Origin of the sequence: Rhodococcus sp. Chr-9 (genome assembly GCF_000801125.1) — a bacterium.
Classification (GTDB): domain Bacteria; phylum Actinomycetota; class Actinomycetes; order Mycobacteriales; family Mycobacteriaceae; genus Rhodococcus; species Rhodococcus pyridinivorans.
The window spans coordinates 115344-173014 of the sequence record NZ_JTIZ01000076.1 but is presented as its reverse complement, the minus strand read 5'-3'; the positions used below and the strand labels follow the sequence as shown (position 1 = coordinate 173014).

Sequence of the window (57671 nt, the reverse complement as noted above, 5' to 3'; positions counted from 1 at the left end):
ACGTGCCGGTCCGCACCGGCATCGGGTTCATGGCCCTGGCGTTCTACGCCGTCGCCACGATCATGTGTGTCAACGACATCATCGCGTACAAGTTCGACATCTCGATCAACGCGACGACCTGGATGGGCCGCATCGGTCTCGTCCTGCTCCCGCCGCTCGCCTACTACATCGCGTACCGGTTCTGCCTGGGTCTGCAGCGCAGCGACCGTCAGGTGCTCGAGCACGGCATCGAGACGGGCATCGTCCGTCGCCTGCCGACCGGCGAGTACATCGAGATCCACCAGCCGCTCGGCCCGGTGGACGAGCACGGCCACCCGATCCCGCTGGAGTACCAGGCCGCCCCGGTTCCGAAGCGGATGAACAAGCTCGGCACCGCCGGCAAGCCCGGCTCCGGCAGCTGGTGGAGCCCGGACCCGGCCGACGAGGCCGCCGCTCTCGAGGCCGCCCACCACGAGGCCGAGCTCGAGCTGCGGAACACGCTCCGCGAGTACCAGGAGCGCGTCCACGGCAACGGAGACGGCGCAGCCCAGCTGCCCGACAAGTCGCAGCACTGATCCGCANAACGGGGCCCCGGACCATCACGGTCCGGGGCCCCGTTCGTCGTTCGGGGGTTCTCCCATCCCCCACCGGATATCGTCCGGAGCGTACGTCTTGACCTTGACACTGTGACAAGCGCTCGAATGGGTCGTGAAGGAGGTGCCTCCCATGCGCACACATCAGGACCCGTCCACCCGCCTCGTCGAGGCCCTGTCCACCCGCCTCGTCGAGGCCCTGTCCGCCGACGACGCCTCCGTGCGTCTGCGCGCCGCACTCGAGTCGGGTACCGCACCCGATCCCGAAACGGTGACCGCTCTCGTCGACCGGTGCGCGGTGGAGCCGGACTTCTTCGTCCGCGACATGCTGACCTGGGCGCTGTGCCGTCTGCCGGCCGGGGTGACCGTGCCGCGTCTGCTCGCCGAGCTCGGTTCGGATGTCTCACAGGCACGCAGTCAGGCCCTGCACACGTTGTCGAAGATCGGCGATCCCGTCGCATGGCCGAAGGTTTCGGGGATGCTCCACGACGAGCACGACGAGGTGGCACGCAGCGCGTGGCGCGCGGCGGTCGCTCTCGTGCCACCGGGCTCGGAAAGCGGCCTCGCTGCGGCTCTCGGCGCCGAACTGGGCCGCGGCGACCGCGACCTACAACTGAGCCTCGGTCGCGCTCTCGCGGCACTCGACGAGGCCGCGGCGCCGGTCCTGGACACGGCGATGAACAGCCCCGACCCGCGCGTCCGCGCTCACGCGGAGGCCACCGAACGGATCCGCGTCGACCCCGACAGCGCGTTCGTCCTCTCTGTGGAGTCGGCGAAACGCGTCGCCGCACTCGGCGCGGACGGTATCCGGGAGTGAGCCGGTGCTGATCGGTGAGGTCTCGCGGCGCTCCGGTGTCAGCAGCCGCATGCTGCGGCACTACGACCGCCTGGGGCTGGTCACGCCGACTGGCCGTACCTCGGGCGGCTACCGCGAGTACACCGAGGACGACCTCAGGAGGCTCTTCCACGTGGAGAGTCTCCGGAGTCTCGGCCTGTCTCTGAACGAGGTCGGACGTGCGCTGGGGGAACCCGATTTCGCTCCGGCGGATCTGGTGCAGGAGCTGATCCGGCACACGCGCGAACGGATCGCCGCCGAGACCGAACTCCTCGCTCGTCTCGAAGGCGTCGACTCGGCCTCCCCCAGCGGCTGGGACGACGTCCTGCGCCTCGTCGCGCTGTTGCGCGCGTTCGAATCCGATTCCGGCTCCCGCCGCCAGCAGGCGATCCTGTCCCAGGACGAGGACACGACGCTGCCGGTCGCAGCGCTGGTCCGGGCGGCGCTGTCAGAGGAGGATCCGTTCGTCGCCGGCGCGCTGCGCTGGTCGCTCGCCCGAGCAGCGGAGGCATTCGACGCTGCGCTGCCGGCACTCGCGGAGGGCCTTCACTCCGACGAGGTGCCGGTGCGGCGACGGGCGATCGCGACACTCGCGGAACTCCGTGTGCCCGAATCGACGAGGCTCCTGGAGGGGGCCCTCGACGACGCCGATCCCAAAGCACGTTCCACGGCGGCTCTGACGCTCGGGGCGCGAGGGGTGGACGTGGCCGTCCCCGTGCTCGTAGAGATGATCGTGGAGGGCCGGTCGGACGTCGAGGCCGCCGAGGTACTCGGCCTGCTCGCAGATCGGCCGCTGTCGTCCGCCGAGATCGTGCGGTTGCTGCAGCACGCGCTCGGCGGCTCGGACGATGCCGGTGTCCGGCTACGTCTCACGCAGGCACTCGCGGAGATCCCCGGGTCGGCCGCCGACGACGCGCTCGAGGCTCTGACCGACGATCCGAATCGTACGGTTGCAGCGACCGCGAGGGTCGTCCTCACCACGCGTCGGGCTCCCTGAAGAACTGAACCTCGAGAACGACGACGGAAACGACGACGGAAACGACGCAGGCGCCGCACCCGAAGGTGCGGCGCCCGTGTGGTCGAGGGTACCGGCTCAGTGCTTCTCGGGTCCGATGTGGTACTCGAACACCAGGCCGGCTGCTGCCGCGATGATGAGCGCGACCGCGAGGACGATCATCCACGGCTGGTAGAAGGCCAGTGCGATGGCGGCGAACGCTGCTGCGCCGGCGAGCAGGATCGGCCAATAGCTACCCGCACTGAAGAAACCGAGGTCGCCCGCACCGTCGCTGATCTCGGCGTCCTCGTAGTCCTCGGGACGGGTGTCGAGACGACGAGCAACGAAGCGGAAGTACGTTCCGACGATCAGGGTCAGACCGGCGGAGAGGACGATGGCCGTGAGGCCGGCCCATTCGATGCCCTTGTCCGAGAGCCCGGTGAACACGCCGTACACGATGGCGACGAGCACGAAGAACACCGTCACGACCTCGAAGAGCTTGGCTTCGATCTTCATATCAGCACTTGTCCTTGTCGGAGGGGGTGGCCGTCACTCGCCTGCGGCGACGGTCGCCGACCGATCCGTGCGGTCGGTCTTGAACGGAGTCGTCGAGGTCGCGATCGGGCTCTGGCCGATGGCTTCGAGCGCACGAGCGTTCGACAGGCCTTCGCCGCCGTCCTCGACCGGCTTGCGGAGCTCGATGTACCGGGCGAAGTCCTCCGGGCTGACCGCGCGGACCTCGAAGTTCATCATCGCGTGGTAGGTGCCGCACATCTCGGCGCAGCGGCCGACGAACGCGCCCTCACGCTCGATCTCGGAGATCTGGAAGACCGGATCGGAGTTGTTCTCACGCGGGTTCGGGTTCACGTCGCGCTTGAACAGGAACTCCGGCACCCAGAAGGCGTGGATGACGTCGGAGGACGCCAGCTGGAACTCGATGCGCTTCCCGGTGGGAAGAACGAGCACCGGAATCTCTTCGCTGGTGCCGATCGTCTCGATCTTGTCGTAGTGCAGGTAGGACAGGTCCTCGGCGGGCTTGCCGTGGATCGCTCCCGGAGCCTCGTGCTCCTCACCCGATTCACCGTGCGCGGTGGACGGGTCGAACGGCTCCTGTGCGACTGCCGCCTCGGCGACCTCGTCGATACCGTTGTAAGGGGCCGTGCCGTCCTGCAGATCGATCGTCCGGTAGCCGAACTTCCAGTTCCACTGGAACGCCGTCACGTCGACCACGACGTTCGGGTTGTCTTCCTTCTCCAGGACGTAGTTCTGCACCACGACCGTGAAGTAGAAGAGGACACACACGGCGACGAACGGCGCCGCGGTGTAAGCCAGCTCGAGCGGCACGTTGTATGCCGTCTGACGCGGGAACTCCGGATCGTCCTTCCGACGCCGGTAGGCAATGATCACCCAGAAGGTGAGTGCCCACACGAGAATTCCCATGACGAGGGCGGCGACAACCGACCACGTCCACAGTTCACGCATACGCTCGGCCTGAGGAGTGATGCCCTCCGGCCAGCCGAAACGAAGGATTTCTTCGCTCGAGCACCCGGTCAGCACCAAGGCTGCAATGCCGAGTGATGCTGCGAGCCCGAACCGCCGAAGGATCCGACCTTGCGCCACGTTCACGCCTTCCTGATCGCCGCAATTCCACTAGGGCACACCCGGAGGGCCGGCCCAATTACTACGCAGCGTAGACCAAACCCGGGCGCTATCCATCGCCGGGGCACGAAGAAAGTGTCGGACTGGGCGTTTCGACCGGAAGACCCGGCTCGTGACGTCGGTTTTCTCCTGTCGGGCGAGTGATCGTCGGTGGCGTCCGGGCGCGGCTGCCCGATGTCGACCGTCTGCGGCATACTTCGGTAGAACCAACGCCGGACCCCGAGTGGTAGTTCCCGGTGTCATGCGCGGTGCGGTGTCCCGCGCTGGGCACCCACCGGGGTTCTTCGCGACACCCCCGACCGGAATGAGGTAACCCACGCGTGTGCGGATTGCTCGGGTTTCTGACCACTGACGGCACCAGCGACGACGCCGTCGCGAAGGTGGACTCCGCGATGCACTGCCTGCGCCATCGCGGCCCCGACGAGCACGGCACCTGGCACGACGCCGACCTCGTCTTCGGATTCAACCGGTTGTCGATCATCGACATCGCGCACTCGCACCAGCCGCTGCGCTGGGGCCCGCCGGAGCAGCCCGACCGCTACGCGCTGACCTTCAACGGTGAGATCTACAACTATCTCGAACTGCGCAAGGAGCTCACCGAGACGTTCGGTACCTCCTTCGCGACCGAGGGCGACAGCGAGGCGATCGTCGCGGCCTACCACCACTGGGGAGTGCGCGCGGTCCAGCGCCTGCGGGGTATGTTCGCCTTCGCGATCTGGGACACGCACACCCGCGAGCTGTTCGTCGCTCGCGACCCGTTCGGCATCAAGCCGCTGTTCCTCGCGACCGGCACCGGCGGTACCGCCTTCGGCAGCGAGAAGAAGAGTCTGCTGGAGCTCGCCGACGTGATCGGCATCGACACCGAGCTCGATCCTCGTGCGATCGAGCACTACACGGTGCTGCAGTACGTTCCCGAGCCCGAGACGCTGCACCGGCGGATCCGCCGCCTCGAGTCGGGCTGCTACGCGCGTATCACGCCCGGCGCCGAGCCGGAGATCACGCGATACTTCCATCCCACCTTCCCGGTCCGGCCGTTCGCGGCGGGCCGCGAACAGGATCGTTACCGCGAGATCGCCGAGGCCCTCGAGGACTCGGTGGCCAAGCACATGCGCGCCGACGTGACCGTCGGGTCGTTCCTCTCGGGTGGCATCGATTCGACGGCCATCGCCGCGCTGGCGATGCGCCACAACCCGAAGCTCATCACCTTCACCGCGGGTTTCGAGCGGGAGGGTTACTCCGAGGTCGACGTCGCCGCAGAGTCGGCGGCCGCGATCGGTGCCCGGCACGTGGTGCGGGTGGTCTCCCCCAGCGAGTTCGCCGCGGCGATCCCCGAGATCATCTGGTACCTCGACGACCCTGTGGCCGACCCGGCGCTCGTGCCGCTGTGGTTCATCGCCCGGGAGGCCCGCAAGCACGTCAAGGTCGTGCTGTCGGGTGAGGGCGCCGACGAGCTGTTCGGCGGTTACACGATCTACCGCGAGCCGCTGTCGCTGCGTCCGTTCGAGTTCCTGCCGCCGGCGCTGCGCCGGGCTGCCGGGAAGCTTTCGGAGCGCATCCCCGAGGGCACCCGAGGCAAGAGCCTGCTGCACCGTGGCTCGATGACGCTCGAGGAGCGCTACTACGGCAACGCCCGCAGCTTCAACGACGCGCAGCTGCGCTCGGTGCTGCGCGACTTCCGTCCGGAATGGACGCACCAGGACGTCACCGCCCCGATCTACGCGCAGTCTGCCGGCTGGGATCCGGTGGCACGGATGCAGCATCTCGACCTGTTCACGTGGCTGCGCGGCGACATCCTCGTCAAGGCCGACAAGATGACGATGGCCAACTCGCTCGAGCTGCGCGTGCCGTTCCTGGACTCCGAGGTGTTCCGGGTGGCGTCGCAGGTTCCGCTGGACCAGAAGATCACGAAACAGACGACGAAGTATGCGCTGCGGCAGGCGCTGGAGGGCATCGTCCCGCCACACGTGCTGCACCGCGCGAAGCTGGGCTTCCCGGTGCCGCTGCGGCACTGGCTGGCCGGCACGGAGCTGTTCGACTGGGCGCACGAGGTGATCGCCGAGTCGCAGACCGATCACCTGCTCGACAAGGGCGCGGTGGCGAAGATGCTCGACGAGCACCGGACCGGCCCGATCGATCACAGCCGTCGTCTGTGGACGGTGCTGTGCTTCATGGTCTGGCACGGCATCTTCGTGGAGAAGCGCATCGTGCCGCAGATCCAGGAGCCGGCCTACCCGGTCGAGATCTGATCACCCGACCCGTACGCGACGGCCGCGAACATCCCCAGGGATGTTCGCGGCCGTCGCGTTTCCAGGATCGGGTGTTCCGCCGCTCAGGCGCCGAGAATCGCGCCGATCTCGTCGGCGGCGGCGGTGCCGTAGGCGTCGGCGAGACGCTTGAGGGCGTCGGTGCGGTCGAAGTTCCACTCCTGCGTGCCGGTGGTCTCGAGGACGTGCACCGCGACCAGCGAGCCCAGCTGCGCGGCCCGTTCGATGCTCAGACCGGAGCGGTGTCCGAGCAGGAAGCCGGCGCGGAAGGCGTCGCCCACACCGGTGGGGTCGACCTTTGCGCGCTCGGGCACCACACCGACCTGCACCTGGTTGCCGTCGCGGTCGACGATCATCGCGCCGTCACCGCCGAGGGTGGTGATGCGCATGCCGACCTTCGTCTGCACCTCGTCCTCGGTGAGACCGGTCTTCTGCAGCAGCAGTCCCCACTCGTACTCGTTGGTGAACAGGTACTCGGCGCCGTCGATGAGCTGCTCGGCCTGCTGTCCGTCCAGGCGGGCGAGCTGCTGGGACGGGTCGGCGACGAACGGGACGCCGAGCCGGCGGCACTCCTCGGTGTGCCGGATCATCGCGTCGGGATCGTTGGCGCCGACGAGCACGAGGTCGACGCTGTGCTTGCTCACCACGTCGGCGATGGAGATCTCGCGGGCCTCGGACATCGCACCGGGGTAGAACGAGGCGATCTGCGCCATGTCCAGGTCGGTAGTGCACACGAAGCGGGCGGTGTGGGCGGTCTGCGAGATCCGCACCGACGAGCAGTCGACCCCGTGGTCCTCGAGCCAGGTGCGGTACTCGGTGAAGTCGGCGCCGACGGCGCCGACGAGCACCGGCGTTCCGCCCAGGACACCCATCGCGAAGGCGATGTTGCCGCCCACTCCGCCGCGCCGGACGACGAGGTCGTCGACGAGGAAGCTCAGGGAGATGTGCGCGAGCTGGTCGGCGAGCAGCTGCTCGGCGAACCGGCCGGGAAAGCGCATGAGGTGGTCGGTGGCGATGGAGCCGGTCACGGCGATAGTCACGTGGCTGAGCCTTTCCGCGGATGTCGATGGTGTGGCTGCTCACACGGAGAGCCGGAGCGGTCCCACGGTACTACCGCGGAAACGACGGAACCCCGGCGCCGTGAAGCGCCGGGGTTCCGAGGTGCGTTCTCGGTTCAGTTGAACGAGTCGCCGCAGGCGCACGACCCCGTGGCATTCGGGTTGTCGATGGTGAAGCCCTGCTTCTCGATGGTGTCGACGAAGTCGATCGACGCACCCTCGACGTACGGCGCGCTCATCCGGTCGACGGCGAGCGTCACACCGGCGAATTCTTTCGTGAGGTCGCCGTCCAGCGTGCGGTCGTCGAAGAACAGCTGGTACCGCAGACCGGCACAGCCTCCGGGCTGCACGGCGATACGCAGTGCGAGGTCGTCGCGGCCCTCCTGATCGAGCAGTGCCTTCGCCTTCGCAGCGGCGGCCTCGGTCAGGATGACGCCGTGAGTATCGGTCTCTTGCTGCACAGTCATGGGCGCTCCCTGTCGTTCGTGTCGAAACCCGATGGTTCAACGGTACCGCGCCGGAATCTATTCCTCGTGGACGAGTTGCGCCGAGCGTGGTATGGCGTGCGGAATTTCCCGCTTCTCTCCACTATCCCATAGCCTGGTGGTGTGAAGTTGCTACGCCGCGGTGGTTCCGACGACTCCGCCGATCACCAGGTTCCTGCGACCGAGGACTCCCCGGCCGCGACTCCCGACGATTCCGCGTCCGCGAAGGCGACGACCGGTAAGGGGCGTCCGACGCCCAAACGGCGCGACGCCGAGAACCGTCGTCGCGGTCCCGTCGCCCCCGCTCCCCTGACTGCGAAGGAAGCCCGCGAGCGCCGCAAGGCCGCGCGCAAGTCGCAGAGCAAGGAGGAGCGCAAGGCGGCCGCCGCGCAGCGTCGCGCCGACGCGTCCGAGCGTCGCAACCGGATGCTCGCGGGCGAGGAGAAGTACCTGCTCCCCCGCGACCGCGGCCCGGTGCGCGCCTACGTGCGCGACATCGTCGACAGCCGGCGCAATCTCGTCGGCCTGTTCATGCCGCTCGCGCTCGTGCTCATCATGTCGATGTTCCTCGGGCCGGTGGTGCAGCAGTACGTCACGCTCGCGATGTTCGTGATGATGTTCCTGATGATCATCGAGGGCATCTATCTCGGGCGAATGGTCAACAAGAAGGTGCGCGAGCGCTTCCCCGATTCGACCGACGGTGGCTTCGGCCTCGGCTGGTACGCCTTCGTGCGCGCCTCCCAGATCAAGAAGCTGCGTGCACCGCTCCCCCGGGTCGGCCCGGGGGACGCCGTCTGACCTCCCGGCGACCTCAGTTGTGAGGCGCCCCGCACACCACCGGCGGTAGCTCCGGATCTCGGCCGCGGCCTGCACGTCCTGCGACATGCGGTGCCGCGGCCGAGTCGTCCGTGCGTGCCGCTCCCAGTGGAGTCGCCAGGGCGCGCGCCGGACCCAGGCCGGCGCGGTAGCGGTCCGCCGGCGGAGCACCTCGAGACCGATGACCAGGGTGGACAGGACCAGGACGGTGACTGTGAGTTCGATCATGTCTCGATCCTCCGACCGAATCCGATCGCCGAGAAGTGGCAGTGATGACGCATAGCATCGGATTTCTGCCAGAGCGGGCGGTTGATAGCGTTCTCGCGTGAAGATCCGTCCGAGAGGTGACCTGTGACCAGCGGTTCCGATTCCCCCGCCGACGTCGAGTTCCCGCGCGTCGACCCACCCGATCTCGAAGCACGCGTCGCCGCCGAGGAACGCCAGCGGGATCTGACGAAACCCGCCCGCTCACTCGGACGGCTCGAGGAACTCGGGTGCTGGGTCGCCGCCTGTCAGGGCGAGGTCCCGCCCCATCCCTTCCGCCGACCGCGGGTCGTGGTCTTCGCAGGTGACCACGGCGTCGCGCGCAACGGGGTCTCGGCCTATCCGCCGGAGGTCACCGCGCAGATGGTGGCGAACCTGTCCGCGGGTGGCGCCGCCGTGAACGTGCTCGCCGCCGCCGCGGGCGCAGGAGTGCGGGTCGTCGACATGGCAGTCGAGAGCGACACCTCCCCCGAGGTGTCCGAGTTCAAGATCCGTCACTCGAGCGGCAGCATCGACCGCGAGGACGCGCTCACGCACGACGAGACGGTCCGCGCGATCGAGGCCGGCCGTGCGCTCGCCGACCGCGAGGTCGACGAAGGCGCCGATCTCCTCGTCGCGGGCGATATGGGGATCGGGAACACCACTCCTGCAACCGTTCTCATCGCCATCCTCACCTCTACCGAACCCGTGGCCGCGGTCGGCCGCGGCACCGGCGTCGACGACGCGGGGTGGATGCGCAAGGTCACCGCGATCCGCGACGCCATGTGGCGGGCGCGGCCCCACGTACGCAATCCCGTCGCCCTGCTGCGCACCGCCGGTGGCGCGGACTTCGCTGCGATGGCGGGATTCCTCGCGCAGGCCGCGGTCCGCCGGACGCCGGTGATCCTCGACGGCGTCGTCGTCACCGCTGCTGCGATGGTCGCCGAGGAACTCGCACCCGGCGCGGCACGCTGGTGGGTGTCCGGTCACCGGTCGGCCGAACCCGCCCACACCATCGCGCTGCGTCATCTCCGGCTCGAACCGATCGTCGACCTCGGTATGCGCCTCGGCGAGGGATCGGGAGCCGTGACGGCGCTGCCGGTGCTGCAAGGTGCGGTCGCGATTCTCGCGCAGATGGCCACCTTCTCCGAAGCGGGCGTGAGCACCCGCGACGAGAGCGCCCCGGCAAACGCCGACTGATGATCCGCGCCTGGCTCGGCGGGGTCGCGCTGGCCCTGTCGTGGTTGACGGTCCTGCCCGCGCGAGGCCCGACGGAGATCGACCGGACGGTCGCCGGACGTGCGATCTCCGTGGCGCCGATCGCCGGTGCCGTACTCGCCGCCGCGGCCACCGCCGTCTGCCTGATCGGTTCCGCCGTCGGGACGCCACCACTGGTGACGGGCCTGGTGTGTGTCGGGGTGCTGGCGGTCGGCACCCGCGGAATGCACGTCGACGGCCTGAGTGACACCGCCGACGGTCTCGGCTGCTACGGCCCGCCCGAGCGGGCGCGCGAGGTGATGCACAGCGGCGGCGCGGGTCCCTTCGGTGTGGCGGCGCTCGTCGTCGTCCTCGGTCTGCAGGCCGCCTCGTTCGGTGCGCTCGTCGACACCGACGCGTGGGGGGCGGTCGGGTTCGCGGTCTTCTCCGGACGTGTGGCCGTGGTCGTCGCGTGCCGGCGCGGTGTCCCGGCAGCGCCCGGCAGCGGCTTCGGCTCGCTCGTGGCGGGGACGCAGGGTGTCGTGCCGATCACGGTGTGGACGGTGGCCGCGGTGGCACTGTCGCTCGTGTGCCTGCCCGGTCCGCTCTGGGCGGGACCGCTCGTCGTCACGGTGGTGCTGGTCGCCTCGGTGCTTTTCGCCCGTCACTGCGTCGCGCGCTTCGGCGGCATGAACGGCGACGTGCTCGGCGCGGTCACCGAGGGCACGGTCTCTGCCGTCGCGGTGGCTGCGGCGGCCTTGTTCTAGATCGCACTGCGTCCGGAAACGACGAAGGGGTGCTGCCGGAAATCCGGCAACACCCCTTCGCGTTCGTGGCTACGTCACTTGCGCAGCGTCGTCATCCATCCGTGGGTGTCGGCGAAGGTACCGCGCTGGATGCCGGTCAGGGTGTCGCGCAGGGCCATCGTGATGGGGCCGGGCTCGCCGTCGGCGATGGTGAACTCGCCGTCCTTGTCCTTGACGCTGCCGACCGGCGTGATGACCGCGGCGGTACCGCACGCGAACACCTCGGTGATCTCACCGCTGCCGGCCTTCTCGCGCCACTCGTCGGTGCTGATGCGTCGCTCCTCGACCGAGAGACCGGAGTCCTCGGCGAGGGTGAGCAGCGAGTCGCGGGTGATGCCGGGGAGCAGCGAGCCGGACAGCTCCGGGGTGACCAGACGCGCGTCGGCACCCGACCCGTACACGAAGTACAGGTTCATGCCGCCCATCTCCTCGACGTACTTGCGCTCGATCGCGTCGAGCCAGACCACCTGGTCGCAGCCCTGCTCGGCAGCGTGCGCCTGCGCGACGAGCGAAGCCGCGTAGTTGCCGGCGAACTTCGCGGCGCCCGTGCCGCCCGGGGAGGCGCGCACGTACTCGCGGGAGAGCCACACGTTGACCGGCTTCACGCCGCGCGGGAAGTAGGCACCCGCCGGGGACGCGATGACGAGGAACTTGTACTCCTTCGCGGGCCGCACGCCGAGAGCCGGCTCGGTCGCGAAGGCGAAGGGACGCAGGTAGAGCGAATCCTCGCCGCCGGCGGCGGGAACCCACTCGTTGTCGACCTCGACCAGCTCGGTGATCGCCTTCACGAACAGCTCCGGCGGCAGGTACGGCATCGCGAGCCGCTCCGCGGACCGGTTCATGCGCGCGGCATTGGCGGTCACGCGGAACGACGCGATGCTGCCGTCGGCCTGCCGGTAGGCCTTGAGACCCTCGAAGATCGCCTGCCCGTAGTGCAGGACCATCGCGGCCGGGTCCAGGGATATCGGGGTGTACGGCTCGACTTTCGCGTCGTGCCAACCGATCCCGCCGGTGTAAGTGATCGACACCATGTGATCGGTGAAGTACTGCCCGAAACCGGGATTCGACAGAACCTCCTGGCGCCGCTCCGCAGAGCTCGGTGAAGGATGCTGGACGCGGGCGAATTCGAGGACACCTGTCATGGAGGACAATGGTACAACCGCCTGCAGAAGCCCTATCTGGTGTGGTCCTCGACGAACGGCGGAGCCACCACTTCGGCGCGCAGCGACCGTCCGCGCACGTCCACGCTCACTTCGTCGCCCGGTTCGAGTCCGGCGGCGGTGTCGAGGAGTGCGAGGGCGATGCCGATCTTGAGGGTCGGCGAGAAGGTGCCCGAGGTGGTCCGCCCTACCTCGTCACCGTCGCGACGCACGGTCAGGTCCTGACGCAGGACGCCGCGGTCGAGCGCCCGCAGGCCCCACAGTTTCCGTGCCGGGCCCGCCTCCTTCTCGCGGACCAGCGCGTCGCGACCCCAGAACTGCGGCTTCTTCCAGCCCACGGCCCAGCCGACCCGCGCTTCGAGCGGCGAGATGTCGACGGACAGCTCGTGCCCGTGCAGCGCGTAGCCCATCTCGGTGCGCAAGGTGTCGCGGGCGCCGAGACCGGCGGCCTGACCGCCCTGTGCGCGGACGGCGTCGAGCAGCGCGCGGAAGACACCTTCGGCGTCGTCCCAGCGCGGCAGCACCTCGTAGCCCCGTTCGCCGGTGTAGCCGCTGCGGCACACGCGCACCGGAGCACCCTCGTACTCGGCGTCGGCGAAGCCCATGTAGGCGATGTCGGTGGGCAGGCCGAGCGCCTCGAGGACCTCGACGGCCTTCGGCCCCTGGACGGCGAACACCGCGTGGTCGCGATGCTGGTTCGTCACTGTGACGCCGGCCGGTGCCGCGGCGGTCAGCGCCTCGACGACCGCTGCGGTGTTGGCCGCGTTCGGAACGAGGAAGAGCTCGTCGTCGGAGACGTGGTAGACGATCAGGTCGTCGACGACACCGCCGTTCTCGGTGCAGCACAGGGTGTACTGCGCCTTGCCGGGACCGATGCGGGTGAGGTCGTTGCTGAGCGTGGCGTTCAGGAACTGGGCGGCATCCGGTCCGGCGACGAGTGCCTTGCCCAGGTGACTGACGTCGAACAGTCCCACGTTCTCGCGCACGGCCGTGTGCTCGGCGACCGTCCCTGCGTAGGAGACCGGCATCTCCCAGCCGCCGAACGGAGCGAAGGTCGCACCGAGTTCGACGTGCACGGTGTGGATGGGGCCCTGCTTCAGTTCCTCGTCGCTCATGGCGTACGACGCTATCCCACCGCCACCGTGTCCGACAGCGACGCCGGGCGTCGTTGTCATTAGGGTCGATTACATCGAGGCGATTCCCCTCGCACCGAACGACGCCGCAAGAGAACGACTCGCTCGTTCCCGACCAAGCTGCAAGGAGATGCCCTGTGAGTGCACCCACTCCCGATCTTCCCGAACTCGTTCTCGCCGGTTCGGTTTCCAAACGAGCCGATGTCCTGGTGATCGGCGTGACCTCCGCCGACGGCACCCCCGAGATCCTCGCAGGCGACGCCCCGATCGACGAAGCGGTTCTCGGCGAACTGCTCGACTCCCTGGTCGCCGTGGGCGCGAAAGGCCGCGGCGAGGAGCTCACCCGCGTGCCGGCGCCTGCCTCCCTGCCCGTGGCAAGCGTGCTCGCCGTCGGTCTCGGCGACGCCGACAAGATCGACGCCGAGCAGATCCGCCGCTCCGCCGGGACCGCGGCACGCGCACTGACAGGTGTGGAGACGGTCGCGACCACACTGTCCGCCGTCGACCTCGGTGCCGCGGCGGAAGGTTTCGCGCTCGGCGCCTACACCTACACCGAGTTCCGGTCGGAGAAGTCCGCACCCAAGAAGGACGCGCAGGCGGTCGCGCGGGTGGAACTGCTCGTGCCCTCGACCCGCGACCGCGCGGCGAAGGCGGCGCTCTCCCGCTCCGTCGCGATCGCCGAGGCCGTCGCGACGGCCCGGAACTTCGTGAACACCCCGCCGAGCCACCTGTTCCCGGCCGAGTTCGCCGAGCGCGCGAAGGCACTCGGCGAGGCCGCCGGTCTGAAGGTCGAGATCCTCGACGAGAAGGTGCTCGAGAAGAAGGGCTTCGGCGGCATCGTCGGCGTCGGCAAGGGCTCGTCGCGTCCCCCGCGTCTCGTGCGCCTGTCCTACTCGTCGAAGAAGCGCAAGGCCCCGAAGGTCGCGCTCGTGGGCAAGGGCATCACCTTCGACACCGGCGGCATCTCCATCAAGCCCGCCGCCGGCATGGAGGCGATGACCTCCGACATGGCCGGCGCCGCCGCGGTCGTCGCGACCGTCGTGCTCGCCGCGAAGCTCGGTGTCGCCGCCGACGTCACCGCGACCGTGCCGATGGCCGAGAACATGCCGTCGTCGACCGCGCAGCGTCCGGGCGACGTGCTGACCCAGTACGGTGGAACCACCGTCGAGGTCATCAACACCGACGCCGAGGGTCGCCTGATCCTCGCCGACGCCATCGTGCGCGCATGCGAGGACGATCCCGACTACCTCATCGACACCGCGACCCTCACCGGCGCACAGATGGTCGCCCTCGGCACCCGGACGCCGGGCGTCATGGGTCACGACGAGTTCCGCGACCGCGTGGCCGCGCTGTCCCAGGAGGTCGGCGAGAACGGCTGGGCGATGCCCTTCCCGAAGGAACTGCGCGGTGATCTCGAGTCCCGCGTGGCCGACCTCGCGAACGTCTCCCCCCACCGGTGGGGCGGCATGCTCACGGCCGGCATCTTCCTGAAGGAGTTCGTCGCCGAGGGTGTGCAGTGGGCGCACATCGACGTCGCCGGCCCGGCCTTCAACACCGGCGGACCGTTCGGTTACGTCGGCAAGGGCGGCACCGGCGTGCCCGTGCGCACCATGCTCGCCGTGATCGAGGACATCGCCGCCAACGGATGATCTTCCGCACCGGTCCTCTCCCCGCCTGGCCCCGCCCGGGGCAAGGGAGAGGACCGGTGTGATCGGTAACAGCGGAACCCCGGTGTGAGGTGATCCGCCCCTCCCCGAACATCACCGAAAGATAGGTGCAAGGATGGGAGGGGCCATGCCCCGCCGGTATCGGCCCGACCGAACACGTGAACCAGCAGGCACGGGGTTCCTGGCCCGCGCACAATGGTCAACGACCACACAATGGTCGGCGACCACGAGTCGGTACAACTCAACACACACGAACACAACCGTCGAGGAGTCAACAGACATGGCCTTCTCCGTCCAGATGCCAGCGCTTGGTGAGAGCGTCACCGAGGGAACTGTCACGCGATGGCTCAAGCAGGAAGGAGACACGGTCGAAGTCGACGAGCCCTTGCTCGAAGTCTCCACGGACAAGGTCGACACCGAGATCCCGTCGCCTGCAGCCGGCGTGCTGGTCAAGATCGTCGCCCAGGAGGATGACACGGTCGAGATCGGTGGCGAACTGGCGGTGATCGGTGACGCCGGTGAGGAAGCCGGCGAAGAGTCCGCACCCGCCGCCGAAAAGGCACCGGCCGAAGAGGCTCCCGCGGAGGAGCCCGCCGCGGAGTCCGCCCCCGCGCAGCCCGCATCCTCGGGTGGTAGCGGCGAGGGCACCCCGGTCACCATGCCGGCACTGGGCGAGTCGGTCACCGAAGGCACCGTCACCCGCTGGCTCAAGGCCGTCGGCGACGAGGTCGCCGTGGACGAACCGCTCCTCGAGGTCTCCACCGACAAGGTCGACACCGAGATCCCCTCCCCGGTCGCCGGCATCCTCACCGAGATCACCGCTCAGGAGGACGAGACCGTCGAGGTCGGTGGACAACTCGCCGTCATCGGCAGCGAAGCCCCGGCCCAGCAGTCCGCTCCCGCCGAGCAGTCCGCGCCGAAGCAGGAGGCTCCGAAGCAGGAGACTCCGAAGCCCGCCGAGCAGAAGCCCGCCGCACAGCAGCAGGCCCCGAAGGTCGAGCAGGCCACCCCGGCTCCCGCACCGAAGCCGGTCGGGACCGCGGCGACGACCCCGAAGCCCGCGCCTCAGGAGGAGTCCACCCCGAGCGGTGCGACCCCGTACGTCACCCCGCTCGTGCGCAAGCTCGCCTCGCAGCACGGCGTCGACCTGTCGACGGTGAAGGGCACCGGTGTCGGTGGCCGCATCCGCAAGCAGGACGTCCTCGCTGCCGCCGAGGGTGGCAAGGCAGCCGGTGGCGAGCAGCAGAAGTCGGCCGCTCCGGCGAGTCCGGCTCCGGGTGTGCGCCCCGAGCTCGCCAAGCTGCGCGGAACGACCCAGAAGATCAACCGCATCCGCCAGATCACGGCGAAGAAGACCCTCGAGTCGCTGCAGACCACCGCGCAGCTCACCCAGACCTTCGAGGTCGACGTCACCAAGATCGCCCAGCTGCGGGCCCAGGCGAAGAAGGCGTTCTCCGAGCGCGAGAGCGTCAACCTCACCTTCCTGCCGTTCTTCGCCAAGGCTGTCGTCGAGGCGCTGCGCGCGCACCCGAACGTCAACGCCTCCTTCGACGACAGCAAGAAGGAGATCACCTACCACGCGGCCGAGCACCTCGGCATCGCGGTGGACACCGAGCAGGGCCTGCTCTCCCCGGTGATCCACAACGCCGGCGACCTGTCGCTGGCCGAGCTCGCCCGCGCGATCGCCGACATCGCCGAGCGTGCCCGCAAGGGTGGTCTCAAGCCCGACGAGCTGGCCGGTGGCACCTTCACCATCACCAACATCGGTAGCCAGGGCGCGTTGTTCGACACCCCGATCCTCGTGCCGCCGCAGGCCGCGATGCTCGGAACCGGCGCCATCGTCAAGCGTCCGGTCGTGGTGATCGACGAGACCGGCAACGAGTCCATCGGCGTCCGCTCGATGTGCTACCTGCCGCTTACCTACGATCACCGCCTGATCGACGGTGCCGACGCGGGCCGCTTCCTCAAGACGATCAAGCATCGTCTCGAGGAGGGCGCGTTCGAGTCCGATCTGGGACTGTAGGTTTCCGGATCCGGACTATCCGTCCGACGACCTCCGACGGGGGCATCACCACTGCCGTGATGCCCCCGTCGGCGTCCGCGCCACAGCGGGTGCCCTCCCCCTGCGGTGCGGCGTAGAGTTCAGGAACATGAGTGATCCCTCGTCTTCCGCCCGTTCCGATTCGGCTCCCGTCGCCGTCGCATGTCTCGGAACCCTCGGTTATCTCGAGGCCTGGGAGAGGCAGCGCGAACTCGCGAACGAGCGCGCCGACGGCATCGGCGCCGACACCCTGCTCCTGCTCGAACACCCGCCCGTCTACACGGCCGGGCGCCGCACCGAGGACGGCGACCGCCCCACCGACGGCACGCCCGTCATCGACGTCGACCGCGGCGGCAAGATCACCTGGCACGGCCCCGGGCAGCTCGTGGGCTATCCCATCGTCAAGCTCGCCGAGCCGATCGACGTCGTCGGCTACGTGCGTCGCGTCGAGCAGGGCCTGATCCGCGTCTGTACCGACATGGGCCTGAACTGCGGCCGCGTGGAAGGACGCTCCGGTGTCTGGCTTCCCGCCGAGCTGCGCGACGGGCACTGGCTCCCCGAACGCAAGATCGCTGCGATCGGCATCCGGGTGCAACGTGGTGTCGCCATGCACGGCTTCGCTCTCAACTGCAATTCGGCTCTCGACGCGTTCGACTCGATCGTCCCGTGCGGCATCCGCGACGCCGGAGTCGCGTCGCTCACCGGCGAACTCGGCCGGGAGGTCACCGTCGACGACGTGATCCCGGCCGTCACCGAGGCCGTCATCGCCGCTCTCGACGGCCGAATCCCCGTGACCGAGTGCGACATCGAGCGGGTCACCTTCGAGCACGCCGTCGGGGCGTCCGGAATTCCCACCACCACCCCGGAATTCACGACACACCGGTTCTGAAGGGCGGTCGCACCCGCCGGGTCCGGGCAGGACCGGCGGCGTACGATCGAGTGCGTGACTGTGGCCCCAGAAGGACGCAAGCTGCTGCGGATCGAGACCCGAAACGCGCAGACGCCGATCGAACGCAAACCCAACTGGATCAAGACCCGGGCGAAGATGGGCCCGGAGTACACCGACCTCAAGGGCCTGGTGCGACGCGAAGGTCTGCACACGGTCTGTGAGGAAGCCGGTTGTCCCAACATCTACGAGTGCTGGGAAGACCGCGAGGCGACATTCCTCATCGGTGGCGAGCAGTGCACCCGTCGCTGCGACTTCTGCCAGATCGACACCGGTAAGCCCGCCGCGCTCGACCGCGACGAGCCGCGTCGTGTCGCCGAGTCGGTCCGCTCGATGGGTCTGCGCTACTCCACGATCACCGGCGTCGCCCGCGACGATCTGCCCGACGGCGGCGCATGGCTGTATGCCGAGACGGTGAAGCAGATCCACGCGCTCAACCCGGGCACCGGCGTCGAGAACCTCATCCCCGACTTCAACGGCAAGCCCGACCTGCTGCAGGAGGTCTTCGAGTCGCGTCCCGAGGTGCTCGCCCACAACGTCGAGACCGTGCCGCGGATCTTCAAGCGCATCCGTCCGGCCTTCCGCTACGAGCGGTCGCTCGACGTGATCCGGCAGGCCCGCGACTTCGGACTGGTCACCAAGTCCAACCTCATCCTCGGCATGGGCGAGACCCCCGAGGAGGTCACCGAAGCGCTGCACGACCTGCACGCCGCCGGCTGCGACATCATCACGATCACCCAATACCTGCGGCCCTCCCCGCTCCACCATCCGGTCGAGCGCTGGGTCAAGCCGCAGGAGTTCGTCGATCACTCCGAGACCGCCCGCGAGATCGGGTTCGCCGGTGTGATGGGCGGTCCGCTGGTGCGTTCGTCGTACCGCGCCGGTCGCCTGTACGCGCAGGCGATGGCCCACCACGGACGCGAACTTCCCGCCGACCAGGCGCATCTCGCCGAGGAGGGCACGGCGTCCCAGGAAGCCGGCGCCGTTCTCGCGCGCTTCGGCAACTGACCTCCCGCCGCTCGTCGCGGCAGGTCCTCAGGCGGCCCCGGTGGTGGTAAACGTGCCACCACCGGGGCCGTATCCTTGAGTACATGGCGAAGGGCAGCAAGACCGACAAGGAAGCGAAGGCCGCGGCGAAGGCCGCACGCAAACAGGCGTCGAAGGAGCGTCGAACCCAGCTGTGGCAGGCGTTCCAGATCCAGCGCAAGGAGGACAAGGCACTCCTGCCGTGGATGATCGGTGCCCTCGTCGGTTCGATCGTGGTGTTCTTCCTCGTCGGCCTGATCTTCGACATCCAGTGGTTCCTGCTGCCGGTCGGCATCCTCGTCGGCGTCCTGTTGGCCTTCATCATCTTCGGGCGCCGCGTGCAGAAGAGCGTGTACGCGAAGGCCGACGGCCAGGCCGGTGCGGCCGCGTGGGCGCTCGACAACCTGCAGGGCGCGTGGCGCGTGAGCCAGGCGGTCGCGGGCACCACCCAGCTCGACGCCGTGCACCGCGTCATCGGACGCCCCGGCATCATCCTCGTCGGTGAGGGCAACCCCGGTCGCGTGAAGGGCCTGATGGCCCAGGAGAAGAAGCGGGTCGCGCGTCTCGTCGGCGACACCCCGATCTACGAGTTCGTCGTCGGCAACGAGGAGGGCCAGATCCCGCTCTCCCAGCTGCAGAAGCGTCTGAACAAGCTGCCCCGCAACATCGACACCAAGCGGATGGACACCATCGAAGGTCGCCTGTCGGCGCTGAGCACGAAGAAGTCCGGGCCGGCCATGCCCAAGGGCCCGCTTCCCGCCGGCGCGAAGATGCGCAGCGTGCAGCGCACCATGCGCCGCCGCTGATCTTCCGAACTACGCCGAAGGCCGCCTCTCGTCCCGGGGACGAAGGCGGCCTTCGGTGTATGCGGAGAAGCTTGCGGGTGGTCGCGGTCAGCGCGAACGGACGCCTGCGCGTCAGCGCGAACGGACGCCTGCGCGTCAGCGCGAACGGACGACCGCGCGTCAGCGCGAACGGACGACCGCGGTGCCCGTGGCGCGATCCTGCAGGCCGCGACCGTCGATGTCGGTGACGAGCGCCGGGGCGATGAACACCAGCAGCACCTGACGTGCGAGCGCGCGCACGATGCCGACCCGCGCGGGGGCGTCCACCCGCACGACCTGCAGCCCGGCGACGAACTGTCCGGGGGTGAACGAGAACAGGCTCACGCATCCCACGCCCACCACGAACCAGATGATGAGGGTGTACGACGACAGCAGCGGGCTCTCGAGCGGGTTGCCCCCGACGAGGCCGGCGGCGATCGCCATGGACATGAACCAGTCGACCGCGAGGGCGAGTACCCGGCGGACGGTGGGCACCATGGAGCCGGGGCCGTGTTCGGGGAGGCCGAGCAGTTGCCCGGGATAGTCCTGCTCCTGCTGGAGACCTTTGGGAAGCGCCGCAGCAGGCCCGGAAAGCCAACTGCCCGTCATGCGTGCCATGGCACCAGGATAAGCTCTCATGGGCGGACCAGCGTCGACCCGTGTTGGCCGCGGTGACTTATACCACCTTTTCGACCTCACAGCAGGACGAAAGCATGTGTAACACCCGCGAAACATAGGCTTGATGGACGGGCAACACCAGATCCATAACGTCTGATCCGACGCAGGCGCCCAGCACCCATGGCGCGCACCGACTGAAGGAGCACAAGCGTGGCGTTCACCACGGCCGAAGAGGTCATCAAGTACATCGCGGAAGAGAACGTCGAGTACGTCGATATCCGCTTCACGGACCTGCCCGGCATCGAACAGCACTTCTCGATCCCGGCGAAGGCGTTCAACGAGGACGTCTTCGAGGACGGCCTGGCATTCGACGGATCCTCCGTGCGGGGTTTCCAGTCCATCCACGAGTCGGACATGCTCCTGCTCCCCGATGTGACGACCGCCCGCATCGATCCCTTCCGCGCCGCCAAGACCCTGAACGTCAGCTTCTTCGTCCACGATCCGTTCACCCGTGAGTCCTACAGCCGCGACCCCCGCAACGTCGCGCGTAAGGCCGAGGAATACCTGATCAGCACCGGCATCGCCGACACCGCCTTCTTCGGTGCCGAGGCCGAGTTCTACATCTTCGACTCCGTCTCCTACGACTCGAAGATGAACGGCGCGTTCTACGAGCTCGATTCGATCTCCGGCTCGTGGAACACCGGCGCCGAGTACAACGCCGACGGCACCCCGAACCGCGGCTACAAGGTCCGCCCGAAGGGTGGCTACTTCCCCGTCGCTCCGTACGACCACTACGTCGACCTGCGCGACGAGATCTCCACCAACCTGCAGCTCGCCGGCTTCGAGCTCGAGCGCGGCCACCACGAGGTGGGCACCGGCGGCCAGGCCGAGATCAACTACAAGTTCAACACGCTGCTCTCCGCAGCCGACGACCTGCAGCTGTTCAAGTACATCGTCAAGAACACGGCGTGGAAGAACGGCAAGACCGCCACCTTCATGCCGAAGCCGCTCTTCGGCGACAACGGCTCGGGCATGCACGTGCACCAGTCGCTGTGGAAGGACGGCAAGCCGCTGTTCCACGACGAGTCCGGCTACGCGGGTCTGTCCGACCTCGCCCGCTGGTACATCGGCGGCATCCTCCACCACGCGCCGTCGCTGCTCGCCTTCACGAACCCGACGATCAACTCGTACCACCGTCTGGTGCCGGGCTACGAGGCTCCGATCAACCTCGTGTACAGCCAGCGCAACCGTTCGGCCGCCGTGCGTATCCCGATCACGGGCAACAACCCGAAGGCCAAGCGTCTCGAGTTCCGCGCTCCCGACTCCTCGGGTAACCCCTACCTGAACTTCGCGGCGCAGATGATGGCCGGCCTCGACGGCATCAAGAACAAGATCGAGCCGCTCGCTCCGGTCGACAAGGACCTCTACGAGCTCCCGCCGGAGGAGGCCAAGAACATCCCGCAGGCCCCCACCAGCCTGTCGGCCGTGATCGACAACCTCGAGCGCGACCACGAGTACCTCACCGAGGGCGGTGTCTTCACCACCGACCTCATCGAGACCTGGATTTCGCTCAAGCGCGAGCAGGAGATCGCTCCGGTCAACCTGCGTCCGCACCCCTACGAGTTCCAGCTGTACTTCGACTGCTGAGTCGAGTCCGGTAAGAGAGGCCGTCCGTCCCTTCCGGGACGGGCGGCCTCTCGCCTTGTCTGCGCCCTTCCTCTCCGGCATCCTCGCGCGCCGAAACGGGGTTCGCCCCTGCTGCAGCAGTAGCAAGCCCCGGTTCGGCGCGCGAGATGCGTTCGTTCGTCATCGAATCCCGCGAAATCGCGACCGGTTCCAGAAAAGTGGTCCATAGTGGGCACGTGCCCTCGACGCGGGAATTCTCCGAGCGGTTACGCGCCGCCGGTCTTCGCGTGACCCGGCAGCGTCTGGCGGTGCTCGATGCGGCGCACGAGCACCCGCACGCCGATGCCGATCGCATCTTCGACGCGGTCGGCGCCGTCGTTCCCGGCATCGGTCGGCACACCGTGTACGACATCCTTCACGCACTCTCGGCACACGGCCTGCTCCGACGAATCCGGCCCGCAGGTTTCCACGCGCGGTACGAGGTGCGTGTCGGCGACAGTCATCACCACCTCGTCTGCCGGTCCTGCGCCGTGATCTCGGATGTCGACCACACCGTCGGTGACTCGCGTTGCCTGTCACCGGTGGACGACGCAGGTTTCGACGTCGACGAGGCCGACGTCGTCTTCTGGGGCCTGTGCCGCGACTGTTCGACAGACGATCCACGACAACAGCCCTGAATCGGTCCGATCGACCCTGATCCGGAAGGAAACCGCAGTGTCCGAAAGCGAAAACCCGGCAGTCCCCTCCCCCGAGCCGTCACCGCACCGGCCGAGGACCAATCAGGACTGGTGGCCGGACCAGCTGGATTTGACGGTCCTGCAACAGCATTCACCGCTGTCCAATCCGTTGGAACCCGACTTCGACTACTCGAAGGAAGTCGAATCCCTCGACGTCGAGGCGCTCCGTCAGGATCTGATCGACCTGATGACGGATTCCCAGGACTGGTGGCCGGCCGACTTCGGTCACTACGGGGGTCTGTTCATCCGTATGAGCTGGCACTCGGCCGGCACCTACCGCATCGCCGACGGTCGCGGTGGCGGCGGCAAGGGCGCGCAGCGGTTCGCTCCGCTCAACAGCTGGCCCGACAACGTCAGCCTCGACAAGGCCCGTCGTCTCCTGTGGCCGATCAAGCAGAAGTACGGCCGCAAGCTCTCCTGGGCCGACCTGCTGGTCTTCGCCGGCAACTGCGCCTACGAGTCGATGGGGTTCACGACGTTCGGCTTCGCGTTCGGCCGCGAGGACATCTGGGAGCCCGACGAGGTCTTCTGGGGCCCGGAGGACACCTGGCTCGGCGACGAACGCTACGCCGGTGAGCGCGAACTCCAGGGCCCACTGGGTGCCGTCCAGATGGGTCTGATCTACGTCAATCCCGAAGGCCCCAACGGCAACCCGGAGATCCTCGCGTCCGGACGCGACATCCGTGAGACGTTCGCCCGGATGGCGATGAACGACGTCGAGACGGCCGCGCTCATCGTCGGCGGTCACACCGTCGGCAAGACGCACGGTGCCGCTCCCGCCGACAATCTCGGTCCCGAACCCGAGGGTGCCCCGCTCGAACAGCAGGGTCTCGGCTGGAAGAACTCGTACGGCACCGGTGTCGGTGGCGACACGATCACCAGCGGTCTCGAGGTCACCTGGACGCCCACTCCGACCAAGTGGGACAACAGCTTCCTCGAGACGCTGTACGCCTACGAGTGGGAGAAGACCAAGAGCCCCGCCGGGGCGTGGCAGTGGACGCCGAAGGGCGGTGCCGGCGCGGACACCGTGCCCGACGCCCACGACCCGGCGAAGAAGCACGCGCCGGGCATGCTCACCAGCGACCTCGCGCTGCGCTACGACCCGATCTACGGCGAGATCACCCGGCGCTGGCTCGACCATCCCGAGGAACTCGAGCAGGAGTTCGCCAAGGCGTGGTTCAAGCTGCTGCACCGCGACATGGGTCCGCTCTCGCGGTACCGCGGACCGTGGATCCCGGAACCGCAGATCTGGCAGGACCCGGTGCCGGACGTCGACCACGAGCTGATCGACGAGAGCGACATCGCCTCACTCAAGGCGAAGGTCCTCGACTCGGGAGCGACGATCCCGCAGCTCGTCGCCACCGCGTGGGCGTCGGCCGCGAGCTTCCGCGGCACCGACAAGCGCGGCGGTGCGAACGGCGCACGCGTGCGGCTCGAGCCGCAGAAGGACTGGGAAGCCAACGAACCCGAGCAGCTCGCACAGGTACTGCAGATCCTCGAGGGTATCCAGCAGGACTTCAACGGCTCGGGCGGCAACAAGAAGGTCTCCCTGGCGGATCTGATCGTCCTCGCCGGTAACGCCGCGGTGGAGAAGGCCGCCGAGGATGCGGGACACGACATCACGGTTCCGTTCTTCCCCGGCCGCACCGATGCGAGCCAGGAGTGGACCGACGTCGAGTCGTTCGAGGTGCTCGAGCCGAAGCACGACGGTTTCCGCAACTACCTGCGCGGTGAAGAGAAGCTTCCGCCCGAGAAGCTGTTCCTCGAGCGCGCCAACCTGCTGACGCTGACCGCGCCCGAGACGACGGTGCTCGTCGGCGGTCTGCGTGCGCTCGGCGCGAATCACGGCGGCAGCAAGCACGGGGTCTTCACCGACCGCCCGCAGACCCTGACGAACGACTTCTTCGTCAATCTGCTCGACATGGGGACCGAGTGGAAGGTCTCGCAGAACAGCGAGGGCGTCTACGAAGGACGCGCTCGGGGATCGGACCAGGTCGAGTACACCGCGACCGCCGTCGACCTGGTCTTCGGGCACAACTCGCAGCTGCGGGCGCTCGCCGAGGTCTACGCGACCGACGATGCCGGCCCGAAGTTCGTCCGCGATTTCGTCGCGGCCTGGACGAAGGTGATGAACCTGGATCGTTTCGATCTGAAGAAGTGACCGCGCCGGCGGTCCACGACCGCGCCTGACGCACCGTCCCGGAGCCACCTGTCGTGTTCGGCGGGTGGCTCCGTCGTGTGCAGGGGGTCGTGCGCAGGTCCGCCGAGCCGAAACCGACTGGACAGCCGTACTGCACACGGGTGTACCGTGAGGACACAGCTTTGGTGATGTTCGTCACACCCGCTCGCGGGGGAGTGGATGCGACGTGGTCCGTATCCGAACGACACGTCTCCTCGGGAGGCCACCATGCGTAGATCCCTCGTTTCGGCAGCATGCGCCGCCGTCATGCTGTCCCCCGTCCCTCTATCCGTCGCACTCGCGGGCACCGCAGCGGCGCAGACCGACATTTCCGTCGTCGGCATGTCGCAGGAGCAGGCACAGCACGTGCTCTCCGACGCGGGAGTCCCCTACATCATCCTCAACCGTTCCGGCAGCACCATGCAGAACTGCCGGGTGACCGAGCAACGCGACCGTGGCTACGACGTCGAGGTCGAGTACGACTGGGACCACGAGAACAAGGAGTGGGACAAGACCGAGGTCGAGGTCTGGCGAGGACTCGCACTCGTCGTCTTCTGCGACTGACGCTCGGCTAGTCCCAGAACACCCGCTCGACGACCGCCCGCGCACGACGCGTGACGCGCAGGTAGTGGTCGAGAAACTCCGACGCGTCCTCACCACGCCAACCCGTCACGCGGGCAACGGCTTCGAGCTGCCGTCCCGGCCCCGGGAGCTGGTCGGTCGGCTTGCCGCGGACGAGCACGAGACAGTTCCGCGCATCCGTCGCGGTGATCCATGCCGTGCGCAGGAGTTCGACGTCGGTCGCGCTGAGCAGCTCGGCGGCGCCGATGCCGCCGAGCGCCTCGAGCGTCGAGGTCGTGCGGAGCGCCGGGAGCCGGTAGGCGTGCTGGAGCTGCAGCAGCTGCACGGTCCATTCGATGTCGGCGAGACCGCCCCGTCCGAGTTTGGTGTGGGTGGCCGGGTCGGCCCCGCGCGGCAGCCGCTCGGAGTCCACGCGTGCCTTGATGCGCCGGATCTCGCGGACGGCCTCCTGCGAGACCCCGCCCTCCGGATAGCGCACCTCGTCGATCATGTGCAGGAAGCGGGTGCCGAGTTCGCGGTCGCCCGCGACGGCGTGTGCACGCAGCAGCGCCTGCACCTCCCACACCTCGGCCCACTGCGTGTAGTACGCCCGGTAGGACGCGAACGTCCGGACGATCGGCCCGCTGCGACCTTCCGGACGCAGATCCAGATCGACCTCGAGCGGTGGGTCGGTGCTCGGCGCGCCGAGGAGTCGCCGCACCTGCTCGGCGATGCTCGTGGCCCACTTGACCGCATCGGTCTCGTCGGCGTCCGGCAGCGGGTCGCACACGAACAGCACGTCCGCGTCGGATCCGTAGCCGAGTTCGCCGCCTCCCAGCCGGCCCATCCCGATCACTGCGATACGCGCCGGCGCCGGTCCGCGGGACTGTTCCGAGCCCCGGATCACCGCGTCGAGCGCGGCTTCGAGGACACCCGCCCATACTGTGGACAACGCCCGGCACACCTGCGGCACGTCGAGCATGCCGAGGATGTCGGCACTCGCGACGCGCGCGAGTTCGGCGCGGCGCAGCGAACGCGCGGCGGCGATGGCGCGAGCGGGGTCGGAGTAGCGCGAGGACGATGCGACGAGGGCGCGCGCCACCTCGGGCGGGTTCGCCTCGAGCAGCCGCGGCCCGGTCGACGCGTCGGCATACAGGCGGATGACCTCGGGAGACTTCACCAGCAGATCGGCGACGTAGGCCGACGAGCCGAGCACCGTCATGAGACGTTCGGCGACGGCCGGCTCGTCGCGCAGCACCCGCAGGAACCAGACCGTGTCGTAGAGCGCATCGGACAGCCGCCGGTAGGCGAGAAGACCGGCGTCGGGATCGGTTGTCTCGCCGAGATATTCGAGCAACTGCGGGAGCAGCAGTGCCTGGATGCGCGCCTTGCGGGAGGCTCCCCCGGACAACGCCGCCAGATGTTCCATCGCGTGCTGCGGGCCGTTGTACCCCAGCGCGGCGAGCTGGCGGACGGCCGCGTCGGGCGACAACCGCAGCGCTTCCTTGTCGAGCTTGCTCACCGAGTCCAGCAGCGGCCGGTAGAACAGGCGCGCGTGCAGTTTCCGGATCCGCGACGAGTTGCGCTTGATCTCCGATTCGAGCACGCCGAGGGCGTCCTTGCGCCCGTCCGGCCGCATGTGCGCGGCGCGCGCGAGCCACCGCAGGGCCTCGCGGTCCTCGGGCGGCGGCAGGGTGTGGGTCCGCTTGAGCCGCTGGAGCTGGAGCCGGTGTTCGAGCAGGCGGAGGAACTCGTAGGACGCCCGCATGTTCGCGGCGTCGTCGCGCCCGACATAACCGCCGTCGGCGAGCGCGCACAGCGCTTCGACGGTGTTGGGCACGCGCAGCGATTCGTCGACGCGACCGTGCACGAGTTGGAGCAACTGCACGGCGAACTCGACGTCGCGGAGGCTGCCGCGTCCGAGCTTGAGTTCGCGTTCGCGTAATTCCGGGGGCACCATCTCCTCGACCCGGCGGCGCATCGCCTGCACGTCGGGCACGAAGTCCTCGCGTTCGGAGGCGGTCCACACCATCGGGCTCAGGGCGTCGATGTACCGGCGGCCGAGGTCGAGGTTCCCGGTCATCGGCCGTGCCTTGAGCAGTGCCTGGAACTCCCAGGTCTTGGCCCACCGGTTGTAGTAGGCGACGTGGGATTCGAGGGTGCGGACGAGCTCGCCGCGTTTGCCCTCCGGTCGCAGCGCGGCGTCGACCTCGAAGAAGGCCGACGTGCCGATGCGCATCATCTCGCCGGCGATCCGGCTCGCGCGGGCGTCGGCGGGTTCGGCGACGAAGACGACGTCGACGTCGCTGACGTAGTTCAGCTCGCGCGCACCGCACTTGCCCATCGCGATGACGGCGAGGTCGATCGGGCACGGGCCCTCCGGGACCACCGTGGACACGGCCACCGCGAGGGCCGCGGTCAGCGCCGCGTCGGCGAGGTCGGCGAGCAACGCCCCGACCTCGAGATAGGGCAGCACCGGTTCGTTCTCGACGACCGCCGCGAGATCGGCGGCGGCGATCAGCATCAGTTGGTCGCGGTAGGTGGTGCGCAGCGCCGCGACCGCGTGCGGGCCGATGAGCCCGGCCCGGTGGATCAGCCGGCCGGGACGTCCGTCGGGCTCGGGTTCGGCGTCGACGCTGTCGAGCATCCGCGCCGTGAAGGTGTGCTTGTCGGGCAGCGCCGCGCTGCCCGCGAGCATCTTCCAGCGATCCGGGTTGGCGACGATGTGGTCGCCGAGCGCCGACGACGCCCCGAACAGCCCGAACAACCGGCCGCGCAGGCGCGTGTCGGAGCGCAGCGCCGAGTCGAGTTCGGCCCAGTCGTCACCGAGCGCGTCGGCCAGGCGCGCGAGGGTGCGCAGGGCCAGGTCGGCGTTGGGGGCACGGGACAGCGCCCACAGCAGTTCGACGCTGTCGGCGTCGTTCCATNGGCTCGACGAGGCCGAGCCGACCGGGGCCGGGAACTACCGAACGCGCGCTGGGCGGTCTCACCACGCTTCCATCGTCGCTTACAACCCCAGGTACTGCTCGAGTTCGAAGGGGGTGACCTGGCTGCGGTAGTTCTCCCACTCCCGCCACTTGTTGCGCAGGAAGTAGTCGAAGACGTGCTCACCGAGGGTTTCGGCGACGAGTTCGGACTTCTCCATCTCGCGCAGCGCGATGTCGAGATCGGTAGGCAGTTCGCGGTAGCCCATGGCGCGACGCTCGGCGGAGGTCAGCGACCACACGTCGTCCTCTGCTTCGGGGGCGAGCTCGTAGCCCTTCTCGATGCCGCGCAGACCTGCCGCGAGCAGTACTGCGAAGGTCAGGTAGGGGTTGCACGCCGAGTCGGGGGTGCGGATCTCCACGCGACGCGACGATGCCTTGTTCGGCGTGTACATCGGGACGCGCACGAGCGCGGACCGGTTCGACGGGCCCCAGCACGCGGCCGTGGGTGCCTCTCCCCCGTGCACGAGACGCTTGTAGGAGTTGACCCACTGGTTGGTGACGGCGCTGATCTCGTTGGAGTGCTCGAGGACACCGGCGATGAACGCCTTGCCGGTCGCCGAGAGCTGCAGCGGGTCGTCGGGGTCGTGGAAGGCGTTGGTCTCGCCCTCGAACAGCGACATGTGGGTGTGCATCGCGGAGCCGGCGTGGTCGCGGAAGGGCTTGGGCATGAAGGTGGCCCGCACGCCCTCCTGCATCGCGATCTCCTTGACCACGTAGCGGAAGGTCATGACGTTGTCGGCCATGGACAGCGCGTCGGCGTAGCGCAGGTCGATCTCCTGCTGGCCGGGCGCGGTCTCGTGGTGGCTGAACTCCACCGAGATGCCCATGGACTCGAGAGCGTCGATGGCGTGACGCCGGAAGTGCGGGGCCGAGCGGTGCACGGACTGGTCGAAGTAGCCGCCGATGTCGGCCGGGACCGGGGCGCTCCCCTCGGGGCCGTCCTCGACGAGGAAGAACTCGATCTCGGGGTGCACGTAGCAGCTGAAGCCGAGATCGGAGGCCTTGTTGAGCTGGCGGCGCAGCACGTGGCGGGGGTCGGCCCAGCTGGGGGTGCCGCCGGGCATGGTGATGTCGCAGAACATCCGGGCCGAGTACTGGTGACCCCGATCGTCGACCCAGGGCAGCACCTGGAAAGTGGTGGCGTCGGGACGCGCGACCATGTCGGCTTCGGAGATCCGGGAGAAGCCTTCGACGGCCGAGCCGTCGAAACCGATGCCCTCCTCGAAGGCTCCTTCGAGTTCGGCCGGCGCGATCGCCACCGACTTGAGGGTGCCGACGACGTCGGTGAACCACAGGCGCACGAACCGAATGTCGCGCTCTTCGAGGGTGCGGAGCACGAACTCCTTCTGGCGATCCATACCCGCGAGACTAGGCACAATCCGTTAATTCCGTGTTACATCAGGTGCCACTTGCGGATGGCGTGTCGCTCACGTGCGTCGGCGGTCAGCAGTGAGGATCACTTTCCGGCACCGTCGAATCCACAAGATAGCTGGTCACAGCGGTGTCGACGCACGCGTTGCCGTCCAGGGCGACGGTGTGCTGCGTTCCCTCGAAGGTGACCAGGACACCGCCGAGCCGGGCGGCCAGTTCGACTCCGGCATCGTAGGGCGTCGCCGGATCGCCGGTCGTCGAGATCACGAGCACGGGCGGCAGGTCGCGGACATCGGGGGTGTGCGGCTCCCCCGTGGCCGGGACCGGCCAGAAGGCACACACGTCCAGGGCCGCCGATCCGGTGCCGCGTCCGTCGTCGAGGAAGGGGGCGGCCGCGCGGAACCGCATGTCGAGTTCGCCCGCGAGGGCCCGGTCGGTCACCGGCGGGTCGTCGACGCACCGGACGGCGTTGAAGGCGTCGGTGATGTTGCTGTAGGTGCCGTCCTCGCCGCGCCCCTCGTAGAGGTCGGCGAGCCGCAGCAGGGTGTCGCCCGTGCCGGTGGTCGCGAGCGACTCCAGCCCACCGCGCAGCGAACCCCACAGGGTCGGCGAGTACAGACCCTGCTGGACACCGGTGATGGCGTCGCGGTGGCTCAGGCCTCGCGGATCTGTGGTGGGCGCCGGAGCGTCGAGCAGCGGGTCGACGAGCCCGCGGAACCGCTCGGCGGCCCGGGCCGGATCGGTCCCGAGCGGGCACCCCGCGTACCGCGCGCAGTACGCCGCGAATTCGTCGAAGGCCTTCTGGAAGCCCTCGGCCTGCAGCACGATCTCCTCGACCGGGTCCTGCTCCGGATCGATCGCGCCGTCGAGCACCATCGCCCGCACCCGACCGGGGAAGGCCTCGGCGTAGAGGGTGCCGAGTCGGGTTCCGTAGGAGTAGCCGAGATAGGTCAGCGCGTCGTCACCGAGGACCCCGCGGAGGACATCCATGTCCTGCACGACCTCGCGCGTGCCGAGGTGCGCGAGCAGATCTGTGCCGTTGCGTTCGGCGCACAGCTCCGCGTACTCGCGATTGCGCTTCTCCGTCTCGGCGATGCCCGCAGGGCTCGTGTCCCCGTCGTCCAGAGCGCGGTCGGCGTCGAACTCGGCGTCGGTGAGGCAGCGGACCGCCGGTTCGGACGATCCGACACCGCGGGGGTCGAAGCCGACCACGTCGAAGCGGTCGGCGAGGACGGTGCCGTCGGCCGCGAGCGCGGTGGACAGTCCCGAGGCGCCCGGGCCGCCGGGGTTGACCAGCAGGGAACCGATCCGGTCGCCGCCGGCGGGCAGTCGCGACACCGCGAGGGTGATCACCTCACCGTCCGGGTCCTCGTAGTCGAGGGGAACCTCGATGCGTGCGCACTCCACACCCTGCCGCACCATCATCGGCCCGTCGGCGTCGTACGGCCCGCACGACTCCCAGTCGACGTCCTGCTCATAGAACCGTTCGAGGCCCGGAACCACTCCGACCGCCGACGGCTGTCGTTGTTCCTGCGCGGTGTCACCGCACGCGGTCGCCGCGGCAGCGGCCACGAGCGCCAGGACGGACAGACGACGGATGCGCGCGCGAGCAGGGTGGGGCACGATCCGATCGTGCCATGCCCCGGTCAACCTGCAGCGACACGACCTGCACTCTCTTCCGAGCGGTCGTTCGGTGTGACGAATCGCACCGCTGCGCGGCCTTCGCGCTCTCCGGGCCGAGTGGCAGACTGAGACAGTCATCACCCGACCCGGGGACCCCGAGGGCCTCGAGGAAGAAAGGGACAGTGATGTCCGACAACGTGACGTCCGTATACGGCGGCGCGGCCTCCGCTTCAGCCCCTGCCGACACCCCCAAGCGCAAGACACGAGTCCATCACCTGCAGGCGATGAAGGCCGAAGGCCGCCGCTGGGCAGAGTTGACGGCCTACGACTACTCCTCCGCCCGCATCTTCGAGGAGGCGGGTATCCCCGTCCTGCTCGTGGGCGATTCCGCAGCCAACGTCGTCTACGGCTACGACACCACGGTGCCCCTGACCGTCGACGAACTCCTCCCCCTCGTCCGCGGCGTAGTGCGCGGTGCTCCGCACGCGCTCGTCGTCGCCGACCTGCCGTTCGGCTCGTACGAGGCCTCGCCCGAACAGGCCCTCGCCACGGCCGTGCGGTTCATGAAGGAGGGCGGCGCCCACGCGGTGAAGCTCGAGGGTGGCGAGCGGATGGCTCCGCAGATCGCCGCGATCACCGCCGCCGGCATCCCCGTGCAGGCACACATCGGCTTCACCCCGCAGTCCGTGAACACACTCGGCGGGTTCCGGGTGCAGGGCCGCGGCGACGGCGCCGAGCAGCTCGTCGCCGACGCGATCGCCGTCCAGGAGGCAGGCGCCTTCTCCGTCGTGATGGAGATGGTGCCGGCCGACCTGGCCGGGCAGGTCACCCGCAAGCTGAGCATCCCGACCGTCGGCATCGGCGCCGGCAACGAGTGCGACGCCCAGGTCCTCGTCTGGCAGGACATGGCCGGCTACACGAGCGGGAAGACCGCGAAGTTCGTCAAGAAGTTCGGACAGGTGGGCGACGAACTGCGCCGCGCCGCAACACAGTACGCAGCAGAGGTCGGGCAGGGCACCTTCCCGGGGCCCGAGCACTCCTTCTGACGATCGCTCGTTTGCCGAGGGGCACCACCGACCGCGGTGGTGCCCCTCGTGCGTCCGGGATCACCGCCGTCCCGGGGTGCCCGCGGAAGCGACACTGAGTAAAATTTCGGTAATGAGCCACCCCTGGCACGCACTCGATTCCGGTGACACGCTCGCCCGGCTCGAGACCACCGAAGCGGGACTGACCACGGCCGAGGCGACCCGCCGGCGGGAGCTGTACGGACCCAATGCGCTGCCCGCTCCCCGCTCGGATCGCTGGTGGTGGCGACTGCTGCGACAGTTCCACAACGTCCTGCTGTACGTGATGATGGCGGCCGCTGTCGTCACCGCGTTCCTGGGCCACTGGATAGACACGGCAGTCCTGATGGGTGCCGTGATCGTGAACGCGCTCATCGGTTTCGTCCAGGAGGGTCGCGCCGCGTCCGCGCTCGACTCGATCCGTGCCATGCTCGCGCCCCGGACGCGGGTCCACCGCGACGGCCGGATCGTCGACATCCCCGCGGCAGATCTCGTGCCGGGCGACGTGGTGCGCCTCGCCTCCGGCGACCGCGTCCCCGCCGACCTGCGGATCCTGAGCTCGCGTGAGCTGCGCATCGACGAGGCGGCCCTGACCGGTGAATCCGTGCCCGTCGCCAAGACACCGGACCCGGTCGACGCCGACACCGAACTCGGCGACCGCAGATCGACGTGCTTCACCGGCACCGTCGCGGTTTTCGGCCAGGGTGACGGCGTGGTGATCGCGACCGGCTCCGACACCGAACTCGGCCGCATCAATGCCCTGTTGTCGGGTGTCGACCGCGCGGCCACACCGTTGCTCGAGCAGATCGGCCGCTTCGGCCGTTGGCTGGCGGCGGTCATCCTCCTCGCGTCCGCCGTGACCTTCGCGCTCGGTGTCGTGTGGCGCGGCGAGAGCCCGGCGGAGATGTTCACCCTCGTGGTCGCGTTGGCCGCCTCCGCGATCCCCGAGGGACTCCCGGCCGTGATGACCGTGGCCCTGTCCCTCGGCGTGCAACGCATGGCCCGGCGCAACGCCGTCATCCGGCGCCTTCCTGCCGTCGAGACCCTCGGCTCGGTGACGGTGATCTGCTCCGACAAGACGGGCACGTTGACCCGCAACGAGATGACCGTGCAGAAGGTCGTGTGTGCGCACCGCACCGTCGAGGTGGGCGGTGTCGGTTACGCGCCGATCGGTTCGATCATCGCCGCCGAGAGTGGCGATCCGGTCGATCCGCACACCGACCCGGCACTCGATCTGGCCGTCCGCGCCGGTGTCCTGTGCAACGACACCGAGGTGGTCGAGGAGGACGGCGTGTGGGAGGTGCACGGCAACCCCACCGAGGCAGCGCTCGTCGTCCTCGGCCGCAAGGCCGGCCTGCCCACCGCGGCGGCCCACGAGCGGTGGCCGCGCCTCGATGTCGTCCCGTTCGAATCCGAACACAAGTTCATGGCGACCCTGCACCCGCACGACGACGGTCGCCGCGAACGCATCCTGCTCAAGGGCGCCCCGGAGCGGGTCCTCGTCGCCTGCACCGGCCAGCTCGGCGCCGACGGCGTGGTACGCCCCGTCGACGAGGCCTACTGGACCCGCCGCGCCGACGAGATCGCGGCCCAGGGCCTGCGCGTGCTGGCCCTCGCGTTCCGCGACCGCGAACCGGAGGACGGCGTGCTCGCCTTCGAAGACGCCCGGCACGACTTCACGATGCTCGCTCTGGTCGGCATCATCGACCCGCCGCGCGAGGAGGCGATCACGGCGGTGCGCGAATGCCACCGCGCCGGGATCACGGTGAAGATGATCACCGGTGACCACGCCGCCACCGCCGCCGAGATCGGGGCGCAGATGGGTCTCGGCACGGGTTCGCGGGCGATGACCGGCGCCGAGATCGAGACCCTCGACGATGCGGAACTGCGCCGGGTCGTCGCGGAGACGGACATCTTCGCGCGCACCAGTCCCGAGCACAAACTCCGTCTGGTGCGCGCCCTGCAGGCCGGCGGTCACGTCGTGGCGATGACCGGCGACGGTGTGAACGACGCGCCGGCGCTTGCGCGGGCCGACGTCGGGGTCGCGATGGGCATGACCGGAACCGAGGCCGCCAAGGAAGCGGCCGACGTCGTTCTCGCCGACGACAATTTCGCGAGCATCGCCGCCGCAGTCCGCGAGGGCCGCGGCGTCTACGACAACCTGAAGAAGTTCGTCCTCTTCATGCTGCCCACCAACGGCGGTGAGGCGCTGGTGGTCGTCGCCGCCATCCTCTTCCAGCTCACCCTGCCGCTCACACCCGCGCAGGTGCTGTGGATCAACCTCGCCACCGTCAGCACCCTCGGTCTGGCGCTCGCGTTCGAACCGACGGAGAAGTCGGTCATGCTCCGCAGGCCGCGACCGCCCGGGGAATCACTGCTGTCCCGCTTCTTCGTCTGGCGCGTGGTGATGGTGTCGGTGCTGATGATGGTCGGCTCGCTCGGCCTGTTCCTGTGGGAACTCGACCGCGGTGCACCGGTGGAGGTCGCGCGCACGCTCGCGGTGGACGCGATCGTCGTGGCCGAGATGTTCTACCTGCTCAACAGCCGCCGCATCCGCGACACGGTCCTCACCCGCGACGGGCTGTTCGGGAACCGGTACGTGCTTGCTGCGATCGCGGCGTGCGCCGCGTTGCAACTGTTGTTCACCTACGCCCCGTTCATGCAGGCGATCTTCGGGTCCGCCGCGATCTCGTGGGCGGACTGGGGCAAGGTGCTCGCGGCGGGCCTGCTGGTGTTCGTCGTCGCCGAGTTCGAGAAGTGGGTGGTCCGGCGCCTGCGACCGGCACCCGTGTCCTGACCGCCGAGGGCCCCGTCCCCGGCCGGTGGCAGACTCGACGACGATCCGACCGTACGACCCGTGAGGTGTCCATGCAGATCCGCTCCAGTCTCGTTCCCGCCGTCGCCGTCGCGCTGGCAGGTGTTCTCGCGGCGTGCGCGCCGGCCCAGGACCCGGCGCCGACCGGCACGTCCACCGAGTCCCCGGTGACGACGGAAACGACATCGGCTGCGGGATCGAGCCCCGCGGAGGCCGGAGCGGGTGGCTTCACCGAGGCGCAGACCGCCGACCTGTGTGCTCGTCTCGAAGGTCAGTTGTCGAACTGGCGCACCTACACCCCGTCGGTGGGTCGCGGCGGCCTCAACATCCTCGTCGGTGAATGGGGTGCGGCGAACGGTGTCGATCTCGTCGTGCTCGCGGGCGACCGGGGCCGCATCGACGCGGCGACCTCCTCGCAGTGCCCGCAGGTGCGCGAGGAGGCCCTGCGCGGCCTCGACATTCCCGATCTCGCGTCGGGTCTCGTCGGGTTCTGACCCGTGGAGCGACGCGAACTGTATCCGCCGATCGAGCCGCACGAGACGGGCATGCTCGACGTCGGTGACGGCCAGCAGCTGTACTGGGAGGTCAGCGGCAACCCGCAAGGCAAGCCCGTGGTCTTCCTCCACGGTGGTCCGGGTGGCGGCACCGCACCCCTGCACCGGCGCTTCTTCGATCCGGGCGCCTACCGGATCGTGTTGTTCGACCAGCGCGGCTGCGGCCGGTCGCAGCCCCACGTGGCCGACGGCGCCGATCTGTCGGTCAACACGACCGACCATCTGGTCGCCGACATCGAGCGGCTGCGCACCTTCCTCGGTGTGGACCGGTGGATGGTCTTCGGCGGGTCGTGGGGCTCGACGCTCGCCCTCGCCTACGCCCAGCGGCACCCCGAGCACGTCACCGAACTCGTCCTGCGCGGGATCTTCCTGCTGCGCCGCAGCGAGATCGACTGGTACTACAACGGCGGCGCCGGGCAGCTGTTCCCTGAGGCGTGGGAAGGATTCTGTGCCCCGCTCGCCACCACTGGGCCCGGCGAGCATCCCGTGGACGTCTACCACCGCCTGCTGCACTCGACCGATCCGGACGTCGCCCTGAACGCGGCGATCGCGTGGTCCACCTGGGAGGGCGCCACGAGTTCACTGCTGCCGAACCCGGATCGCGTCGCGGAGACGGCCGAACCCCGGTTCGCGTTGGCCTTCGCTCGTATCGAGAACCACTACTTCCACCACCGTGGCTTCTTCGACGAGGGGGCACTCCTGCGCGACGCGCATCTGCTGCGCGACATCCCGGGCGTGATTGTGCAGGGCCGCTACGACGTGGTGTGCCCGACGCGCAGCGCGCACGACCTGCACGAGGCGTGGCCGTTCTCCCGCCTGCACATCGTCGACGACGCGGGCCATGCGGCGACCGAACCGGGAATCGTGCACCGGCTCGTCGAGGCCACCGACACCTTCCGCTGACCCGGATCAGCCCGGCAACCGCCCGAAGCCGACCACGGCGTCGTCCCCGGTCACGTCGAGTTCGTGGACGCGGATGCGGCCCATCTCGTTTCCGCCGACGGTGATCGCGGAATCACCGTCGACGGCGACGACGATGTTCGTGTGCTCGCGCTGACCGACACCGATCCTGTTGTGGTACAGCACCACATCGCCGACCTCCGGCCGGTACCCCGTGCCCGCCGGTTCGTAGCGGTCGGCTTGCTCGTAGAACTCACCGAGCGTGAACACGCCGGGGATCCGCCAGTGGCCCGAATGCGGATTGGACAGCGGCACACCGGCTTCCCGCATGATCCAGCTGACGAAGTCGGCGCACCACGGTTCGCGGACATCCTCCGAGTAGAACGTGCCGGGATTCTGCGCCTCGTGCTGCTCCTCGAGCAGTTCGACGATCCGCACCTGCGTCGGTGTCAACGCCGACGTGTCGATCTCGGGGAACGACGCACTGTCCCAGGGGAACAGCCGGTTCGGCAGGATCCACCACACGAGCACCGCGAGCGCCGCGCACAACGCGACCGCGACGGCGAGGACGGCAGCGACCGGACGTCGCCGCCGCGTGGTCTCACCGGTCATGGTCGAAGCGGATCTTGCGGGCCTGCGGGTCGGCGAGGGTGAGCCGCACCCGCACGGTGCTGCCCTCCTCGGGTGCCCCGCCGCACGGGCCGATGACGGTCTCGGAGGCGACGAACACCTCGGCGTCATGCCGGTCGGTGGCTTCCTTCAGCACCGTCGCCTCGAAGGTCTCCCCCACTCGCGGCGCGAGCACGACGGCCTCGGTCAGGTCGATGCACGCCCGGTTCACCTTGCCGGCGAGCGAATCGGTCGACGACATGATCTTCGGCATCGCGGACAGTTCGGCGCGCACCGCCTCCGGGACGGGCAGGCCCGACGACACCGCGAGGCACACCTCGGTGGCGTATCGGTCGGACAACCGGCGCAACGGCGCGGTGACATGCGCGTAGGGCGCGCCGATCGCTCCGTGCAGGATGGTCTCGGGCAGGTCACCGTCGAAGGCGGCATAGGACGCCCCGCGCAGTAGCGTCGGCGCTTCGCTCATCAACACGAGCGTGCGCGGATCGTGGGCGTCGAGTCCGGCGAGGAAGGACCCGACTCCCATCTCCGGCGGCCACGGCACGTCCAACGACCGAGCGGTGCGACGCAGCCCGTCGACCGCCGCGGGATCGGCGGCGGGAAGGGTGCGCAGCAGACCGACCCCGGCGTCGATCATCATCTGCGCGGCGCACATTCCGGTGAGCAGCGAGATCTCGGAGTTCCACTCGTCGGCCTCGGTCCGCGGTTCGATCTGCAGCCTCCAGCCGTCGCCGTGCGGCACGACGTCCTGCGTGGGCAGACGCAGTTCGATCGCGCCGCGCGCGAGCGCCGCGGCCGAGCGCAACCGGCCGAAGTCGGGCAACGCCTCGACGGACGGATGCAACCTGTCCGCGTCGGCGTCGCGCTGCACTCCGGCGTAGTCCATGCGCGCGACCGACCGGACGAGCGCACGCCGCACGCTCACCGCGACGGGCTCCCCGCCGTGGTCGGTCTCGATCCGCCACAGCGCCGCCGGGCGGACGGCGTCCGGCAGCAGGCTCGCCGTGCCCTCGGACAGCTCGCGTGGATGCAACGGCACCGAGCCGTCGGGCAGATAGTAGGTCTGCCCGCGGCGGTGCGTCTCGGCGTCCAGTGCGCCACTCGGTTCGACGAGTGCGTACACGTCGGCGATCGCGTAGTGCAGCACGAAACCGTCGTCGGTGCGTTCGAGGTGCAGCGCCTGATCGAGATCCATCGATCCGGGTGGGTCGATGGTCACGAGCGGCAGGTCGGTGCGGTCCTCGCGGACGTCCGCGTAGCGGTCGGCCGCCTGCCGTGCCTCGTCGAGGGCATCCGACGGGAAGCCGTCGACGAGGTCGAATTCGGCGCGCACGTCGGCGAAGTCGATCGCCGGCGCGACGACGATGGGAGTGGTCACCACGATGCTCGGGAACTCCTGCGGTTCCGGATGCTCGTCGTCGAACTCAACCGTTCTTCCAGTCGTCGTCGGCGGCGTCGGCCGCCTTGTTCCGCTCTGCCGCGATCTCCAGCGCCCGCTGAGCGGTCTCCCGATCCGGGTAGGGCCCCATACGGTTGAGGGCGTGCGGATCCTTGCCCTGGGAGACCTTCCCCGTACGCACGTCGTAGTACCAGCCGTCGTCGCTCATGGTCTCAGTGTGCCCGAACGACGTCCTCGTGTACGGGCAACCCGTCGGCGGGCGTGGCGCGGTACTGTCGGGCCGCACACATGTGCTCGATGTCCGAACGCGCATGTGCTCGATGTCCGAACGAAGGAGCACGCCATGTCCTACATCCTCTACGACGCGTTGCTGCCCTGGCTGGGTCCGGATGCGGCCTCCTACTGGGCGCACCTGCTGGTCATCTATCCGATCTGACCCGACCGGTAGCAACGCGGTGGGATCGGGAGACGCCGGGCGAACGAGCCGGCCTGTAAGCCGGATCCTGTCCCCCGCCGAAACGGGGTGGCGACCATCCATCTGGGCACACCGTCGCCGGGTACCTCGAGCGGTTCACCCGCAGGCTCGGGCGAGCAGCCCTCGAACACCTGCGCAGCCGCACCGCACGCGGTGCGACCTTCAACCTTGCTCCGGGCGGGGTTTACCTAGCCGCCCCGGTCACCCGGGGCGCTGGTGCGCTCTTACCGCACCCTTTCACCCTTACCTGCCGTACGGCAGGCGGTTTGCTTTCTGTGGCACTGTCCCGCGAGTCACCTCGGGTTGCCGTTAGCAACCGCCCTGCTCTGTGGAGTCCGGACTTTCCTCGATTCAGGGCCTGGCACCATCCGGTACCGGTTCCCTGCTCCGCGGCCGCCCGGCCGACTCGTTCGCTCGACCAGACTATCCCGCGGCGTATCGGCGCCGCCAACTACGGTGCACTCATGACGCGACTCGTGGCCCTGCTCCGCGGAATCAACGTCGGCGGCATCCGCATCCGGATGGCCGATCTGAAGAAGGTCTTCGTCGGCCTCGGCTTCGAGAACGTCCGCACCGTACTCGCGTCCGGCAACGTGCTCTTCGACTCCGAGGACGACCCCGCCACCGCGAAGGCCCGGATCGAGGCCGCACTCACCGAGCGGTTCGGTTACGAGGCCTACACCTTCGTCGTCGAGCAGTCGTATCTCGCGCGGGTCGTCGAGGCGTATCCCTTCGACGACGCACGCGCCGACCGGCATTCGTACGTCGTGTTCGTCTCCGATCCCGCCGTACTCGAATCGCTGGCCGCCCTGTCGGACGATCTCGATCCGAATCTCGAGTGCATCGAGGTAGGCAAGAGGGTCCTCTACTGGCAGGTCGTGAAGGGCTCGACGCTCGACAGTGCCGTGGGGAAACAGTCGGGTTCGGCCCGGAACAAGGCGACGACGACCGTCCGGAACCTCAACACGCTGCGTCGACTGGCCTGACAGGGCACGTCGCCGGCCATCGCACCTGCGTACAGACTGCAGGTAGCGTCCCTCCTCGACATTCGGCCCGCCGGAAGGTCCAGGATGCGCAGACGCACCGGAGCATTCGCCTCGATCGCCGCGGCTGCACTCCTCGCGACCACACCGACGGTGGAGACCGCCGAGTCCGATACCGACTTCTACACGTCCCCTCCGGCCTTCGAGACGGCGCCGCTCGGCGACGTCCTGCGCACCGCATCGTCGGTCGCCGCCGTCGTCCCGAAAACCCCGGCCGTCCTCGACGCGGCCGTCACCCGCTTGATGTACCGCAGCGGTCTCGACCCCGACGACCCGATCGCGTTCTGGGGATATTCGCAGGGCGGCATGGCATCCGCCTCGGCCGCCGAACTCGCCGCCACGTACGCCCCCGAACTGTCGGTGGTCGGCGCCGTGGCCGGTTCACCGCCCGCCGACCTGGGCGACCTCGCCGTGGCCGGCGACGGATCCCTGCTCTCCGGCGGGATCGGCTGGGTCGTCGACGGTTTCATCTCGGCGACGAGCCGTGGGCGTCGCTGGTCGTCGAGCAGCAACTCAGCAACCGCGCCCCGGCAATGCCGGTCTTCGTGGCGCAGAGCACGGGCAACGACTTCGTGCTCGTCCAAGGGGTCGACCCCATGGTCGACAAGTGGTGCTCGGCCGGCGCCGACGTCACCTACCGCCGCTACGACGTCGGACCCGTTCTGACGAAGACCGGGACGGGCCATCTGATCGGCATGTTCCCGTCCGTCGTCGAAGGCCTCGACTGGCTCGATCAGTGGTTCTCCGGCCGGGAATCCCAGTCCGGCTGCACCGCCCGACATCCCGCCGGAAGAATTTCTCGGGACCGTGTAACACCCTCGGTCGGCCGACAGATAGACCTGATGAGTGGCCGCGCAGGCAACCCCCCGACATGTCTGCGCGGCCACTCGTCGTTTCGCGACCGCTACGGGTTCACAGGTGCGAGGTGTCGTTGACGAGCCGCACGGACGAGCCGCCGTCCGCGTAGAACTCGGCGATGCTGAGCGACGCGAGATCCAGGTGCAGGCGGTACAGCAGCGACGGGCCGGACTCGAGCGCCATCTGCAGGAACGTCTTGATGGGCGTGACGTGCGAGACGACCAGCACGGTCGAGCCGACGTAGTCGGTCAGCAGGTCGTCGCGCACCGAGGCGATCCGCTTGGCGACCTCGTCGAAGCTCTCGCCGTTCGGGGGTCGCACGGAGGTGTAGCCGAGCCAGCGGCGGTGCAGTTCGGGATCGCGACGCGCGGCCTCGGCGAAGGTGAGACCCTCCCAGTCGCCGAAATCCGTCTCGATCAGCCCGTCGTGCACCGTCACCGGGAGATCGAGGGCGTCGGCGGCCGCAGCGGCCGTCTCCCGCGCTCGCCCCAGCGGTGACGCCAGCACGGCGGTGATCCCGCCGCGGGCACCGAGTCGCCGGGCCGCGGCGACCGCCTGGTCGCGACCGAGTTCGGTCAGCTCCGGGTTGCCCCGCCCCGAGTAGCGACGCTCGACCGACAGCGAGGTCTGCCCGTGACGCAGCAGCAGAAGACGGGTCGGTGATCCGACCGCACCGGTCCAGCCGGGTGAAGGCGGCACTGCCGGATCGGGCACAGGCACGGCCGGCGGGGTGGCGACGTTCTCGGTCCCCGCATTCGACGGCGCCACGGGACGCGTCACAGTGTCGGACGCGACGTCCAGCAGCGCTTCGGCCGCCGCGTCCATCGCGGCGTTGGCCAGCCGGTCGGCGTGGGCGTTCTCCGCACGCGGGATCCACGTGAAGTCGACGCTGCGGAACCGGCCGGCGAGCTCACGTGCCTGCGCGGCCAGCGGGATCATGTCGGCATGTTTGACCTGCCACCGTCCGCTCATCTGCTCGACGACGAGCTTGGAATCCATGCGGACGTGCACCTCGTCGGCGCCGAGCTCGGCGGCGGCGGTGAGACCGGCGATCAGACCCTTGTACTCGGCGACGTTGTTCGTCGCGCGCCCGATGCTCGCCTGGCGTTCGGCGAGGACGGTCCGATGGTCGGCATCGAAGACCACGGCACCGTAACCGGCCGGTCCGGGATTCCCGCGAGAACCACCGTCCGCTTCGACGACGACCGTCGTCACAGTCCGGATTCCTTGGTGCGAACCAGGATCGCGTCGCACTCCGGGCACCGGACGAGCAGATCGGCAGGTGCGGCGGCGATCCGGGCGATCTCACCGCGGTCCAGTTCGAGACGGCACGCGCCGCAGCGGCGGGCCTGCAGCAGTGCGGCGCCGATGCCGGACTTCTCGCGCTGCTTCTCGTAGAGCGTCACCAGTTCCGTAGGAAAGACGGCGAGCAGTGCCTCGCGGTCGCTGCGGCACCGCTGCTCGGCCACCTCGATGTCGGCGAGCGCCTCGTCGCGGGCCCGGACGGCGTCGCCGAGCTGGTCGTCGACCTGCGAGACCCGCGCACCGGCGTGGTCGTGGTCGGCCTTCGACGCCTCACGACGCTCCATGACCTCGAGCAGGTCGTCCTCGAGTGCCGCCTGGCGACGCTCGAGGCTGGTGAGCTCGTGCTGCAGTTCGGTGAGCTGCTTCGATCCCACCGAGCCGCTCTGGAGCATCGACCGGTCGCGGTCGGCGCGCATGCGCACGGCCTCGATCTCGCCCTCGAGCTTCCGGATGTCCCGGTCGAGGTCGTCGAGGATGATCTCGACGGCCACCGCGGCGTCCTTGCGCGCGTTGCGCTCGGTCTGCAGGCGGTCCACCTCCTGCTGTTCGGGCAGTGTCCGACGGCGATGCGCGAGGCGGTTCAGCTCTGCGTCCACGGCGGCGAGGGACAGCAGCTTGGCCTGCACGGTGGGTTCGACGTTCACTCGGGTGGTTCCTGCTTTCGATGGTGTGTCGGTGGACCGGGAGTCGGCGGCCACGCGGGACGTGTCGTAGCTGATTACCGTACCGCGCCCGCCGCGGTCGTCCAGGGATCGGTGCGCAACTCGCTGACCCGCGCCTGCCAGCCGTCCCGATCGGCGAACGCCCTATCGAGGACGTCGCGGGCCTGCGCGCACCACGGGTACTCGCTCGCCCAGTGCGCGACGTCCACCAGCGCGGGACCCCCGGCGCGCAGATGCTCGTCGGCGGGATGGTGCCGCAGGTCGGCGGTGACGTAGACGTCGACCCCCTGCGCGGTGGCGAGCCCGAGGAAAGAATCACCGGATCCGCCGCACACCGCCACGGTCCGCACCGGCCGGTCGGGGTCGCCCGCACCGCGCACACCCCATTCGGTGGCCGGCAGCGCGGCGGCGACGTCGGCGGTGAACTCGCGCAACGTGCGGGTCTGCGGCAGCTCCCCCACCCGGCCGAGCCCGCGATCGCTCGGCAGGTCGGCGAGTTCGATGATGTCGAAGGCCGGTTCCTCGTACGGGTGCGCGTCGCGCAGGGCCGCGAGTACCGCCGCGCGCGACCGGCGCGGCGCGATGACCTCGATCCGGTCCTCGGGGACGCGTTCGAGGTCGCCGACCGAGCCGACGGCCGGGTCCGCGCCGTCGACCGGGCGGAACTGGCCGGTGCCCGTGGTCGACCAGCAGCATTCGCGGTAGTTGCCGAGGGCACCCGCGCCCGCTGCGAACAGTCCCGCGCGCACCGTGTCGGCGGCGTCGGACGGCACCATCACGACCCACTTGTCGGTCGCGGGTTCGGGCTTGGCCTCGAGCGGTCGCAGGCCGGTCAGGCCCAGCGCCCCGGCGAGGGCGTCCGAGACACCGGGGTTCGCACGGTCGGCGTTGGTGTGCGCGGTGAACAGAGCGCAGCCGCCGCGGATGAGGCGGTGGATCAGCGCGCCCTTGGGGGTGTGCGCGCCCACCGTGTCGACTCCGCGCAGCAGCAGCGGGTGGTGCACCAGCAGCAGTTGCGCGCCCCATTCGATCGCCTCGTCGACGACAGCCGCGGTCGCGTCGACGGCGAGCAGCACCTTGCGCACCGGCTCGTCGGGGTCGCCGGCGACGAGTCCCACCGAGTCCCAGCTCTCCGCCAGCGACGGCGGGTAGGCCGTCTCCAGAACGTCGATCACCTCACGCAGCGTCGCCGCCGTCACGTCCACCTCCAGCCGATCCGCTCTCTCCTACGCGCACGACCCTACGCGGCGGAAGACCGAACGAACGGGGAGAATGGCCCGGTGACTGTTCTCGCTGCCACCCAGCCGCTCGTGCTCCCTGCTCCCGTCGTCCTCTTCGATCTGGACGGCACGCTCACCGATTCCGCGACCGGGGTGATCAACGGGTTCCTCCACGCCGCCGAGACGACCGGCTTCGAGGCACCGGACGGCGACCTGCAGTGGCTGCTCGGACCGCCCATGCGCGACACCCTGCAGAATCTCGGGCTCGACGAGGAGCAGGTCGCTGCGGGACTCGCGGCCTACCGGGACTACTACTCCGCCACCGGCTGGGCGGAGAACGCCGTCTTCGACGGCATCGAAGCAGTGCTCGAGGCCGTCCGTGAGGCAGGTAGCCGCCTGGCGGTGGCGACGTCGAAGTCCCAGACGTTCGCCGAACGGATCCTCGACCACTTCGGTCTGACCGGATACTTCGAGTTCATCGGGGGTGCGAGCGACGACGGCGCCCGGCGGCACAAGTGGGAGGTCGTCGCGCACAGCCTCGCCGCTTTCGGGATCGATCCGCAGGATGCAGAGGCCGGCGGCACGACCGGCGTGGTGATGGTGGGCGACCGCGAGCACGACATCCACGGTGCGGGCCGGTTCGGCATCCCCACGGTCTTCGTCGAGTGGGGTTACGGGACCGAGACCGAGGGTCGTGCGGCGGCGCGGACGACCGCCTCGGTCGAAGAACTGCGGGAGGTGCTCACGGGTGGACGCTGACGACCGCTTCCACGTGACCTTCGTGTGCACCGGCAACATCTGCCGGTCGCCGATGGCCGAGAAGATCTTCGCCGAACACCTGCGCCGGGAAGGACTCGACGAGCGCGTCCGGGTGAGCAGCGCCGGCACGCACGGCTGGCACGTCGGGTCCGAGGCGGATCCGCGCACCGATGCGGTGCTGCAGCGGCACGGTTATCCCACCGGTCACTGCGCGGCGAAGCTCCGTGCCGAGCACCTGGCGGCCGACCTCGTCGTCGCCATGACCACCACTCACGAGCGGGCGCTGGCGCAGCTCGGTGTCCCGTCCGATCGCCGTGTGCTGCTGCGTTCGTTCGATCCCGACGCCGACGACGATTCCGTGCCCGATCCGTACTACGGCTCTCTCGACGAGTTCGAGCAGGTCCGCGAACAGATCGAAACCGCCGTTCCGGGCCTGCTCGAGCGGGTGCGGCAGCAGTGAGACGCACCTCACCGGCTACCGTGGATCTGTGCGCCGATTGACATTTCTCCTACGCCCCGGCTGGTTGGTCCTGGCACTGGTGGTCGTCGGCTTCGCCTACGCGTGCTTCACGGTCCTCGCGCCGTGGCAGCTGGGCAAGAACACGAGCACCGAGGACCGCAACGGTCGCATCGCTGCGTCGATGGCACAGGATCCGGTTCCCGTCGGTGACCTACTGGGCGGCGACGGTCCGACCATCGAGGACGAGTGGCGCCGTGCGCTCGCGCAGGGCTCCTATCTGCCCGAGTCGGACGTGCTCGTGCGGTTGCGCAGCGTCGAGTCGCAGCCGGCCTACGAGGTGCTGACTCCGTTCGCACTCGATTCCGGCGGAACGATCCTCGTCAACCGCGGGTACGTGCGGCCGGTCCGCGGCACCGAGATCCCCGAGATCCCGCCCGCGCCGTCCGGCCCCGTCACGCTCGACGCCCGCATCCGGATGTCCGAGGGAACGGTCGAGGACAAAGCCCCCTTCGTCGACGACGGCTACCAGCAGGTGTACTTCATCGACGCCCCGCAGGTCGCATCCGTCACCGGTCTCGATCTCGAGGACGTCTACCTGCAGCTCGACGCCGACCAGCCCGGCGGTCTCGGCGTGATCCCGCTCCCCCAGCTCGATTCGGGCCCGTACCTGTCGTACGGCCTGCAGTGGCTGGCGTTCGGGATCATGGCTCCGCTGGGTCTGGGCTATTTCGTGTGGGCCGAGCTGCGGGAGCGTAGGAAGTCCAAGGGTTCGCAAGACGGTGGTGACGCAGCCGAGGCCCCGGCGGAAGCGGCACCGCGCACCGCGAGCGAGAAGCTCGCCGATCGATACGGCCGGCCGCGGTGACCGAGCCGACCACCCTGCCCCGATTCGAGGAGCTCCCGATGTACGCGACCGTCGACGACTACCTGGCCGACAAGGATCCGGCCGCCGTCGATGTGTTCCGGCACGTGCGCGCCATGATCCTCGACCTCGGCGGCGACGTCACCGAGCACGTTCACGCGTCCGAGATCTCCTGGTCGCGGGGCCGCCCGTTCGCGGCGGCGTTCGTCTACGCCTCGCGCCTCGAGGTGGCTCTGGATCTGCCGCGGCGCATCCACCACGCGACGCTGCGTGAGGCGTTCCCGAAGAAGGGGACGGTGACGACGCACCGGCTGAGCGTCTCGTCGGTCGACGAACTCGACGACCACTTCGTGGAGTTGCTGAACGTCGCCTACCGCACCGCGGCGGAACCACGCGACTGACGTCTAGGGGATTTGTGTGGATCGGACCCCGCTAGACGGTGGCCGGATCCACCGGAATCGCTACATGTGATTGTGGGCGCGGAGGGTTTCGAACCCCCGACCGCTGGTGTGTAAAACCAGAGCTCTACCACTGAGCTACACGCCCGAAAGACGGCGGCAGGTGCCGCCGACTTCGCATCAGGACTTTAGCGCGGCGAGCGCTCTGGCCCAAGCTCCCTGGTCACGGGCCTCTCCGGGCTGGTTCTCCTCCGCGAACTGCACGATGCCGTCCTTGTCGATGACGAACGTGCCGCGGTTGGCGAAACCGAACTTCTCGTTGAACACACCGTAGGCCTGCGCGACCTCGCCGTGCGGCCAGAAGTCGGACAGCAGCGGGAAGGTGTAGCCCTGCTCGGCCGCCCAGATCTTGTGGCTCGGCGACGGGCCGACCGACACCGCGAGGATCGCGGTGTCGTCGTTCTCGAAGGTGGGCAGATCGTCGCGCACGGCGCACAGCTCGCCCTGGCAGACGCCGGTGAAGGCGAGCGGGTAGAACACCAGGAGCACGTTCTTGCTGCCCCGAAAGCTCGACAGCGTCACCTCCTGGTTGTTCTGGTCCTTGAGAGTGAAATCGGGGGCTTCGGCGCCCACGGCGATCGGCATGCGTATGGATCCTTACGTTCCGGGAGCCGGTTCAGCGGCGGGGACGGCCGGCCTTGGGCTGGACGAGGCGGCTGCCGATCCAGTCACCGAGGTTGGTGGCCGTGGTCTGGGTGAGGCCGGCTGTGGCGGCCGACTCGGCGATCTCGCTGGGCTCGACGTGATCGGGGCGCCCGGTCTTGGGGGTGAGCACCCACACGACGCCCTCGTCGGCGAGGGGGCCGATCGCGTCCATGAGGGCGTCGACCAGGTCGCCGTCGCTGTCGCGCCACCACAGCAGCACGACGTCGACGACCTCGTCGGAATCCTCGTCGAGCAGCTCGGTACCGGTGACCTCTTCGATCGCAGCTCTCAACTCGTCGTCGGTGTCCTCGTCCCAACCGAGTTCCTGCACCACGTGGTCGTGAGTGATACCGAGCTTGGAGACATAGTTCTTGGCATCCGCCGCGGCGACCACGGTGGCTCCTCCTAAGGGTTGTGGTGCGCGAATCGGATCCGCGTACCGGCGTGACGATCAATTGGTCAAAGCGAACATCGTTGCGGGCCTCAACGCAACCCGAATCGCTGGGAAAAGCGGGAGAATCTTTCCAGAGGGACCCATTGCACCGCCTCGCACGGTGTCCGTTCCGTCCTGTTGGCCGGGCCACGGCGTGATCCTTCGTCGCGGATGGGGGAAGATGAGGGGTGCATCATGTTCAGATGTCGATTGCGTCGGCTCCCACAAGAGCCGGCCGACGGAGAGGGCGCTCCACCTACGCGCCCACCACGATGAGGAGCAGACGTTGACAGACCTGATCCACGGATCCGACTCCCGAGAAGGCGCCGCACCGGGCGCGTCGGGACCGGATTCCTCGGCCAAGCCGGCATCGACCAAGGACAACCGTGTCCGGGTGATCCGCGAGGGTGTGGCCTCCTATCTGCCGGACATCGATCCGGCGGAGACCGAAGAGTGGCTCGAGTCGTTCGACGGGATGCTCGAGGCCGCGGGCCCCACCCGCGCGCGCTACCTGCTGCTGCGCATGCTCGAGCGTGCCAACGAGCGCAAGGTCTCCCTTCCCGCCCTGACCTCCACCGACTACGTCAACACCATCCCCACCGAGAGCGAACCGTGGTTCCCCGGTGACGAGGAGGTCGAGCGTCGCTTCCGCGCGTACATCCGGTGGAACGCGGCGATCATGGTCACCCGCGCGCAGCGCCCGGGTGTCGGCGTCGGTGGTCACATCTCCACCTACGCGTCGTCCGCCGCCCTGTACGAGGTCGGCTTCAACCACTTCTTCCGCGGCAAGGACCATCCCGGCGGCGGCGACCAGGTCTTCATCCAGGGCCACGCCTCCCCCGGTATCTACGCCCGAGCCTTCCTCGAGGGCCGCATCGGCACGGAGCAGCTCGACGGCTTCCGTCAGGAGCACAGCCACGCCTCGCTCGGCGGCGGCCTGCCCTCGTACCCGCACCCGCGCCTGCTCCCGACCTTCTGGGAGTTCCCGACCGTGTCCATGGGCCTGGGCCCGATGAACGCGATCTACCAGGCACGGTTCAATCACTACCTGCACGACCGGGGCATCAAGGACACCTCCGATCAGCACGTCTGGGCGTTCCTCGGCGACGGCGAGATGGACGAGCCGGAGTCGCGCGGTCTGGCGCACGTCGCGGCCACCGAGGGTCTCGACAACCTGACCTTCGTCGTCAACTGCAACCTGCAGCGTCTCGACGGCCCGGTGCGCGGCAACGGCAAGATCATCCAGGAGCTGGAGTCGTTCTTCCGCGGCTCCGGCTGGAACGTCATCAAGGTCGTGTGGGGCCGCGAATGGGACGCCCTGCTGCACGCCGACAAGGACGGCGCACTGGTCAATCTCATGAACGCCACCCCCGACGGCGACTACCAGACCTACAAGGCCAACGACGGCGCGTTCGTGCGCGAGCACTTCTTCGGCCGCGACCCGCGGACGAAGGAACTGGTCAAGGACCTGTCCGACCAGCAGATCTGGAACCTCAAGCGCGGTGGCCACGACTACCGCAAGATCTACGCGGCCTACAAGGCGGCGATGGAGCACAAGGGTCAGCCGACGGTGATCCTCGCGCACACCATCAAGGGCTACACGCTCGGTAAGCACTTCGAGGGCCGCAACGCGACCCACCAGATGAAGAAGCTCACCCTCGAGGACCTCAAGTACTTCCGCGACATCCAGCGGATCCCGATCTCGGACGAAGAGCTCGAGAAGGATCCGAAGATGCCGCCGTACTACCACCCCGGCTTCGAGTCGCCCGAGATCCAGTACATGCTCGAGCGTCGCCGGGCCCTCGGCGGTTTCCTTCCGGAGCGCCGCACCACCGCGAAGCCGTTGGCGCTGCCCGCGGAGAAGACTTACGACGTCGTCCGCAAGGGTTCGGGCAAGCAGGAGGTCGCCACCACCATGGCGACGGTCCGTGTGCTCAAGGAACTGTTGCGCGACAAGGAGATCGGCAAGCGCATCGTGCCGATCATCCCGGACGAGGCCCGCACCTTCGGTATGGACTCGTGGTTCCCGTCGCTGAAGATCTACAACCGCAACGGTCAGCTGTACACCTCGGTCGACGCCGATCTGATGCTTGCCTACAAGGAGAGCGAAGTCGGGCAGATCCTGCACGAGGGCATCAACGAGGCCGGTTCGACGGCGTCGTTCACGGCGGTCGGGACGTCCTACGCAACGCAGGGCGAGCCGATGATCCCCGTGTACATCTTCTACTCGATGTTCGGTTTCCAGCGCACGGGCGACGGCCTGTGGGCGGCGGCCGACCAGATGGCACGCGGGTTCGCCCTCGGCGCGACGGCCGGTCGCACCACGCTGACCGGTGAGGGCCTGCAGCACGCCGACGGGCACTCGCTGCTGCTCGCGTCGACCAACCCGGCCGCGGTCACCTACGACCCGGCGTTCTCCTACGAGATCGCCCACATCTTCCGCGACGGTCTGCGGCGGATGTACGGCGGCACGGAGGGTGTCGACGGCTTCGGCGGTGAGGACGTCTTCTACTACATCACCATCTACAACGAGCCGTACTCGCAGCCGGCGGAGCCGGAGGATCTCGACGTCGAGGGCCTTCTCAAGGGCATCTACCTGTACAAGCGGGGACCAGAGTCGGGTCCGAAGGCGCAGATCCTGGTCTCGGGCGTGATGATGCCCGAGGCGCTGCGTGCGCAGAAGATGCTCGCCGACGAATGGGGAGTGTCCGCGGACGTCTGGTCCGTCACTTCGTGGGGCGAGCTGCGCCGCGACGGCGTCGAGTGCGACCGCCAGGCGCTGCTGAACCCCGGTGAGGAAGCCTCGGTGCCGTACGTCGCGTCGGTGCTCAACGACGCGGCGGGTCCGTTCGTCGCGGTGTCCGACTGGATGCGCGCGGTGCCCGATCAGATCCGCAAGTGGGTTCCGGGCGACTACACGGTGCTCGGCNGACGGCTTCGGCTTCTCCGACACCCGTGGCGCCGCCCGCCGCGTGTTCAACATCGACGCCGAGTCCACGGTGGTCGCGGTGCTCTCGGCACTCGGCCGCGAAGGCGCGATCGATCGTGAGAAGGCCGTCGAGGCGGCCCGCACCTACAAGATCGACGACGTGACGGCCGCCCCGGTCTCGATGGCGGATCCGGGCGTCNGTGACCGGCCGGGTCGCGGGCGCCGGGTACTTTCGTCCCATGGTCGACGAGCCGCAACCCCGCCGGACCGGGCAGGTACCGGGCGTTCACAGGGAACGCCCGGTACCGCCGTCCCGTCCCGAGCGGGCACCGCTGCCCGACGCGCTGCTCCGTCGGGTCAAGCAGTTCTCGGGGCGACTGTCCACCGAAGCGGTACACGTCATGCAGGAGCAGTTGCCCTTCTTCGCCGATCTCGACGCGTCGCAGCGGTCGACCGTGCAGCTGGTGATCCAGACGTCGGTGGTCGACTTCCTCGAGTGGGTGCGCAATCCCGACAGCGACCTGCGCTTCAGCCTCGACGCCTTCCAGATGATCCCGCAGGATCTCGCCCGGCGACTGACGCTGCGCCAGACGGTGGACATGGTCCGCGCGGCGATGGAGTTCTTCGAGCAGTGGCTGCCGGCCCTCGCCCGCAACGAGGAACAGCTCGTGGCGCTCACCGAGGCGATCCTGCGGTACGGGCGCGAGCTCGGTTTCGCTGCCGCGGCGGTGTACGCGGGGGCGGCCGAGTCGCGGGGCGCCTGGGACACGCGGCTCGAGGCCCTCGTCGTCGACGCCGTGGTGCGTGGGGACACCGGGCCCGACATGCAGTCGCGGGCCGCGACCCTCAACTGGGACGCGACCGCCCCGGCGACGGTGATAGTCGGTACTCCCCCGCCCGACCAGGGCGTCTCGGTGATCACCACCGTGCACACCGTCGCCCAGGAGCACGGTCGCGCGGCTCTCGCGGTGGTGCAGGGCGAACGCCTGGTGATGGTGGTCAGCGGTGAACTGCACGGGACGGTCGACGCGGCGGACTTCCGCTCCGAGTTGATGCGCGCGTTCTCCGACGATCCGGTGGTGATCGGTCCGACGACACCGACGCTGGCGACCGCACACGTCTCCGCCGTCGAAGCGCTCGCCGGCATGGAGGCGGTCGTGGGGTGGCCGGGGGCTCCCCGGCCGGTGCACGCCGCCGAGCTGTTGCCCGAACGTGCGCTGCTCGGTGATCCCGGCGCGATCGCCGCGCTCGAGGACTTCGTCGTCGCCCCGCTCGCAGCCGCCGGGCCGTCCCTCGCGGACACGCTGGACGCATACCTCGACAGTGGGGGCGCTGTCGAGACTTGCGCCCGGAAGCTGTTTGTTCATCCAAATACCGTGCGGTATCGATTGAAGCGGATCACAGAAGTAACGGGTCGGGATCCCACAAATCCTCGCGATGCGTACGTGCTTCGAATCGCTGCCACGGTAGGCCGCCTGGCACGAAGCCATAACGAATTGAGATCGCCTGCACCACCTGTCACACGATTCACAATTCGCGAATCGGACACGTAACGTTCCCGGTCTTTCCGCCGATAGCGAGCACCGACGTGCAGATTTGTGGGAACCCTACAAATCGAGGGGCAACCTTTCATCGCTACCGACATCTCGCAGGCACCCGTTCGCGGTGTTCCCTGGTGATCGTGATTTCGCTGCTTGCCCCCGGCCAGGGGTCTCAGACACCCGGAATGCTCGCCCCGTGGCTCGAGCAGTCCGGAGCGCGCGACCGGATCGACCGGTGGTCGCAGACGGCGGGACTCGATCTCGCGCGTCTCGGTACCACTGCCACCGTCGAGGAGATCACCGACACCGCAGTGACCCAGCCGCTCGTGGTGGCCTCCGCCCTGCTCGCCTTCGAGGATCTCGACCGTCGCGGCCTCGTGCCCGCCGACACGATCGTCGCCGGCCACTCCGTCGGCGAACTCGCCGCGGCCGCCATCGCGGGTGTCATCAGCGCCGACGACGCCGTCGCCCTCGCCGCCGTCCGCGGAGCCGAGATGGCCCGCGCCTGCGCCCTCGAACCCACCGGAATGTCCGCCGTCCTCGGCGGCGGCGAGGACGAGGTGCTCGCGCGCCTCGCCGAGTTGGATCTGGCCCCCGCAAACATGAATGCGGCCGGTCAGATCGTCGCAGCCGGGCGCCTGAGTGCGCTCGAGGAACTCGCTGCGAACCCGCCCGAGAAGGCCCGCGTCCGCGCCCTGCCGGTCGCCGGTGCCTTCCACACCCGATTCATGGCACCCGCCCAGGACGCCGTGGCTGCCGCCGCGGCGAAGATCACACCATCGGATCCGACGCACACGCTGCTGTCGAACTACGACGGCAAGCCCGTCACCTCCGGAGCCGACGCCCTCGAACGTCTCGCAGCTCAGGTCACCCGGCCCGTCCGGTGGGACCTGTGCACCGCCTACCTGCGCGCGGCGCAGGTGAGCCGGATCGTCGAGCTTCCCCCCGCCGGCACGCTGGTGGGCATCGCCAAGCGCGAGATGCGCGGCACGCCCACCGTCGCCCTCAAGACCCCCGCGGAGATCTCCGCTCTGGCCGAAAGTCTTCAACTCGGTTAGGTTGCTGCGCGCGCCGTCGCACAGCACGGGCACCTCACCGGGACCTCCCCGGACCCCCGACCGGAAACATCCGGCCGGTTTCGAACGACATAGTCGACAGATCGAGAAGGGAGCCACATCGTGGCCGCCACCCAGGAAGAAATCATAGCCGGTCTCGCGGAGATCATCGAAGAGGTCACCGGCATCGAGCCCTCCGAGGTGACCGTCGACAAGTCCTTCGTCGACGACCTCGACATCGACTCGCTGTCCATGGTCGAGATCGCCGTCCAGACCGAGGACAAGTACGGCGTGAAGATCCCTGACGAGGATCTCGCCGGTCTGCGCACCGTCGGTGACGCCGTGAACTACATCCAGAAGCTCGAGGCCGCAGGCGTTCAGGCCACGAACGACAACGAATGAGTTCTGCTGTGACCTCCCCTTCTCCTCGGGCACTCCGCAACGTCGTCGTCACCAGCCTCGCGGCTACGACGTCGATCGCCGGCGACGTGGACGCCACCTGGAAAGCACTGCTGGCCGGTGAGAGCGGGATCGGCACCATCGACGGCGGATTCGTCGACGAGTTCGACCTCCCGGTGCGCATCGGCGGAACCCTGAAGGTCAGCCCCGACGAGGGACTGTCCCGGGTGGAACTCCGTCGCATGAGCTTCGTCGAGCGCCTCGCGCTCACCCTCGGGCGCACCGTCTGGCAGAACGCCGGCAGCCCCGAGGTCGACCAGGACCGTCTCGGTGTGGTCATCGGTACGGGCCTCGGTGGCGGCGAGTCGCTCATCGACGCCGTCGACAAGCTCCGTGCCGGCGGCTACCGCAAGGTCTCGCCCTTCGCGGTGCAGATGATCATGCCGAACGGACCGTCGGCCACCGTCGGGCTCGAACTCGGTGCTCGCGCAGGGGTCATCACCCCGGTCTCGGCGTGCTCGTCCGGATCCGAGGCGATCGCCAACGCGTTCCGCATGATCGCCTTCGGCGACGCCGACATCGTCGTCACCGGTGGTGTCGAGGGTCAGCTGGACGCGGTCGCCACCGCGGGCTTCGCGATGATGCGGGCGCTGAGCACCCGCAACGAGGACCCGAAGGGCGCCTCGCGTCCGTTCGACAAGGACCGCGACGGTTTCGTCTTCGGCGAGGCCGGCGCACTGATGGTCCTCGAGAGCGAGGAGCACGCCAAGGCACGCGGAGCGACCATCCACGCTCGTATCCTCGGCGCCGGCATCACCTCCGACGGTTACCACATCGTCGCCCCCGATCCGGAAGGTACGGGAGCGGCTCGGGCCATGCGGCGAGCGATCGAGACCGCCGGGCTCACCAAGGCCGACATCGGGCACGTCAACGCGCACGCGACGGCCACCCCGATCGGCGACGTGGCCGAAGCCAAGGCCATCAACGCGGCCGTGGGCAACCACGCCGCGATCTACGCCCCCAAGTCCGCGCTCGGTCATTCGATCGGTGCGGTGGGTGCACTCGAAGCAGTACTCACGGTCCTGGCTCTGCGTGACGGGGTCATCCCGCCCACGCTGAATCTCGAGAACCAGGATCCAGAGATCGATCTCGACGTGGTCAAGGGCGAACCACGTTCCGGCCGGATCGATTTCGCGCTGAACAACTCGTTCGGTTTCGGTGGGCACAACGTGGCGCTCGCATTCGGTCGCGCCTGACCGTCGACGCCGCTGCGCCCCATGCGGTGGAGGCTCCACCCGGAGCCTCCACCGCAGCCCACCACCACCGCGTCTGCCCGAGGAGCACCCGATGACCATCCTGGATCCAGCCACCCCGCGTGAGACGACGGTGGACCCGAGAGATCCGTTGGCCCGTCTCGAGAAACTGTTCGACCCGGGCAGCCTGGAACTGCTGCACACCCGCGACAAGTCGGGCGTCCTCGCCGCCGTCGGCGAGGTCGACGGCATCCGCACCGTCGCATACTGCTCCGATGCCACCGTCATGGGCGGAGCCATGGGCGTCGAGGGATGCAAGCACATCGTCTCCGCCATCGACCACGCCATCGACCACGAGATCCCCGTGGTCGGCATCTTCCACTCCGGTGGCGCGCGTCTGGCCGAGGGCGTCGAAGCCCTCCACGCCGTCGGCCTGGTCTTCGAGGCCATGGTCCGCGCGTCCGGTCTGATCCCCCAGATCTCCGTCGTTCTCGGCTTCGCGGCCGGCGGTGCCGCCTACGGCCCGGCCCTGACCGACATCGTCATCATGGCCCCCGAGGGCCGTGTCTTCGTCACCGGACCGGACGTGGTCCGCAGCGTCACCGGTGAGCAGGTCGACATGGAGTCGCTCGGCGGCCCCGACACGCACACCAAGAAGTCCGGTGTCGCGCACATCGCCGCGCACGACGAGGCCGACGCCCTGCACCGGGCCCGCCGCCTGGTGTCGATGCTGGCCGAGCAGGGCGAATTCGACGTCGTCGCAGCGACACTCGGCGACACCGACCTGCGGGCGCTGATGCCCGCCTCGCCGCGACGCGCATACGACGTGCGGCCGATCGTCCACCAGTTGCTCGACAACGTCGACGGCGAGTCCTCCTTCGAGGAACTGCAGGCCGGCTGGGCCCGCAGCATCGTCACCGGCTTCGGCCGTCTCGGCGGCCGCACGGTCGGGGTCATCGCCAACAACCCGCTGCGCCTCGGCGGCTGCCTCAACTCCGAGAGCGCCGAGAAGTCAGCGCGTTTCGTGCGGATGTGCAACGCCTTCGGTGTTCCGCTCGTCGTCATCGTCGACGTTCCCGGTTACCTTCCCGGTGTGAGCCAGGAGTGGGAGGGTGTCGTGCGACGCGGCGCCAAGCTGCTCCACGCGTTCGCCGAGGCGAAGGTTCCCCGTGTCACGCTGGTGACGCGCAAGATCTACGGCGGCGCGTACATCGCGATGAACTCCCGGGCGCTCGGGGCCACCGCCGTCTACGCGTGGCCGGAGTCCGAGGTGGCCGTGATGGGCGCGAAGGCCGCTGTGGGCATCCTCCACAAGAAGGCCCTCGCCGCGGCTCCCGAGGAAGAGCGTGAGGCGCTGCACGACCGTCTCGCCGCCGAACACGAGGCGATCGCCGGTGGCGTCGGTCGTGCGATGGCCATCGGTGTGGTCGACGAGATGATCGATCCCGCCACCACGCGCAGCACCCTGGCCGCCGCGCTCGCCGCCGCACCCGCGGTTCGCGGACGGCACAAGAATATTCCGCTCTGATCCGGACACAGCACGAGAACACCGGCACCGCTCCTCGGAGCGGTGCCGGTGTTCTCGTATCAGGAAGATGTGGGGTGCGTTCCGGTCGCGTCGCCGGGGCGGCGGACCGCGGTCAGCCGACGTCCCGGCGGAGCCACGTCACCTGAGCGCCTTCGTCGCCGCTGCGGTACGGCTCGAGCTCTTCGTCCCATGCCGTTCCGAGGGCGCGGTGCAGTTCGCTCGTGACATCGGCGGAGGACAGCATGGCGCGCAGACGCATCTCTCCGACGACGATGTCGCCGTTGGCGCTGGTGCACCCGCGCCACAGACCCAGTCGGGGGGCGTAGCTGAAACGTTCGCCGTCGACGCCCTCGCTGGGATTCTCGGTGATCTCGAAGCGGAGCATCGGCCACGACCGCAGCACGTCGGCCAGTCGCGCGGCCGTGCCCACGGGCCCGACCCAGTCGACGCAGGTGCGCAGCAGCCCCGGTGCGGCGGGCTGGCCCGTCCACGAGAGATCGGGCCGGCAGTCGAGGATGTCGGCCAGTGCCCATTCGATGTGCGGGCACACCGCCGCCGGTGAGGAGTGGACATAGATCACCCCCGCCGTGGCATCCGCGAATTGGTTGGATGCGCGCATACATTCACCTCCGGTTCGACCAGGACGTCTTCCCCAACGACCTTCGTCGACCAAGGCTTCTCCATGCAGGCTGCGTACAAGTGTGCCCGTGTGGCGTGTGTTTCGCCAGCGAACCAGAGAGGTTCATGTGAATTCGGTGATGATCGCGTCTCCGAGGGCAGGCCAGAGCGGTTTGGCCCAGTCTCCGAACGCACGATCAGTAAGTACCACAGCGGCGACGGAAATTTCGGGATCTACCCAAATGAATGTGCCCGATTGACCGAAATGACCGAAAGTACGCGGTGAATTACCGGTGGCGGTCCAATGCGGATTCTTCTCACCGCGGATCTCGAATCCGAGGCCCCAGTCGTTGGGCTTGAACATCCCGTAGCCGGGCA

At 68.8% G+C, this 57671-nt stretch carries 50 protein-coding genes, 1 tRNA gene, 1 other RNA gene and 4 pseudogenes (2 of these 56 cut by a window edge); 34 read left to right on the top strand and 22 right to left on the bottom strand.

Going from position 1 to position 57671, the window contains the following annotated elements; translation table 11 throughout:
- The 3 genes from QR64_RS10790 to QR64_RS10780 all read left to right on the top strand — a co-directional run.
- A protein-coding gene (locus QR64_RS10790; RefSeq protein ID WP_024101297.1) for a cytochrome b crosses the window boundary here: on the top strand, positions 1–554 show its final stretch. The gene continues 1108 nt to the left of window position 1, outside the view; only the last 554 of its 1662 coding nucleotides appear in the window; the start codon falls outside the window, past its left edge; it ends in the stop codon at positions 552–554.
- A gap of 151 nt (positions 555–705) precedes the next feature.
- Positions 706–1389 (top strand): HEAT repeat domain-containing protein, encoded by a 684-nt coding sequence (locus tag QR64_RS10785; RefSeq protein WP_052040080.1) that lies wholly within the window; start codon positions 706–708, stop codon positions 1387–1389.
- Positions 1390–1393: 4 nt separating this feature from the next.
- The gene (locus tag QR64_RS10780; RefSeq protein ID WP_039585174.1) at positions 1394–2404 is read left to right on the top strand and encodes a MerR family transcriptional regulator; all 1011 of its coding nucleotides are present in this window, start codon (positions 1394–1396) and stop codon (positions 2402–2404) included.
- Between the two features lie 96 nt (positions 2405–2500).
- On the opposite strand, the gene QR64_RS10775 is transcribed toward QR64_RS10780, so the two are convergent.
- A complete protein-coding gene (locus QR64_RS10775) occupies positions 2501–2917 on the bottom strand; it encodes a cytochrome c oxidase subunit 4 (RefSeq protein WP_006554396.1) in 417 nt (138 codons plus the stop codon).
- Positions 2918–2950: 33 nt separating this feature from the next.
- A complete protein-coding gene (locus tag QR64_RS10770; protein WP_006554397.1) occupies positions 2951–4027 on the bottom strand; it encodes a cytochrome c oxidase subunit II in 1077 nt (358 codons plus the stop codon).
- Between the two features lie 353 nt (positions 4028–4380).
- On the opposite strand from QR64_RS10770, the gene asnB reads away from it, so the two are divergent.
- On the top strand, positions 4381–6306 hold the full coding sequence (gene asnB, locus QR64_RS10765) for an asparagine synthase (glutamine-hydrolyzing) (RefSeq protein WP_006554398.1): 1926 nt from the start codon (positions 4381–4383) through the stop codon (positions 6304–6306).
- An 83-nt stretch (positions 6307–6389) separates the two neighbouring features.
- On the opposite strand, the gene QR64_RS10760 is transcribed toward asnB, so the two are convergent.
- Together QR64_RS10760 and QR64_RS10755 are read right to left on the bottom strand one after the other, a co-directional pair.
- A complete protein-coding gene (locus tag QR64_RS10760) occupies positions 6390–7364 on the bottom strand; it encodes a carbohydrate kinase family protein (RefSeq protein ID WP_039585173.1) in 975 nt (324 codons plus the stop codon).
- Between the two features lie 134 nt (positions 7365–7498).
- Positions 7499–7849 carry a HesB/IscA family protein gene (locus QR64_RS10755; RefSeq protein ID WP_006554400.1) on the bottom strand — a complete coding sequence of 117 codons (351 nt, stop codon included), beginning with the start codon at positions 7847–7849 and terminating at the stop codon, positions 7499–7501.
- Between the two features lie 141 nt (positions 7850–7990).
- Between QR64_RS10755 and QR64_RS10750 the strand changes: the two genes are divergently transcribed.
- The 3 genes from QR64_RS10750 to QR64_RS10740 all read left to right on the top strand — a co-directional run bounded on the left by QR64_RS10750 (position 7991) and on the right by QR64_RS10740 (position 10890).
- A complete protein-coding gene (locus QR64_RS10750; RefSeq protein WP_016693856.1) occupies positions 7991–8665 on the top strand; it encodes a DUF3043 domain-containing protein in 675 nt (224 codons plus the stop codon).
- A 369-nt stretch (positions 8666–9034) separates the two neighbouring features.
- The gene (gene cobT / locus QR64_RS10745) at positions 9035–10126 is read left to right on the top strand and encodes a nicotinate-nucleotide--dimethylbenzimidazole phosphoribosyltransferase (RefSeq protein ID WP_006554402.1); all 1092 of its coding nucleotides are present in this window, start codon (positions 9035–9037) and stop codon (positions 10124–10126) included.
- A complete protein-coding gene (locus QR64_RS10740) occupies positions 10126–10890 on the top strand; it encodes an adenosylcobinamide-GDP ribazoletransferase (RefSeq protein ID WP_039585172.1) in 765 nt (254 codons plus the stop codon). Before cobT ends, QR64_RS10740 begins: the two co-directional genes overlap by 1 nt.
- Positions 10891–10964: 74 nt before the next feature.
- On the opposite strand, the gene QR64_RS10735 is transcribed toward QR64_RS10740, so the two are convergent.
- Positions 10965–12071: a branched-chain amino acid aminotransferase gene (locus QR64_RS10735; protein ID WP_039585171.1), complete on the bottom strand. Its 1107-nt coding sequence runs from the start codon at positions 12069–12071 to the stop codon at positions 10965–10967.
- 32 nt (positions 12072–12103) lie between these two features.
- Positions 12104–13204: a glycine cleavage system aminomethyltransferase GcvT gene (gene gcvT, locus QR64_RS10730; RefSeq protein WP_039585170.1), complete on the bottom strand. Its 1101-nt coding sequence runs from the start codon at positions 13202–13204 to the stop codon at positions 12104–12106.
- 155 nt (positions 13205–13359) lie between these two features.
- On the opposite strand from gcvT, the gene QR64_RS10725 reads away from it, so the two are divergent.
- The 5 genes from QR64_RS10725 to QR64_RS10705 all read left to right on the top strand — a co-directional run bounded on the left by QR64_RS10725 (position 13360) and on the right by QR64_RS10705 (position 19708).
- Positions 13360–14871: a leucyl aminopeptidase gene (locus QR64_RS10725; RefSeq protein ID WP_039585169.1), complete on the top strand. Its 1512-nt coding sequence runs from the start codon at positions 13360–13362 to the stop codon at positions 14869–14871.
- Between the two features lie 298 nt (positions 14872–15169).
- A complete protein-coding gene (gene sucB / locus QR64_RS10720; protein ID WP_039585168.1) occupies positions 15170–16912 on the top strand; it encodes a 2-oxoglutarate dehydrogenase, E2 component, dihydrolipoamide succinyltransferase in 1743 nt (580 codons plus the stop codon).
- A 127-nt stretch (positions 16913–17039) separates the two neighbouring features.
- Entirely contained in the window at positions 17040–17819 is a 780-nt protein-coding gene (lipB, locus tag QR64_RS10715; protein ID WP_006554407.1) for a lipoyl(octanoyl) transferase LipB, read from the top strand.
- 54 nt (positions 17820–17873) lie between these two features.
- Entirely contained in the window at positions 17874–18884 is a 1011-nt protein-coding gene (gene lipA, locus QR64_RS10710) for a lipoyl synthase (protein ID WP_039585167.1), read from the top strand.
- Between the two features lie 83 nt (positions 18885–18967).
- A complete protein-coding gene (locus QR64_RS10705) occupies positions 18968–19708 on the top strand; it encodes a DUF4191 domain-containing protein (RefSeq protein WP_006554409.1) in 741 nt (246 codons plus the stop codon).
- Between the two features lie 159 nt (positions 19709–19867).
- On the opposite strand, the gene QR64_RS10700 is transcribed toward QR64_RS10705, so the two are convergent.
- Complete coding sequence (locus QR64_RS10700; protein ID WP_033097791.1) at positions 19868–20344, bottom strand: RDD family protein; 477 nt, start codon at positions 20342–20344, stop codon at positions 19868–19870.
- Positions 20345–20554: 210 nt separating this feature from the next.
- Between QR64_RS10700 and glnA (QR64_RS10695) the strand changes: the two genes are divergently transcribed.
- The 4 genes from glnA (QR64_RS10695) (at position 20555) to QR64_RS10680 (ending at position 25450) form a co-directional block, all read left to right on the top strand.
- A complete protein-coding gene (gene glnA / locus QR64_RS10695) occupies positions 20555–21991 on the top strand; it encodes a type I glutamate--ammonia ligase (protein ID WP_006554411.1) in 1437 nt (478 codons plus the stop codon).
- 215 nt (positions 21992–22206) lie between these two features.
- Positions 22207–22647, top strand: a complete 441-nt coding sequence (locus tag QR64_RS10690) for a Fur family transcriptional regulator (protein WP_052227280.1) — start codon at positions 22207–22209, stop codon at positions 22645–22647.
- A 37-nt stretch (positions 22648–22684) separates the two neighbouring features.
- Positions 22685–24868 (top strand): catalase/peroxidase HPI, encoded by a 2184-nt coding sequence (gene katG / locus QR64_RS10685; protein WP_152640944.1) that lies wholly within the window; start codon positions 22685–22687, stop codon positions 24866–24868.
- 246 nt (positions 24869–25114) lie between these two features.
- Entirely contained in the window at positions 25115–25450 is a 336-nt protein-coding gene (locus QR64_RS10680) for a hypothetical protein (protein ID WP_033097790.1), read from the top strand.
- A gap of 7 nt (positions 25451–25457) precedes the next feature.
- Here the strand turns inward: QR64_RS10680 and QR64_RS10675 are convergent.
- The 3 genes and pseudogenes from QR64_RS10675 to QR64_RS10665 form a co-directional block, all read right to left on the bottom strand.
- Positions 25458–28374: pseudogene (locus QR64_RS10675) on the bottom strand (bifunctional [glutamine synthetase] adenylyltransferase/[glutamine synthetase]-adenylyl-L-tyrosine phosphorylase); the annotation flags it as partial.
- Between the two features lie 80 nt (positions 28375–28454).
- A complete protein-coding gene (glnA, locus tag QR64_RS10670) occupies positions 28455–29792 on the bottom strand; it encodes a type I glutamate--ammonia ligase (RefSeq protein ID WP_039585166.1) in 1338 nt (445 codons plus the stop codon).
- Positions 29793–29877: 85 nt separating this feature from the next.
- On the bottom strand, positions 29878–31428 hold the full coding sequence (locus tag QR64_RS10665; RefSeq protein WP_052227274.1) for an alpha/beta hydrolase: 1551 nt from the start codon (positions 31426–31428) through the stop codon (positions 29878–29880).
- A gap of 185 nt (positions 31429–31613) precedes the next feature.
- On the opposite strand from QR64_RS10665, the gene panB reads away from it, so the two are divergent.
- From panB to pip, 4 genes are all read left to right on the top strand, one after another.
- On the top strand, positions 31614–32474 hold the full coding sequence (panB, locus tag QR64_RS10660) for a 3-methyl-2-oxobutanoate hydroxymethyltransferase (protein WP_039585165.1): 861 nt from the start codon (positions 31614–31616) through the stop codon (positions 32472–32474).
- Between the two features lie 112 nt (positions 32475–32586).
- On the top strand, positions 32587–35289 hold the full coding sequence (locus QR64_RS10655; protein ID WP_006554419.1) for a cation-transporting P-type ATPase: 2703 nt from the start codon (positions 32587–32589) through the stop codon (positions 35287–35289).
- A 71-nt stretch (positions 35290–35360) separates the two neighbouring features.
- Complete coding sequence (locus tag QR64_RS10650) at positions 35361–35801, top strand: hypothetical protein (RefSeq protein ID WP_039585239.1); 441 nt, start codon at positions 35361–35363, stop codon at positions 35799–35801.
- Positions 35802–35852: 51 nt separating this feature from the next.
- Positions 35853–36764, top strand: coding sequence for a prolyl aminopeptidase (pip, locus tag QR64_RS10645; protein ID WP_052227279.1), 912 nt, complete (start codon positions 35853–35855; stop codon positions 36762–36764).
- Between the two features lie 6 nt (positions 36765–36770).
- On the opposite strand, the gene QR64_RS10640 is transcribed toward pip, so the two are convergent.
- The 4 genes from QR64_RS10640 to rnpB form a co-directional block, all read right to left on the bottom strand.
- Entirely contained in the window at positions 36771–37373 is a 603-nt protein-coding gene (locus QR64_RS10640) for a CHAP domain-containing protein (protein ID WP_039585162.1), read from the bottom strand.
- On the bottom strand, positions 37363–38772 hold the full coding sequence (locus tag QR64_RS10635) for an RNB domain-containing ribonuclease (protein ID WP_039585161.1): 1410 nt from the start codon (positions 38770–38772) through the stop codon (positions 37363–37365). The genes QR64_RS10640 and QR64_RS10635 overlap by 11 nt, the downstream gene beginning before the upstream one ends.
- A 43-nt stretch (positions 38773–38815) precedes the next feature.
- On the bottom strand, positions 38816–38998 hold the full coding sequence (locus QR64_RS10630) for a hypothetical protein (RefSeq protein ID WP_006554424.1): 183 nt from the start codon (positions 38996–38998) through the stop codon (positions 38816–38818).
- Positions 38999–39266: 268 nt separating this feature from the next.
- Positions 39267–39674: RNase P RNA component class A (rnpB, locus tag QR64_RS25190), an RNA gene on the bottom strand.
- Positions 39675–39729: 55 nt separating this feature from the next.
- Between rnpB and QR64_RS10625 the strand changes: the two genes are divergently transcribed.
- From QR64_RS10625 to QR64_RS27755, 3 genes and pseudogenes are all read left to right on the top strand, one after another.
- Positions 39730–40251, top strand: a complete 522-nt coding sequence (locus QR64_RS10625; protein ID WP_019289801.1) for a DUF1697 domain-containing protein — start codon at positions 39730–39732, stop codon at positions 40249–40251.
- A gap of 84 nt (positions 40252–40335) precedes the next feature.
- Positions 40336–40722, top strand: a pseudogene (locus tag QR64_RS28675) (lipase family protein); the annotation flags it as partial.
- Between the two features lie 119 nt (positions 40723–40841).
- A complete protein-coding gene (locus QR64_RS27755) occupies positions 40842–41243 on the top strand; it encodes a lipase family protein (protein WP_235367099.1) in 402 nt (133 codons plus the stop codon).
- On the opposite strand, the gene QR64_RS10615 is transcribed toward QR64_RS27755, so the two are convergent.
- The 3 genes from QR64_RS10615 to QR64_RS10605 all read right to left on the bottom strand — a co-directional run bounded on the left by QR64_RS10615 (position 41221) and on the right by QR64_RS10605 (position 44338).
- A complete protein-coding gene (locus QR64_RS10615) occupies positions 41221–42381 on the bottom strand; it encodes a bifunctional RNase H/acid phosphatase (protein ID WP_039585160.1) in 1161 nt (386 codons plus the stop codon). The genes QR64_RS27755 and QR64_RS10615 overlap by 23 nt on opposite strands.
- A complete protein-coding gene (locus QR64_RS10610) occupies positions 42378–43115 on the bottom strand; it encodes a zinc ribbon domain-containing protein (RefSeq protein WP_006554428.1) in 738 nt (245 codons plus the stop codon). Before QR64_RS10610 ends, QR64_RS10615 begins: the two co-directional genes overlap by 4 nt.
- A gap of 74 nt (positions 43116–43189) precedes the next feature.
- A complete protein-coding gene (locus QR64_RS10605; RefSeq protein ID WP_006554429.1) occupies positions 43190–44338 on the bottom strand; it encodes a Nif3-like dinuclear metal center hexameric protein in 1149 nt (382 codons plus the stop codon).
- Positions 44339–44413: 75 nt separating this feature from the next.
- On the opposite strand from QR64_RS10605, the gene QR64_RS10600 reads away from it, so the two are divergent.
- From QR64_RS10600 to QR64_RS10585, 4 genes are read left to right on the top strand one after another with little or no spacing between them, the layout of a single operon-like run.
- Positions 44414–45112 (top strand): HAD hydrolase-like protein, encoded by a 699-nt coding sequence (locus QR64_RS10600; RefSeq protein ID WP_039585159.1) that lies wholly within the window; start codon positions 44414–44416, stop codon positions 45110–45112.
- On the top strand, positions 45102–45572 hold the full coding sequence (locus tag QR64_RS10595) for a low molecular weight protein-tyrosine-phosphatase (protein ID WP_006554431.1): 471 nt from the start codon (positions 45102–45104) through the stop codon (positions 45570–45572). Before QR64_RS10600 ends, QR64_RS10595 begins: the two co-directional genes overlap by 11 nt.
- 28 nt (positions 45573–45600) lie before the next feature.
- Positions 45601–46437 carry an SURF1 family protein gene (locus QR64_RS10590; protein ID WP_037216851.1) on the top strand — a complete coding sequence of 279 codons (837 nt, stop codon included), beginning with the start codon at positions 45601–45603 and terminating at the stop codon, positions 46435–46437.
- A complete protein-coding gene (locus QR64_RS10585; protein ID WP_006554434.1) occupies positions 46434–46835 on the top strand; it encodes a DUF5655 domain-containing protein in 402 nt (133 codons plus the stop codon). Before QR64_RS10590 ends, QR64_RS10585 begins: the two co-directional genes overlap by 4 nt.
- Positions 46836–46908: 73 nt before the next feature.
- On the opposite strand, the gene QR64_RS10580 is transcribed toward QR64_RS10585, so the two are convergent.
- From QR64_RS10580 to QR64_RS10570, 3 genes are all read right to left on the bottom strand, one after another.
- Positions 46909–46980 (bottom strand) — tRNA-Val (locus QR64_RS10580).
- A 32-nt stretch (positions 46981–47012) separates the two neighbouring features.
- Positions 47013–47477 carry a peroxiredoxin gene (locus QR64_RS10575; protein ID WP_006554436.1) on the bottom strand — a complete coding sequence of 155 codons (465 nt, stop codon included), beginning with the start codon at positions 47475–47477 and terminating at the stop codon, positions 47013–47015.
- A gap of 31 nt (positions 47478–47508) precedes the next feature.
- Entirely contained in the window at positions 47509–47931 is a 423-nt protein-coding gene (locus QR64_RS10570; protein WP_006554437.1) for a DUF3052 domain-containing protein, read from the bottom strand.
- A gap of 325 nt (positions 47932–48256) precedes the next feature.
- Between QR64_RS10570 and aceE the strand changes: the two are divergent.
- The 7 genes and pseudogenes from aceE to QR64_RS10540 form a co-directional block, all read left to right on the top strand.
- A pseudogene (aceE, locus tag QR64_RS10565) lies at positions 48257–50899 on the top strand (pyruvate dehydrogenase (acetyl-transferring), homodimeric type); the annotation flags it as partial.
- Between the two features lies 1 nt (position 50900).
- Positions 50901–51098 (top strand): annotated as a pseudogene (locus tag QR64_RS27750) (2-oxo acid dehydrogenase); the annotation flags it as partial.
- A gap of 40 nt (positions 51099–51138) precedes the next feature.
- Entirely contained in the window at positions 51139–52452 is a 1314-nt protein-coding gene (locus QR64_RS10560) for a PucR family transcriptional regulator (protein ID WP_006554439.1), read from the top strand.
- A 128-nt stretch (positions 52453–52580) separates the two neighbouring features.
- Complete coding sequence (locus QR64_RS10555) at positions 52581–53498, top strand: ACP S-malonyltransferase (RefSeq protein WP_039585238.1); 918 nt, start codon at positions 52581–52583, stop codon at positions 53496–53498.
- Positions 53499–53618: 120 nt separating this feature from the next.
- A complete protein-coding gene (acpM, locus tag QR64_RS10550) occupies positions 53619–53897 on the top strand; it encodes a meromycolate extension acyl carrier protein AcpM (RefSeq protein WP_006554441.1) in 279 nt (92 codons plus the stop codon).
- Positions 53894–55150, top strand: a complete 1257-nt coding sequence (locus QR64_RS10545; protein ID WP_162836414.1) for a KasA/KasB family beta-ketoacyl-ACP synthase — start codon at positions 53894–53896, stop codon at positions 55148–55150. The genes acpM and QR64_RS10545 overlap by 4 nt, the downstream gene beginning before the upstream one ends.
- A 91-nt stretch (positions 55151–55241) precedes the next feature.
- Positions 55242–56675, top strand: a complete 1434-nt coding sequence (locus QR64_RS10540) for an acyl-CoA carboxylase subunit beta (protein WP_024101332.1) — start codon at positions 55242–55244, stop codon at positions 56673–56675.
- Positions 56676–56787: 112 nt separating this feature from the next.
- Here the strand turns inward: QR64_RS10540 and QR64_RS10535 are convergent, their stop codons facing one another.
- A complete protein-coding gene (locus QR64_RS10535; protein ID WP_006554444.1) occupies positions 56788–57294 on the bottom strand; it encodes a DUF3145 domain-containing protein in 507 nt (168 codons plus the stop codon).
- Positions 57295–57417: 123 nt separating this feature from the next.
- A protein-coding gene (locus QR64_RS10530; RefSeq protein ID WP_006554445.1) for a serine hydrolase domain-containing protein crosses the window boundary here: on the bottom strand, positions 57418–57671 show its end. The gene runs 559 nt beyond the window's last position; 254 of the gene's 813 nt are visible here — the last part of the coding sequence; its start codon lies beyond the right edge, outside the window; it ends in the stop codon at positions 57418–57420.

Coding starts and splice junctions, on each gene's coding strand:
- QR64_RS10785 (WP_052040080.1), top strand. CDS start 706: ATGCGCACACATCAGGACCCGTCCACCCGCCTCGTCGAGGCCCTGTCC.
- QR64_RS10775 (WP_006554396.1), bottom strand. CDS start 2,917: ATGAAGATCGAAGCCAAGCTCTTCGAGGTCGTGACGGTGTTCTTCGTG.
- QR64_RS10755 (WP_006554400.1), bottom strand. CDS start 7,849: ATGACTGTGCAGCAAGAGACCGATACTCACGGCGTCATCCTGACCGAG.
- QR64_RS10740 (WP_039585172.1), top strand. CDS start 10,126: ATGATCCGCGCCTGGCTCGGCGGGGTCGCGCTGGCCCTGTCGTGGTTG.
- QR64_RS10735 (WP_039585171.1), bottom strand. CDS start 12,071: ATGACAGGTGTCCTCGAATTCGCCCGCGTCCAGCATCCTTCACCGAGC.
- gcvT (WP_039585170.1), bottom strand. CDS start 13,204: ATGAGCGACGAGGAACTGAAGCAGGGCCCCATCCACACCGTGCACGTC.
- sucB (WP_039585168.1), top strand. CDS start 15,170: ATGGCCTTCTCCGTCCAGATGCCAGCGCTTGGTGAGAGCGTCACCGAG.
- lipB (WP_006554407.1), top strand. CDS start 17,040: ATGAGTGATCCCTCGTCTTCCGCCCGTTCCGATTCGGCTCCCGTCGCC.
- QR64_RS10705 (WP_006554409.1), top strand. CDS start 18,968: ATGGCGAAGGGCAGCAAGACCGACAAGGAAGCGAAGGCCGCGGCGAAG.
- QR64_RS10700 (WP_033097791.1), bottom strand. CDS start 20,344: ATGGCACGCATGACGGGCAGTTGGCTTTCCGGGCCTGCTGCGGCGCTT.
- QR64_RS10680 (WP_033097790.1), top strand. CDS start 25,115: ATGCGTAGATCCCTCGTTTCGGCAGCATGCGCCGCCGTCATGCTGTCC.
- glnA (WP_039585166.1), bottom strand. CDS start 29,792: ATGGATCGCCAGAAGGAGTTCGTGCTCCGCACCCTCGAAGAGCGCGAC.
- panB (WP_039585165.1), top strand. CDS start 31,614: ATGTCCGACAACGTGACGTCCGTATACGGCGGCGCGGCCTCCGCTTCA.
- QR64_RS10655 (WP_006554419.1), top strand. CDS start 32,587: ATGAGCCACCCCTGGCACGCACTCGATTCCGGTGACACGCTCGCCCGG.
- QR64_RS10650 (WP_039585239.1), top strand. CDS start 35,361: ATGCAGATCCGCTCCAGTCTCGTTCCCGCCGTCGCCGTCGCGCTGGCA.
- pip (WP_052227279.1), top strand. CDS start 35,853: ATGCTCGACGTCGGTGACGGCCAGCAGCTGTACTGGGAGGTCAGCGGC.
- QR64_RS10640 (WP_039585162.1), bottom strand. CDS start 37,373: ATGACCGGTGAGACCACGCGGCGGCGACGTCCGGTCGCTGCCGTCCTC.
- QR64_RS10630 (WP_006554424.1), bottom strand. CDS start 38,998: ATGAGCGACGACGGCTGGTACTACGACGTGCGTACGGGGAAGGTCTCC.
- QR64_RS10625 (WP_019289801.1), top strand. CDS start 39,730: ATGACGCGACTCGTGGCCCTGCTCCGCGGAATCAACGTCGGCGGCATC.
- QR64_RS27755 (WP_235367099.1), top strand. CDS start 40,842: ATGCCGGTCTTCGTGGCGCAGAGCACGGGCAACGACTTCGTGCTCGTC.
- QR64_RS10575 (WP_006554436.1), bottom strand. CDS start 47,477: ATGCCGATCGCCGTGGGCGCCGAAGCCCCCGATTTCACTCTCAAGGAC.
- QR64_RS10560 (WP_006554439.1), top strand. CDS start 51,139: ATGGTCGACGAGCCGCAACCCCGCCGGACCGGGCAGGTACCGGGCGTT.
- QR64_RS10545 (WP_162836414.1), top strand. CDS start 53,894: ATGAGTTCTGCTGTGACCTCCCCTTCTCCTCGGGCACTCCGCAACGTC.
- QR64_RS10540 (WP_024101332.1), top strand. CDS start 55,242: ATGACCATCCTGGATCCAGCCACCCCGCGTGAGACGACGGTGGACCCG.
- QR64_RS10535 (WP_006554444.1), bottom strand. CDS start 57,294: ATGCGCGCATCCAACCAATTCGCGGATGCCACGGCGGGGGTGATCTAT.